The sequence below is a fragment of the Salinactinospora qingdaonensis genome, from assembly GCF_039539445.1.
GTDB lineage: Bacteria > Actinomycetota > Actinomycetes > Streptosporangiales > Streptosporangiaceae > Salinactinospora > Salinactinospora qingdaonensis.
Genome location: NZ_BAABDD010000032.1, coordinates 1 through 53,167 on the forward strand (window position 1 = coordinate 1; position 53,167 = coordinate 53,167).

General features: G+C 68.3%; 47 protein-coding genes. 20 read left to right on the plus strand and 27 right to left on the minus strand.

Annotated features, from left to right (window positions below):
* Positions 1–631: 631 nt before the first annotated feature.
* Together ABD848_RS21380 and ABD848_RS21385 are read left to right on the plus strand one after the other, a co-directional pair.
* The gene (locus ABD848_RS21380) at positions 632–1,489 is read left to right on the plus strand and encodes a helix-turn-helix domain-containing protein (protein ID WP_344975658.1); all 858 of its coding nucleotides are present in this window, start codon (positions 632–634) and stop codon (positions 1,487–1,489) included.
* Positions 1,486–1,734 carry a DUF397 domain-containing protein gene (locus tag ABD848_RS21385; protein WP_344975661.1) on the plus strand — a complete coding sequence of 83 codons (249 nt, stop codon included), beginning with the start codon at positions 1,486–1,488 and terminating at the stop codon, positions 1,732–1,734. The genes ABD848_RS21380 and ABD848_RS21385 overlap by 4 nt, the downstream gene beginning before the upstream one ends.
* A gap of 113 nt (positions 1,735–1,847) precedes the next feature.
* Here ABD848_RS21385 and ABD848_RS21390 read toward each other — a convergent pair whose 3' ends face one another.
* A complete protein-coding gene (locus ABD848_RS21390) occupies positions 1,848–2,387 on the minus strand; it encodes a PadR family transcriptional regulator (protein ID WP_344975664.1) in 540 nt (179 codons plus the stop codon).
* Positions 2,388–2,703: 316 nt separating this feature from the next.
* Here ABD848_RS21390 and ABD848_RS21395 point away from each other — a divergent pair, with 316 nt between their 5' ends.
* The 3 genes from ABD848_RS21395 (at position 2,704) to ABD848_RS21405 (ending at position 8,381) form a co-directional block, all read left to right on the plus strand.
* Complete coding sequence (locus ABD848_RS21395) at positions 2,704–3,630, plus strand: MHYT domain-containing protein (RefSeq protein ID WP_344975667.1); 927 nt, start codon at positions 2,704–2,706, stop codon at positions 3,628–3,630.
* Positions 3,631–6,151: 2,521 nt separating this feature from the next.
* Positions 6,152–6,832, plus strand: a complete 681-nt coding sequence (locus tag ABD848_RS21400) for a sirohydrochlorin chelatase (RefSeq protein ID WP_344975670.1) — start codon at positions 6,152–6,154, stop codon at positions 6,830–6,832.
* 628 nt (positions 6,833–7,460) lie between these two features.
* Complete coding sequence (locus tag ABD848_RS21405) at positions 7,461–8,381, plus strand: aminoglycoside phosphotransferase family protein (protein WP_344975673.1); 921 nt, start codon at positions 7,461–7,463, stop codon at positions 8,379–8,381.
* Positions 8,382–8,686: 305 nt separating this feature from the next.
* Here the strand turns inward: ABD848_RS21405 and ABD848_RS21410 are convergent, their stop codons facing one another.
* Positions 8,687–9,451 carry a protein phosphatase 2C domain-containing protein gene (locus ABD848_RS21410; RefSeq protein ID WP_344975676.1) on the minus strand — a complete coding sequence of 255 codons (765 nt, stop codon included), beginning with the start codon at positions 9,449–9,451 and terminating at the stop codon, positions 8,687–8,689.
* Between the two features lie 92 nt (positions 9,452–9,543).
* Positions 9,544–10,452 carry an SCO6745 family protein gene (locus tag ABD848_RS21415; protein ID WP_344975679.1) on the minus strand — a complete coding sequence of 303 codons (909 nt, stop codon included), beginning with the start codon at positions 10,450–10,452 and terminating at the stop codon, positions 9,544–9,546.
* Positions 10,453–10,945: 493 nt separating this feature from the next.
* Here ABD848_RS21415 and ABD848_RS21420 point away from each other — a divergent pair, with 493 nt between their 5' ends.
* Positions 10,946–11,476, plus strand: a complete 531-nt coding sequence (locus tag ABD848_RS21420) for an EF-hand domain-containing protein (protein ID WP_344975683.1) — start codon at positions 10,946–10,948, stop codon at positions 11,474–11,476.
* 269 nt (positions 11,477–11,745) lie between these two features.
* Here the strand turns inward: ABD848_RS21420 and ABD848_RS21425 are convergent, their stop codons facing one another.
* Genes ABD848_RS21425 through ABD848_RS21450 form a run of 6 tightly spaced genes read right to left on the minus strand, consistent with a single transcriptional unit; the run spans position 11,746 to position 17,690 of the window.
* Positions 11,746–12,213, minus strand: a complete 468-nt coding sequence (locus ABD848_RS21425) for a DUF6917 domain-containing protein (protein ID WP_344975686.1) — start codon at positions 12,211–12,213, stop codon at positions 11,746–11,748.
* Positions 12,214–12,256: 43 nt separating this feature from the next.
* Complete coding sequence (locus tag ABD848_RS21430) at positions 12,257–13,201, minus strand: Gfo/Idh/MocA family protein (protein WP_344975689.1); 945 nt, start codon at positions 13,199–13,201, stop codon at positions 12,257–12,259.
* Entirely contained in the window at positions 13,198–14,340 is a 1,143-nt protein-coding gene (locus ABD848_RS21435; RefSeq protein ID WP_344975693.1) for an Ldh family oxidoreductase, read from the minus strand. The genes ABD848_RS21430 and ABD848_RS21435 overlap by 4 nt, the downstream gene beginning before the upstream one ends.
* Positions 14,337–15,659 (minus strand): M20/M25/M40 family metallo-hydrolase, encoded by a 1,323-nt coding sequence (locus ABD848_RS21440; RefSeq protein WP_344975696.1) that lies wholly within the window; start codon positions 15,657–15,659, stop codon positions 14,337–14,339. The genes ABD848_RS21435 and ABD848_RS21440 overlap by 4 nt, the downstream gene beginning before the upstream one ends.
* Positions 15,656–16,609 carry a sugar phosphate isomerase/epimerase family protein gene (locus ABD848_RS21445; protein ID WP_344975699.1) on the minus strand — a complete coding sequence of 318 codons (954 nt, stop codon included), beginning with the start codon at positions 16,607–16,609 and terminating at the stop codon, positions 15,656–15,658. Before ABD848_RS21445 ends, ABD848_RS21440 begins: the two co-directional genes overlap by 4 nt.
* A complete protein-coding gene (locus ABD848_RS21450) occupies positions 16,602–17,690 on the minus strand; it encodes a Gfo/Idh/MocA family oxidoreductase (protein WP_344975702.1) in 1,089 nt (362 codons plus the stop codon). The genes ABD848_RS21445 and ABD848_RS21450 overlap by 8 nt, the downstream gene beginning before the upstream one ends.
* Before the next feature lie 450 nt (positions 17,691–18,140).
* Between ABD848_RS21450 and ABD848_RS21455 the strand changes: the two genes are divergently transcribed.
* From ABD848_RS21455 to idi, 9 genes are all read left to right on the plus strand, one after another.
* The gene (locus tag ABD848_RS21455; protein WP_344975705.1) at positions 18,141–19,352 is read left to right on the plus strand and encodes a DegT/DnrJ/EryC1/StrS family aminotransferase; all 1,212 of its coding nucleotides are present in this window, start codon (positions 18,141–18,143) and stop codon (positions 19,350–19,352) included.
* Positions 19,349–20,494 (plus strand): DegT/DnrJ/EryC1/StrS family aminotransferase, encoded by a 1,146-nt coding sequence (locus tag ABD848_RS21460; protein ID WP_344975708.1) that lies wholly within the window; start codon positions 19,349–19,351, stop codon positions 20,492–20,494. The genes ABD848_RS21455 and ABD848_RS21460 overlap by 4 nt, the downstream gene beginning before the upstream one ends.
* Positions 20,491–21,483, plus strand: coding sequence for a UbiA family prenyltransferase (locus tag ABD848_RS21465; protein ID WP_344975711.1), 993 nt, complete (start codon positions 20,491–20,493; stop codon positions 21,481–21,483). Before ABD848_RS21460 ends, ABD848_RS21465 begins: the two co-directional genes overlap by 4 nt.
* Complete coding sequence (locus ABD848_RS21470) at positions 21,480–22,862, plus strand: protoporphyrinogen/coproporphyrinogen oxidase (RefSeq protein ID WP_344975714.1); 1,383 nt, start codon at positions 21,480–21,482, stop codon at positions 22,860–22,862. The genes ABD848_RS21465 and ABD848_RS21470 overlap by 4 nt, the downstream gene beginning before the upstream one ends.
* A 139-nt stretch (positions 22,863–23,001) precedes the next feature.
* Positions 23,002–24,609: a class I adenylate-forming enzyme family protein gene (locus ABD848_RS21475; RefSeq protein ID WP_344975717.1), complete on the plus strand. Its 1,608-nt coding sequence runs from the start codon at positions 23,002–23,004 to the stop codon at positions 24,607–24,609.
* Positions 24,610–25,156: 547 nt separating this feature from the next.
* Positions 25,157–26,842: a class I adenylate-forming enzyme family protein gene (locus ABD848_RS21480; protein WP_344975720.1), complete on the plus strand. Its 1,686-nt coding sequence runs from the start codon at positions 25,157–25,159 to the stop codon at positions 26,840–26,842.
* Complete coding sequence (locus ABD848_RS21485) at positions 26,839–27,639, plus strand: class I SAM-dependent methyltransferase (protein ID WP_344975723.1); 801 nt, start codon at positions 26,839–26,841, stop codon at positions 27,637–27,639. The genes ABD848_RS21480 and ABD848_RS21485 overlap by 4 nt, the downstream gene beginning before the upstream one ends.
* Before the next feature lie 381 nt (positions 27,640–28,020).
* On the plus strand, positions 28,021–28,152 hold the full coding sequence (locus tag ABD848_RS21490) for a hypothetical protein (protein ID WP_344975726.1): 132 nt from the start codon (positions 28,021–28,023) through the stop codon (positions 28,150–28,152).
* A 53-nt stretch (positions 28,153–28,205) separates the two neighbouring features.
* Positions 28,206–28,826, plus strand: coding sequence for an isopentenyl-diphosphate Delta-isomerase (gene idi / locus ABD848_RS21495; protein ID WP_344975730.1), 621 nt, complete (start codon positions 28,206–28,208; stop codon positions 28,824–28,826).
* A gap of 91 nt (positions 28,827–28,917) precedes the next feature.
* Here idi and ABD848_RS21500 read toward each other — a convergent pair whose 3' ends face one another.
* Entirely contained in the window at positions 28,918–29,235 is a 318-nt protein-coding gene (locus ABD848_RS21500) for a hypothetical protein (protein WP_344975732.1), read from the minus strand.
* A gap of 677 nt (positions 29,236–29,912) precedes the next feature.
* On the opposite strand from ABD848_RS21500, the gene ABD848_RS21505 reads away from it, so the two are divergent.
* Positions 29,913–30,197 carry a hypothetical protein gene (locus tag ABD848_RS21505; RefSeq protein ID WP_344975735.1) on the plus strand — a complete coding sequence of 95 codons (285 nt, stop codon included), beginning with the start codon at positions 29,913–29,915 and terminating at the stop codon, positions 30,195–30,197.
* A 28-nt stretch (positions 30,198–30,225) separates the two neighbouring features.
* On the opposite strand, the gene ABD848_RS21510 is transcribed toward ABD848_RS21505, so the two are convergent.
* Entirely contained in the window at positions 30,226–30,999 is a 774-nt protein-coding gene (locus ABD848_RS21510; RefSeq protein ID WP_344975738.1) for a bestrophin-like domain, read from the minus strand.
* Positions 31,000–32,136: 1,137 nt separating this feature from the next.
* Between ABD848_RS21510 and ABD848_RS21515 the strand changes: the two genes are divergently transcribed.
* Positions 32,137–32,625 carry an inorganic diphosphatase gene (locus ABD848_RS21515; RefSeq protein ID WP_344975741.1) on the plus strand — a complete coding sequence of 163 codons (489 nt, stop codon included), beginning with the start codon at positions 32,137–32,139 and terminating at the stop codon, positions 32,623–32,625.
* Between the two features lie 43 nt (positions 32,626–32,668).
* Here the strand turns inward: ABD848_RS21515 and ABD848_RS21520 are convergent, their stop codons facing one another.
* Positions 32,669–33,685 (minus strand): glutathione S-transferase family protein, encoded by a 1,017-nt coding sequence (locus ABD848_RS21520; protein WP_344975744.1) that lies wholly within the window; start codon positions 33,683–33,685, stop codon positions 32,669–32,671.
* A gap of 526 nt (positions 33,686–34,211) precedes the next feature.
* Here ABD848_RS21520 and ABD848_RS21525 point away from each other — a divergent pair.
* Together ABD848_RS21525 and ABD848_RS21530 are read left to right on the plus strand one after the other, a co-directional pair.
* On the plus strand, positions 34,212–34,427 hold the full coding sequence (locus ABD848_RS21525) for a heavy-metal-associated domain-containing protein (RefSeq protein WP_344975747.1): 216 nt from the start codon (positions 34,212–34,214) through the stop codon (positions 34,425–34,427).
* 82 nt (positions 34,428–34,509) lie between these two features.
* On the plus strand, positions 34,510–36,792 hold the full coding sequence (locus ABD848_RS21530) for a heavy metal translocating P-type ATPase (RefSeq protein ID WP_344975750.1): 2,283 nt from the start codon (positions 34,510–34,512) through the stop codon (positions 36,790–36,792).
* 137 nt (positions 36,793–36,929) lie between these two features.
* Here ABD848_RS21530 and ABD848_RS21535 read toward each other — a convergent pair whose 3' ends face one another.
* The 15 genes from ABD848_RS21535 to ABD848_RS25120 form a co-directional block, all read right to left on the minus strand.
* Entirely contained in the window at positions 36,930–37,412 is a 483-nt protein-coding gene (locus tag ABD848_RS21535; protein WP_344975753.1) for a DUF1269 domain-containing protein, read from the minus strand.
* A gap of 155 nt (positions 37,413–37,567) precedes the next feature.
* On the minus strand, positions 37,568–38,830 hold the full coding sequence (locus tag ABD848_RS21540; RefSeq protein ID WP_344975756.1) for a cytochrome P450: 1,263 nt from the start codon (positions 38,828–38,830) through the stop codon (positions 37,568–37,570).
* Positions 38,827–39,450, minus strand: a complete 624-nt coding sequence (locus tag ABD848_RS21545; protein WP_344975758.1) for a GTP-binding protein — start codon at positions 39,448–39,450, stop codon at positions 38,827–38,829. The genes ABD848_RS21540 and ABD848_RS21545 overlap by 4 nt, the downstream gene beginning before the upstream one ends.
* The gene (locus ABD848_RS21550) at positions 39,431–39,790 is read right to left on the minus strand and encodes a DUF742 domain-containing protein (RefSeq protein WP_344975761.1); all 360 of its coding nucleotides are present in this window, start codon (positions 39,788–39,790) and stop codon (positions 39,431–39,433) included. Before ABD848_RS21550 ends, ABD848_RS21545 begins: the two co-directional genes overlap by 20 nt.
* A complete protein-coding gene (locus tag ABD848_RS21555; protein WP_344975764.1) occupies positions 39,787–40,206 on the minus strand; it encodes a roadblock/LC7 domain-containing protein in 420 nt (139 codons plus the stop codon). Before ABD848_RS21555 ends, ABD848_RS21550 begins: the two co-directional genes overlap by 4 nt.
* A gap of 233 nt (positions 40,207–40,439) precedes the next feature.
* On the minus strand, positions 40,440–42,053 hold the full coding sequence (locus tag ABD848_RS21560) for a sensor histidine kinase (RefSeq protein WP_344975767.1): 1,614 nt from the start codon (positions 42,051–42,053) through the stop codon (positions 40,440–40,442).
* A 524-nt stretch (positions 42,054–42,577) separates the two neighbouring features.
* Positions 42,578–43,825, minus strand: a complete 1,248-nt coding sequence (locus ABD848_RS21565) for a cation:proton antiporter (protein WP_344975770.1) — start codon at positions 43,823–43,825, stop codon at positions 42,578–42,580.
* Between the two features lie 428 nt (positions 43,826–44,253).
* Positions 44,254–45,876, minus strand: coding sequence for a solute symporter family protein (locus ABD848_RS21570; protein ID WP_344975773.1), 1,623 nt, complete (start codon positions 45,874–45,876; stop codon positions 44,254–44,256).
* Complete coding sequence (locus ABD848_RS21575) at positions 45,873–46,214, minus strand: DUF485 domain-containing protein (RefSeq protein ID WP_344975787.1); 342 nt, start codon at positions 46,212–46,214, stop codon at positions 45,873–45,875. The genes ABD848_RS21570 and ABD848_RS21575 overlap by 4 nt, the downstream gene beginning before the upstream one ends.
* 164 nt (positions 46,215–46,378) lie before the next feature.
* Positions 46,379–48,064: a sodium/solute symporter gene (locus ABD848_RS21580; protein ID WP_344975776.1), complete on the minus strand. Its 1,686-nt coding sequence runs from the start codon at positions 48,062–48,064 to the stop codon at positions 46,379–46,381.
* Positions 48,064–48,384, minus strand: coding sequence for a hypothetical protein (locus ABD848_RS21585; RefSeq protein WP_344975779.1), 321 nt, complete (start codon positions 48,382–48,384; stop codon positions 48,064–48,066). Before ABD848_RS21585 ends, ABD848_RS21580 begins: the two co-directional genes overlap by 1 nt.
* Before the next feature lie 26 nt (positions 48,385–48,410).
* Positions 48,411–49,193, minus strand: a complete 783-nt coding sequence (locus ABD848_RS21590; protein ID WP_344975781.1) for a LytR/AlgR family response regulator transcription factor — start codon at positions 49,191–49,193, stop codon at positions 48,411–48,413.
* The gene (locus ABD848_RS21595) at positions 49,193–50,272 is read right to left on the minus strand and encodes a sensor histidine kinase (protein WP_344975784.1); all 1,080 of its coding nucleotides are present in this window, start codon (positions 50,270–50,272) and stop codon (positions 49,193–49,195) included. The genes ABD848_RS21590 and ABD848_RS21595 overlap by 1 nt, the downstream gene beginning before the upstream one ends.
* Positions 50,273–51,616: 1,344 nt before the next feature.
* Positions 51,617–52,612 (minus strand): aldo/keto reductase, encoded by a 996-nt coding sequence (locus tag ABD848_RS21600; RefSeq protein ID WP_344975790.1) that lies wholly within the window; start codon positions 52,610–52,612, stop codon positions 51,617–51,619.
* Positions 52,613–52,819: 207 nt separating this feature from the next.
* Positions 52,820–53,074, minus strand: a complete 255-nt coding sequence (locus tag ABD848_RS25120; RefSeq protein WP_425567644.1) for a transposase — start codon at positions 53,072–53,074, stop codon at positions 52,820–52,822.
* Here ABD848_RS25120 and ABD848_RS21605 point away from each other — a divergent pair.
* The coding region (locus ABD848_RS21605) for a helix-turn-helix domain-containing protein (protein WP_344975792.1) at positions 53,058–53,167 on the plus strand (110 nt) is incomplete at its 3' end. The two genes, ABD848_RS25120 and ABD848_RS21605, sit on opposite strands and share 17 nt — an antisense overlap.

Consider the following 53,167-nt stretch of genomic DNA (forward strand, 5'->3'; position numbering starts at 1 on the left):
GCGTCAAAGACACAGCGCCCCCGTCAAAGCTGCCGAGATCGCGAAGCGATCGAGGCACGAGCGACGAAAAACCCCGCACGCTCTCCCCAGACCGAAGCCACACCCCGCCACATTGCCCCCGGGGGGGCGCCGCCGAGCCCGCCCCTCACTCGGGCTCGGCGGCGCGGCGCGTCGCGACTGTTGCGCGGCGCTGGCGGCAGGCAGGCTGCCACCTTCTCGATGGTCGTAGCGGCCACTCCTGCGCGAGGAGCGGCGATGTTAGTGCCGCCGGGACGGCATAGCGGAGGCGGGCCACATCGTGCACGCCTCGATACCGGCGCTGATTTTATCGGCAACGTTCCCACGCCCCAGCACCGCGGTACGAGGTGATTTCAACACCGTTGGGACAGCGCACCTGTATTCGCCCCGCCACGGCCTTCGCTCAACTGAGCGCCGGTAATGCTGTAGTTCGGGCGTTATGTCGGTTTGGTGCGCACCGTGTCCGCATAGGGGCATGGAATCCCTTTCGGTAGCCAGGGGCTGTTGCCCAAGAGGCTGCTCGGTCACTACTTATGATGGATCGAATAATTCGTTTCCCTCAAGTGCCTTGACGAATTCGGTAGATAAGTCCGTTCCCTCTAAACTGCTGAGCATGAAGCGCCAGCAAGCCCCCTCGATCCGTAGCCGCAAGCTTGCCGCCGAGTTGCGCCGCCTGCGCGCCAACGCCGGCTACACGACGACTCAGGCAGCTAAAGAGTGTGGTTGGCCCCAGTCGCGGCTATCGAAGATGGAGCTGGCCCAACAGCAGGTCAAGCAGGCTGATCTGACGAAGCTGTTGGATATCTACGACGTGAAGGATCAGGACACCCGCCGTGCCCTCAGCGAGCTTGTCAGGGGAGCCGGCAAGCGAGGCTGGTGGATGCGCTACAGAGACGTGCTGACCGACGCACTTCCGGATTTTGAAGCTGAGGCCAGTGCCATCAGGGCCTATGAGTCCCAGGTCATCCCAGGGCTGCTACAGACCCCTACCTACGCCGAGGCCGTTTTCCGGGGAAGCGATGTCCACGATGACATGGAGATGAAGCGCCACGTCGAAGCGCGAATGCAACGGCAGCAGATCCTGACCAAGCTCTACCCGCCGGTCTTTTCCGCCGTCATAGACGAGGCGGCGGTCGTACGTTTGGCCGAGGACACATCCGTCCAGATCGAGCAGTTGCGGCACCTGTTACACATGGCTAAGAAACCGGACATCGGCATTTATGTCTTGCCATTCTCCGCAGGGATGCATGCCGCCACGCTAGGTTCATTTATGATTCTGGACTTTCCAGCGCCGTTCTATGCGAGCATTGGCTACGCGGAGACGCCCACCTCCACCGTGTGGGTGGAAGGGGACGAAGATCTCCGACATTACAACGCTATCTGGACGAGCGCGCAAAACGCCGCGCTGACACCGGCCGCGTCGGTGCGTTTCATCACCGAGGCCATGAAGACGATGGAAAGCCGCTCATGACCGACTCTACCGACCAACTCACGTTCTTCACCTCAAGCTACAGCGGGGCTCGCAACAACTGTGTAGAGGTTGCCTACGTCCCGTCGTCTGTTCCCGCCGGGAGCGGCGACGACCGGGACAAAGGTGTTGGTCCCCTTGGTGGCGCCGCTGTTCGCGACTCCAAGCACCCGCACCGGGGGGCGCTGTTCTTCGGAGCAGAGGAGTGGGATGCCTTCCTTGGGGCCGCCCGGCACAACCGGCTCTAACGGTTGTCGTGAGAGTTAAAGAAGAGTGGGGCCCTGGCTTCCCTTCCAGGGCCCCACTTTCTCGTTTTCCTCGGCGGGCTCCTCTCCTGGAGTGACCGTCCGTCCCGCCGCTTTCAACAGGAGTGTTCACTCAGGGCGCGGTTGATGAAGCGCATGGCCGCCTCAGCGGACTCGGCCCGCCAGATCGCCAAGGTGCGGTCGAAACCGGAGCGCTCTGCCGCGGATTGCTGGCGCAACCCCGCGACCACCGGTACGAGGTGCTCGCGCTGCGCCTGGAGCAACGGCACGGGGTCTTCACCGGAGCGGTCGAGCAAAGCGAGCTTGAGCAGAAGTTCTACGCGTACGTCGCGGACGTGGTCGACCGGGCGGTACAGCCACTCGCGCAGCAGGTGGTTGCCCGCGGCGGTGATCGTGTAGATGGTGCGCTGCGGCCCGAACTCACTGTCCTCGAACCCGGCGACGTCGGTCAGCCCTCGTGCGGTCGTTGTGGCCAGCGCTCGGTAGATAACGGTGGGAGGCAAAGACCACACTCGGCCGATCTCACCACGTGGTCCCAGCAGTTTGGCGATCGCGAAACCGTGCCGCGGACGCTCTGCAACCAACCCAAGCACAGCGAATTGTGCCGTTGTGGGGCCTTTTGGGTCTTTTGTCATTAGATCGCTAACTCTGCGTGGTTACGTGGTGCCGTCAGCAGCCGAAGAGCTGCACAGGGGTGGTCACTCTCCGATCGTTGACCGTATACACGAGCCTGTTTAAGGATGTGAGCCATTCGCCGTCTCTTGGCTGAAGCGCCAAAGGGTCACATCACGGGATGCCTCATGGACTGCGGCGCTCCGGCCGCGGTCCACGCTGCGCTTGTTGTTCGGTAGTGAGGGGGCCATCCTACGGCGAGTGCTTGCTCGCGACATTTTTTGTTAACTTTGTTTTTTATTTTGTGATGATCCGCGACCTTAGAGGGACCGGAGCACCATGTCCGTTGGAGGGGAAGTGACAGTGGTCGAGATAGAACACTTCGCGTACGGACTATGGACCCCGGTCCTCGCTTACACCGTCTCGTGCATCGGGGCCCTGGTCGGGTTGGTGATGGCCGGCCACGTGCGCTCAAGACGCGGCTGGCCCCGAGCCGGCTGGCTGCTGGGCGCGGCGATCTCCATCGGCTGCACCGGGATCTGGGCTATGCACTTCATCGCCATGCTGGGTTTTCAGGTCACGGGCATGGTGATCCGCTATGACATCGTGCTCACCATCCTCAGCGGCATGCTCGCCGTGGTCGTCGTCGGTGTGGGGTTGACGATCGTGGCCTTGCGCCCGCGCGGGCTCGGCCCGCTGCTGCTGGCGGGCCTGATCACCGGCCTGGGAGTGGCCAGCATGCACTACATGGGCATGGCCTCCATGCGGATGTACGGCACGATGCACCATCTGTGGAGCTATGTCGTCGCCGCGATTGTCATTGCGATCGTAGCCGCCACCGCCGCGCTATGGGCCGCCCTTCACCTGCGCAGCGGCTGGTTCCCCGTCCTGGGGGCGAGCCTGCTCATGGGCCTGGCCGTGAGCGCGATGCACTACACCGGCATGATGGGGATGCGCGTTGCAGAGACGAGCACAACGGCCGGACCAGGGCGCGTGCCAGAGGGAGCCGAGGCCATGGACTTCTTCCTCCCGCTGTTCGTTGGGCTGATCCTGCTCACGCTCGTATTCGCGCTCCTGGCCATCCTCACCCCCACCACACCGGTGGTCCCTGTAGCCGAGGAGCGCCGGCCGTCCGCGGCGGCTCAATCCATCTTCGCCCCGGCCCGGACCAACGGCGGCAGCCACTCCCCTGGGCCCCGCGAAAGCTCACCCTCGGCCACCGCCTCACAGAACAGCTCGAACGCCAGCGAGCGCCACCGCGGGTAGAAAGCGTAGGCGCCGGCGAGCCGCAACCGTGCCGCTGCCGTGTAGGCCGCGATACGGCGTGAGGTCTCGCTGTCGGGACACAAGCCCTGCAAAAACGCCGAGCGCGCCGTTTCGGCCCGGGCAGGGGAGATCACCCCTTGCCGGCGCCGCAGGTCGATGCTCACCAGTGCACCAGCCGAGTCGAGAGCGGGTTCCCCCAGGGTGAGCCCCTCTGGTGAAACCAGGCCCAGACGTCCCGTCGTCGAGTCGAAAACGTAGTGACGGTCCCCGCAGTAGCGGTGCACGGGTGTCGGGGGCTGCGGTCGCTCCTGGTGCAGTCGCGCCAGGGCCGGATCGGGGGCGATCTCCGGGAGTAACGCATAGCGCCATGCTGGACGCAGCCGCTGTAGGACGGCCTCGTGCTCGTCTGCTGCGGTGTGCTGGCCGAGTTGGGCGGTGTCGGCCTCGCTGAGGCGCATGGTGTGCAGTTCGGCGAGGCCGCGTCCAAGCCGGTGCCAAACGTCGGCGGGGTCGTCGCCGCGGCGGGAACGCTCTAGCTCGAACAGTGATTCTCCCGGAAGCGTCGACCAGGTGGTGGCTCCCATGGTGTCGTAGCCGGTCAATGTGGGGACGGTGAACGTGCTTCCCGCGTAGTGCGCCGCGCGACTCGCATAGGCGACCAGCGCCGGCGCGTGCTCGGGCTGTACCACCCGTGCGTAGCCCTCCGGCAGTCGTACCGTCGCCCGGCACTCCGCTCGATGCGCCAGCAGTTCGGCACCGTCAGTCTGCACCAACCGGCCTAGCGCGGGCAGCCGGCCGTCCGCACCCGTCGGCTGCACGAGCACGCCTATGTGGGGCAGCGACAGCGCCCCCGGTGTCCGTGCCGCCGCGTCGGCCAAGCGCCGGCGGTCGGCGAACCACTGCCCGGCGAGCAGTTCACCGGTGGGGGTCTCCCACTCTGTCAGTGCGTGACCGGTGCCGCGTGGCCAGGCCCGGCGCAGCCTCATCCGTTCGCCTGTGCTCGGATGGCGGATGCTGTCGGGGACAAAGGCATCGGTCATGGGGGAACCCTCCGGGGGCACGGGGAGAGGACAGCGGAGGTCGTCACAACGTCGCGCACGCCCGACGGTGGGACTCCTGCTACAGCGGTCCCACCAACCGACGCGCACATCTGTTGAGTTACGTTACGGGTACCACTAGTAGCCGTCTTCGGCGGGGGTGGCAAATTGCCAGGAATCGAGGCTTTGGAGGCTACTCACGCTGGGTGGGGGATACGAGCGTTAGGTCCGGATTTTCGCTTCTTCGATGCTGTCCCGTGAGGGTGCGGGGTGGCGCGTGGTCAGTGGTCAGGGGCGATGCGGGGGTAGCCGGCTACCGCGGGTTTCTCGCGGCTGCCCTTACGCCAATGACCGCCAGCGGCAACGGCCGTGGCTACAGCCGGAGGGGCCGATCCAGAAGCGACCACCGCTTCGAGGCGCGCTCCCGCGAGGCGCGGAGAGGACGACGGTCACGGCACCCGCTATCCGTGCTGTTCCGGAGAGGAGTCCTTAAGGGCGCGGTAGGCACTCTTGTGCTGCAAATAGGATATAAATCGAGGTACATGCCCATCAATACCGCGAGATTGACACTTGGGAAGAGCAGGCAGATACCTCAATATATGTCGCTGAGGCGCAGCTAACCGATTTCCACTCCGAGGGTCGTCCTGGTTTCTGGTGACACTGTTTTCCCACCTCATCGGGCGTGCGCTGTGGTCGTGAACAGCGGAGAACCCATGCCTTGCCCCCCGCTTTTGGGTACCGCCCAATCTGGTGGTGAGCGCATTGTCTCAGCCATTGGACCGCGCGGGAACGCGGAAGCGGGATTGCACGAATAATCTTTCGTGGGGGCGCGTGCACCAGAAAAGAGCCGAAGCCCTTGGTCTGGCTTCGGCCGGCACCGCACAAGTTCTTACCGCAACAGCGTTAGCCAAGACATCACCGCCCGTCAGCCCGGCGGTGAAAGCCCAGGTCTTGGCGCATCTAAATGATTTGGCGCCGCCCCGCCGTCTCCCTGCTGGCAGGAATCACCAGGCAGTGGTTATACCGCGAGGCTGAAAGTGTGATTCCTCTGCGAGGGGCAGCCCAGCGGATAATCAACGCTTCCGAACCCCGATGTTCTCTAGAGAAGTCGAAAAGTGATCGGTGCCACGGTGGAACCGCTCTTCCTGAGTGGGATCAAGGGGCGTATGCCCAGGTAAGGACTGGTGTTGAACCGTCACATGCGACACGGATTACACCGTCTGGCTATGGAAAAAAGAAACCACCCCGGATATGCTTAAGACAGCGTATGATTAACCTAGCTCGCATAGGTGCTAGATTGTCGGTGTTTGCGGCGTGGCGCTGATACCAGGCCCCTTGAAGGTTTCTTTGGCCTTTGCGGGGTGGGTGATTAGACGCTGTTTTCACGTGCGTAACACAGGGTCATTGAGGTGAAACTCATGTCCTTTACGCTTGACGTCATCGCTGAACGCGATGACAGCGCTTCTCAGAGGAAGGAGGCGGATATGGTCCCGACGATGATGCTCGTAGCCGACGGCTCGCAGGACACGCATCGCATGGAGGCCCTGTGCGACCTCGCTGACGCAGTCGCATCGCGCAACGAAGCTCCGGTAGCGACTGCTTTTGAGCCTGGGCAGGAACTCAACAACACGATCGAGTCGATTGACGGCCCACTTGTGGCGGTCCCCGCCTATCTGGCGGGGGGCGACCTCGCCAGTGCGGAGCTGTTCTCCGAAGTCGACCTGGACAACCGGTTCGACGCCTGCGCCACGTCCCCGCTCGGTGCTGTCCCTTCCATTGTCGGCGACATCGCGCGCCGTCTCGACGAGGCGGGATGGCAGCAGGGTGACGGAGTGGTCCTGGCGGCCGACGGAAGCCCCGACCAGGAGGGGCGCCAAGAGGTGACCGCCGTGGCACGCATGTTGAGCCGGCGCGTCCACTCTCCGGTGCAGGTGGCTTATGTCAACGCTTGGGCACCTTCGGTGGCCGATGCGGTCGAGCGGCTGCGCCGTCATGGCCAGCAGCGCGTAGCGGTCGCCGCATGGCAACTGCTACCCAGCGCCGATGATGAGCAACTGCGCGAGTTGGACGTCACGTCCGTGACGACCCCCCTGTGGCCGGCCGGTCTCGTCGTTGACACCTTGCTCGCCCGGCACCGGGCCGCCGCGGCCCGACTGGCAGCCTGACCGAAAACCGTGCGCCGCAATGGCGCGGCGACCCCCGTGAGATGGCACAGCAGATGTCAATGAACGAAACAAACGACAATAAGGGCATATCTGTCCTATTGCCGACGAAGCGCCAGTGGGGTGGTTCCGGGGACGCGGAAGGGCATCGGCACATGGCCGAAGCCCCTCCGCGTTCCCGGCCCGCACGCCCTCAGGTGCTGGTGACTGGGGAGAGGTGGCCGCACCGGTCACCTCGCGACGGTCGCCGCCGCCATTGTCGCCTTCGTCGCATCCGATCCCACGCGCCAGAGCACCGCTGCTCTCGGGAGCGTTCACCGGCGTCTTCGCCGAACGGCGCCGGTGGTCACTGTCGCTCTCGTACTGAATTCGGCCGGTTTGCCGTATCGGGAACCGGTAGGCGTTTGGGCGGTAACGGTGTCGCCGGACGTATCTGGTGGGGCCGCGGCTGTGTCGCCTCCCGGACTTATCGAGGCTGCGAGCCGGTCGAGCAGAGCTGCCAACCGGCAAGTAACGCCTCACTTATCACATTTCAATTATCCAGCAAAGTCTTTCCCGTTGGGTGTGAAATGCGACATCGCGGGCAGAAGACACACGAAATACCACACAGCGGTCTGTACAGAGTGGACACATGGGCAAAGTCATAACGCAGTTGGTGGATGACCCACAGCGAGAGCGCCTAGAACGACGTTTCGGGAGTGGGGCCCAAAGCTGGCTCGACTCTCTCCCGGCCCTCCTGGACGACCTAGCACGGCAGTGGAAGCTCACCATCGAGGGGCCGGCCCCCCACGGCAAAACGTCGGTTGTGGTGCGCTGTCGCCGTGAAGACGGAGCGGTGGGGCTCCTCAAAACCTGCCCGGAACCCGCCATCCTCGGCACCGAAGCCCGCGTACTGCGGCTTTGGGAGAGCACACGGCGCGTCCCCATGATATGGGAGGTCGACTCCACGCGAGGCGGCCTGCTCATGGAGTTTATCGAGCCCGGCCACAGCGCCCTCGACGTAGGCAAGCCTGTGGCGATGGAGGACATCGGCGCGCTCATCGCTGACTTGCACGCCGCCGACATCTCCGCCGACCAACTCGACGAGCTGCACCCGCTCCAGACGCGGCTGCAATTCCTCTACAACTCCTGGGAGTACCTCCGTGCCACGGGGCCCGCGGCCGATGTGGTGCCACCGGTGCTGCTGCACCGAGGCCACGCGCACGCGCGTGCGCTGGCCGCCGCCGAGGACAATGTCGTTCCCCTCCACGGCGATCTCCACCCCGGCAACGTTTTGATCGGCGAACCCGAGCGTGGGCTCGTCGCCATCGACCCGCGCGCCTGCGCCGGTGACGCCGCCTTCGACGGCATCGACTGGGTGCTTTGGCAGGTTGAAACCGTCGAAGAGATCCACCACCGTGCGGCGGTGCTGGCTCCGGCCATCGGCACCTCCACCGAACGGCTGCTGAACTGGTGCCGAGCGCTAGCACCCATCCCCGCTATCGACTTCGCCAACCGTGGCCAGACCCACCACCCGACGTTCGCCGCTCTGACCGACTTCATCGAACGCTGACCGCTGCTGCCTTAACCCACGTTTCCCGCGCTTGCGCAGCCACCTTCCGCGGGTCCTGTCGCGTCCCGTTGCCTAAGCGGTGACGCCGACGGCCCTGCCCCATGGCACCAGTGGTGCCGCGCCGGCCCGTAGCGCCGTGGTGCGCGATTGTTCCACTGGGCGAGGCGCTGTCCCCTGGCGTTACGGCGACTGCTTGCGTCTACGACGCCAGGGGGCGGCGTCCGACACGGTTGGCGCGAACGCAGAGGAGCGTGTCTGCCTTGGCCCGCCAGCACCAGCGTCGCAGGCGCGGTCACCGGTTTCCACTACCGGTGGCCGCGCCCCGCGAAATCACCCCACAGCGCGGTGGCGTCATCGTGGAGCTTGCCGCGCTCCACGCCATGGCGCCGCTCCTGCTCCCGTACCCAGGCGATCACCGCCGCCGGCCCGGATTCGGCCAGCCGGCGCCAGAGGTCCCGCCACCTGTAGCCGTAGTGGTCGACCAGCCGGGTGCACCCGTCCGTCAGCAGCGCAAACCGGCCCTCCTCGGCGCGCACGGAACCGGTGACCGCTTCTGCGGCGGCCTGGGGCGACGTGCCGGCCACCCAGAACCCGCCGGGTGCGTTGCGCGAGGCCCGGACCAGTTCCGCCGAGTAGGGACGCCCGCCCGGAAGGTGGTCCAACCGGGTGTCGGAGAACGCGGTGACCGCCCCGTCCGGGCCGGGCACCAGGACAGCGGAGTCACCCAACACGAGATAGTCAAACCCGGTGTCGGTGCGCCGTACCAGCGCCACCGTTGACGACGGGCTATCGGGGTTGCCGAGGTCGCAGGTGGCACGGTGCGCCTCACAGGTGCACTCGATGGCGCGGGCCAACGCCTCGGACAGGGACAGCCCCGCTTCCGGCAGCAGGAACCGGGCCAGCCCCGCGGCGAGTTGGCTCACCAACCACCGGACCCCGTGGCGACACCCGTTGTCCACTCCGGGCGGGGCCGTCGCCCCGTCCAGCACGAGCGCCCACCCCGGGCCGGTCATGGCGAGATCCTCATTGTGCTCGCCGTCGCCTTGCTCGCTCGCGTAGGCAATAAGCACGATCGCAGATTACCCCGTGTGCCCCGCCCCCGCGCTCGCGCGTGGCGGGCGAAGCGCCTCACCCGGCGTGGCCCCGGGGGAGCGCGCTCGCCCTACGCTGCTGCCGCCGCCTCCATCTGCTCGATGAGACCTTGCGGCAGTAGGCGGCTCTCGCCAAGGGTGCGGCTGAGCGGGCGGACCAGTTCGGCCAGTCGCCGGCAGCCCTCGTCACCGATCGCGGCGTAGGGCACTAGCGCCAGCTCGTCGGTGCGCTCCTCCACAGCCGCGCGCAGCCGCTCGCCCGCCTCGGTCAACGTCACGGTCTCGCCCTCGTCGAAGCGGACCAGCCCGCGTTCGGCGAGCGCGGCGACGGCGCCTTCCCAGTCCGCGTTCGACCAGCCGCGGCTCTTGCGCATCCACTTCGTGCTCCACTGAGTGGCAGTGGCATGGCTGACCAGCGACTCCACCGGGGCCAGGCCCGCGTGCATAAGGGCGACGATATGGCCGTCACCGCGGAATTCCCGCAGCAGTGTCTGGGCGTGCCAGAGCACCAGATGGGGCTCGCTCGGCCAGGCGAGGGCAGCGTGGGCCGCGAAGAGGGGGCGCCCGTGGACGTGGCGGGTCGCCGCCATGGCGGCGCTTTGGGCCAGCTCCGCAGCGGTCGCCACCGTGTCCGACGCCACGACCTCATCACCGAGAAAGTGGCGCAGCGCCTCGTCGACGGCGCGGAGCCGAGCCGCGAGTACGGCCTCGGGAGTGGTGATCTGCCAGATTTTGGGGATCACAGCGCCGACGAGCTCGGGGTTGAAGCTGTAGAAGGTCGAGCTGACCACCTCGGCCGAGGTCGCCCCCAGCGCCGCTGAGCGTGCCGCGAAGTACCCCATGGTGCGTGGGTCCAGCCCTAGCGACTCGTAGCCGGCGGCGGCCTGGGGAGCGAAGTAGGAGAAGGCGTGCAGCGGTTCGACGGCGCTCCACGCCGCGCGCGCTGCACCGCGGGAGGGGAGAGCGGGAGAGGGAGTCATGGGGGCTTTCCATCCGTTATCGAGACGTGAAATGTTACTGGATAGTAACTCATGGGGTCGGATTCAGGCCAGGGTGGAGCTCAGTCTCTCGGGGCGGAGCCGCCTTCAGTGGGCCGGCGTGCGTTCGTGTTCGGCTGCGTTGACTGTGGCCGGTTCGCGGGAGAGGGGGACACATGGCCCATATGAGGCAGAAAGTACTTTTGCGGCTTATTTTTCTTTCTGCTTAAAACTGTCATATGTGTAGAGTGTCCCTTGTGTTGATATTGCTTTCATTCGGGGGGAGAGTATTTCGTTTATGTCGTATTTGTTTTGTTGCTGTTGGGGTGGCTCGGGTTATGCGAAGATCTTTCGGAAAATTAGTTAGTCCAGCGGGGTTTAGTATGCTTGGAGTGGGCGATGTAATTACCCGCAAGGGTGGCGGTGATAGAGCTCTTGCGGAGAGTTGCACCTACCGCCCCTGCATGTGCATATAACAGTGAAAGGAAGTTCCGCAATGGTCATGGGTGTCAAGGAGCGTCAGCGGCTCGACGAGCGTTTCGCGCTGTGGGACGTCAACGGCGATGGCCAGATTGACAAGTCCGACTGGGAGGCCGAGGCCCGGCGCATTCTCCAGAATCTGGAGCAAGACGAGTCCTCAGCCAAGGCGCAGAAGCTCATCGACGCCTACCTCGGAATGTGGGACCACTTCTCGACTAAGGCCGGAAAGGAGGCTCTTAACGTTGAGGAGTTCGCCCAAATCGCTGAGCAGGACATCATCGCCGGTGGCGAATCTGGGTTCGACCAGGTCCTGCGCCCCACGATCGGCGCTATCGCCGACCTGCTCGACATCGACGGCGACGGTCAGGTGAGCCCGGCCGAGTTCGACCGCTGGATCGAGGCCATCGGCGTGCAGGAGCCCACCCCCCAGGAGATCTTCGCGCAGATCGACACCGACGACAGCGGGCTGCTGTCGGTCGACGAGATGGTGGCCGCCGTTCGCGACTACCACATGGGTCGTAACGACATCCCCTTCCTCGGCCGCTAACCCCCTGACAAGGGCGGACCGTTCGAGGGGCCCGGGGCCTTGAGCGAGCTCCCCCGCGTTGAACGCGTGTTCCGGTACTGGCGCCGGCACCAGTACCGGGCATCTTGGCTAGGTTCTGTTTTTGGAAAGGGCGGCGAGAGCGGGCGGTGGGCACACGCGGGTGAGCGCGTCCGCCGGCGCTTCGCGGGCCGGCGAGATCGCGCAGCGATCGAGACACGAGCCAACGAAGACCCCCACAGCCCCCACCCCAGCCGTTCGAAAACCAGAACCTAGGCGCGTGGAACGAAGCGCACCGCAACCTCCGGCTGTAGCTCAAGGTCGGCGCCGCTCACCGGTGCGTCCGTGTGGATCAGCACGTTGTAGTGGTTGGGGATGTGGCAGGCGTCGAACCCGAGCACGGTCCCCAGATGCCGGTCGCCGAGCCACACCTCGTCGCCGCGGTCGATCACCCCGCCTCGGGTGATTTCGGCGAACCCCACGAACCCCACCCGGTCGATCCGCGTCCCGGAGGCCGTCGCCGTGTGGTCGGTGGTCACCAACTCGTGGACCTCACCCGCGCTCACACACCGCGCGGCGTGCGGTTCGAGTGTCATCCCCCGCTCGTTTCGGCGGTGCAGCAGCACCTTGACAACGACACCGGCCACCGAGCGTTTCGGCCCGTTCTCCCTCGCCGCCTCGGGTGAGACCAGCACCGCCGACATGCCGCCCTCCTGCGTGGTCGTCTCGTTCGACCCCATCGTGTTCTCTCCTTTCCCGGTTGCGCCGCCTCCCGGCGCGGCCTCACCAGCCACCGGAGGGCACCGTCATCCCGCGACGCTGCGCCTCGTATGCGGCCTCGACCAACTCCAGCGCCGCCAACCCACCGTCGGTGCCCGCACCGGGCGCACCCGCGCGCACCATCTCCTCGAAGCGGCGCACGATGCCCACGTACTCGTGCCACAGTGAGCCTTTGAACGCGGTGTGGCCGCCGAGCATGTCGGCGCTGTCGGTCGTGCCGTCGCTCAGCCTCACGTGCACGTCCTTGCGCTCCCCGGGATAGGACCAGTCCAGTTCCACCCGGGCTTCGCCGCCGTCGTGTCCCCGCAGTTCCACCGTCGCCTGCCGGTCGACTCCGCTGGCGTCGCGCGTCACCGCGGCGGCCACGACCTGTACCTCACCGAGAATGTGTCGAACGAGGTCGAAGGCGTTAGGGCCGTTGTCGGCCAGGCACCCGCCGCCACAGCGCGCAGGGTCGAGGTACCAGGCGTCGCGCCCCACGTGCTCCTCGATACGTTCGAGATAGTTGACCGTCACTGTTTCGATCGCCGATCGCCGGTGGTGCAGCCGCTCGACCAGCGCCAGCACGGCGGAGTTGTAGCGGCGGTGGAACGCGGTGAGGAGCGCAACCCCGCTCTGTCGCGCCTGCTCCACCAGCTCCGTTCCCTGGGCGGCGCTGATCGCCAGCGGCTTTTCCACACACACCGGCAGCCCGGCCGCGAGCGCGTCTCGGCACACGGTGGCGTGGGCGTCGTTGGGCACGGTCACGATCACCGCATCGACCTCTCCCGAAGCCAGCATCGTGCGGTGGTCGTCGTAACAGGGAACACCCCCGGCGACGGACTCCCGTGCCCTCAGGTCGCGGTCGCACATCGCCGCCAGCCGCACCGACGGAATCCGCGTCAGCGCCGCCACATAGAAGCGGGAGATGACCCCGAGCCCGACGATCCCGATGCGCAGCGTGGTCATCGCCGGCCCTCCAACGTCTCGGGGGCGGCTAGCCCATAGGTGGCCGCGACCTCGTGAATCTCCTGGTACAGCGGTAGCGGCAACGGTACCCCCCAGCGGCGCCGTTCGATCGCTCGCTGCGCCTCGTGCCAGCCGGGATAGCGCACTGGCTCGCCGTCGTGGCTCGGGGGGCACGCGAGCACCGTCTCGAACAGGGACACGGCCGCTTCCGCGGCTGCCGCCGCCGGGCGCAGGGCTGCCGGCGCGAGCGCGGCGACGAAGAAACCGATGTCATCGTCGCGTCCCCCGGGGCGGCCGTCTCCCGCGAGTGCTTCGGGCTCGGGCCCCATGCCCGCCCCTGATAGGACCGCCGCGAGCACTTCCACGGCCAACGCCAGCCCGAAACCTTTGTAGGTGCCGACACTGCCCCCCAGCCATTGCAGGTGGGCGTGGCCACGATCGAAGGCGGCCGGGTCGGTGACCGGGTTTCCCGCGTCGTCGGCGAGCACGCCGGCGGCGATCTCGTGGCCGGCCCGAGCCGCCTCGCGAATCCGGCCGGTGGGGGCGGCCGTGGTGCTCATGTCGAGCACGAAGGGGTGTCCCTTGGCGGCCGGCGCGGCCACGCTGAGCGGGTTCGTGCCCAACAGTGGTGTTCGACCGCCGGGTGGGCGGGCGATGCGCTGCCGGCCGCAGTTGGCCGCCACGATCCCGATCATGCCGTGTTCGGTGGCGCGTCTAGCGTGATAGCCGGCGCACCCGAAGTGGGTGGCGTCGCGGACCGAGACCACCCCCACGCCATAGCTGGCGGCCCGTTCGGTCGCCAGATCCATGGCCTCGCTGGCTGTGTACAGTCCCAGTGAACGTTGCGCGTCGATCAGCACGCTCGCTCCCCGGTCGGTGACGATCCGCGTCCGGGCGGTGGGGTCTGCCCGTCCGGAGTCCAGCAGCGGCAGGTAGAGCCGGGTGAGGTTGCGCAGCCCATGGGAGTCCATGCCCGTGAGGTCGCCGTAGCACAGGGCCTGCGCCGCGGTGTGGTCACGGTCCTCGTCCAGGCCGTGAGCGGCGAAGACCGCGGCGGTAAAGGAGAGGAGACGCTCGTAGTCGACGGCTACGGTGGATGGCGTTGCCGGGGTGGGCGGATCGGCGGCGAGGTGGTTCACGATCGCAACTCCGTTCTCTCGTTCGTGGTCGCTTCGTTGGGGGTGGCTGTCTGGCGCGCGAAGCCCACCAGGATGTCGCTGACCGCGCCCGCGAACGCCTCCAATTCGGCGAGATCGGCGTACTCGCCGGCGGCGTGGGCGTTGTTGTCGGCCAGGTCGCCGGGGCCCAGCACCGCGGTGAACGTGTCGGCGACCTCGCCCATCCAGATCGCGTCGCAGGTGAACGCCGGCTCGGTATCCGGCCACGGGGCCAGGCCGGCTGTCGAGCCCAGCAGCGTGTGGCCCCACGTCTGAGTGCTGCGCAAGGTGGGGAGCCCGCGTTTGAGCCATTCCAGGTGGGTGATGCGCCCCGCCTCCCGCGCGGTCAACACCAGGTGGGGGGTGTGCTCGAAGCGTTCAGTGAACGCGACAAGCCCGGAGGCGAAAGCCGATTCCAGCGTTGCCGCCATGCGCTCGCCCACTTCCGAGACGGGGTACGCCAGGTTCACCAGCAGCTCGCCGGTGCCGTAGACGCGGTTGTGCAGCGGCCCCGTCCGCAGGCCGGCCACACAGACGGTTCCCTCGCCGGCGTGCGGCGCCATCGCCAGGCCCAGGTGCTGGGCCAGGAAACCCAACAGGACACTGGCGTTGTGGCCGCGCTCGGGACGGTCGTCGATGGAGTCGCGTCCCGCGACGGTGACGCGCGCGGTCATGGCCGCAGTGCAGTGGGGCAGGTAGCGCAGGCCCGTGGGCTCGCAGAAGATGTTGAGGGCTCCGGTAAACCCATGGTCGACGAGGACGCGCGTACCGAAGGTCCCCATCGCGCCCCCTTCCTCACCCGACACCGCCTGGATGAGCACCCCCACACGGTCGCCGATGGCCGGTTGGCGAGCCTTCGCCGCCCGGACCCCGGCCAGCAGAGCAACGGCCGGCCCTTTGGCATCGATGGCGCCACGGCCGTGGAACCGTTGGCCGTCGAAGCGCGCGGTCGCCATACCCGCCACGGTGTCGAGGTGGACGTTGAACATCACCGTTTGCGCCGCGGGGCGCGGCGGTCCCAGGCGCAACACCAGATTGGGCTGGTCGTCGAGGAACCCCGGAGTCGTGGCCACAGCGCGCCGCACGGCCAGCGGGACACGCTCGTCGTGCATGCGCTCGGGGGCGGCGGCCTCGTGGTGGACTGCCGCGAACCCCAGATGCGTAGCCGCTTGGGCGTAGCTGCGCTGTGCCTGCCACAACTGCGGCGCCGTCTCCGGCTCCTCCAGCGGGCCGGTGGTGGGCGTGTCGAGGAGCCGCAGCAGCAGGTCACGCTCGCTCGGTAGCAGGGGAACCGGGCTCACCGCGCCCCAGCCCCCCTCAGACCGCCCGGAACCGCCGACCAGCCCGGCAGCGTCGGCAACACGTCCTCGACGACCAGCCGCTCAAGGGCGCGTCCGCAGGCCACAAAGCCCTCGTGGGGGGCGTGCGCGCCCCGGTGAGCGGTGTCGGCAGCGAGCCCCTCGTGGGGGCGCACCGCAATATGGGGCTCGATGGACCAGGTGCCGCTGAAACCGTGGTCGAGGAGCAGCCGTAGGCACTGCGCCACCTCGGCCTCGCCCGCGCCCGCCGGAGTGTAGACGGGCTCGGCTTTATCCCCTCGGGCGTCTTTGACGTGCACGTGCGCCACATGGTCGACGATCTCGGCCAGTACTGTCAGCGCCCGGTAGCCATAGGCGACACCATTGCCGATGTCGAACAGCAGGGCCAGCCCCGGGTGCTGCGCGGCCAGCTCCAGCATGCGTTCGGCGTGGCAGGCCGCCCAGCCGCTACAGTTCTCGTGGACGAGGGTGACGCCGGCCTGCTCGGCGCGTTCGGCGAGCTCGCCGAGTCGCCACCGGGCGCGCCGCCCCCACTCGCGTTCGTCCAGGCCACCGGCGGTGTAGGACATGACGCGGATATAGCGCGCCCCGAGTCTGTGGCAGCGACGCGCCAGCACGTCGAGTTCGGCCACATCGGGGGCGAAGTCAGCGGTCACCGGCCGGGACCAGTTCCCGATCCCCGAGGCTAGACAGGTGACCGCAAGCCCACGGGCAGCGATCGTCGCGGCGACGCGCTCGAACTCGTCGTCGGAGACCGCGGCGACGGGAACTCCGTCGAGGGTGCGCAGCTCGATCGAGGTCCAGTTGAGCTGTTCGATCGCCGCCAGTTGGGTCGCCAGGCTCGCGCCGGCCTCGTCGCCGATGCCGGCGTAGCGGACGCGAAGCTCGGTGCCGGAGCTCTCCGCGGCCGGCCGCGGGGCGCTGTCAGACATGAGCGGGCAGTCCTTCCGTGGGGGAGGCGGCGCCAGCGTGCTGTACCGCCACAGGGGGCGCGCTCGCGCACAGGGTCTTGGCGGCCGTGATCAGCCGCACCACGTCGGAGTGCCCGGTCAGTCCGTCACCGGCGCGGCCGGTGGCGTAGCGGTCGTAGACCCGCAGCAGGAACGCGGTGAGGGCGTCGTCGGTGAAGAGTTCGCGGCTGTCGTGGCCCGCGCTGCGGGTGCGCAGTTGCGCGGTGTCGTCGGCGTCGCTACACGGGTAGTGCCCGGTGAGGGTGCCTTCCTCGAACTCCAGGGTGATGCGGCGCTCGCGTACGGGAGAGGTCAGATCGGAGGAGATGTCGGTCCGGACTCCGCTGGCGTGCACTAGCGACAGGTGAGCGCCTCCCATGGCGGGCACCCGGGTGCCGCCGAATACCAGGTCGCTCCAGGAGGCGTCGAGGAGATGGGCCCGGCCGGCCAGGTCCAGAGCCAGGCGCAGCGAATGCGGGATCTCGACGTCGAAGGCGGTGGGGTGGTCGCGGCGGTGGCGCGACCGCTGGAAGCGGGGCTTGTGCTGGACGATCGACATGGACCGTAGCGCGCCCAGGTCACCGTCGCGGATCGCTGAACGCAGGCGTTCGGTCAGTGCGCTGGCCAGCCAATGCGCCGTCACCGTCAGGTCGAGGTCCCACCGGCGGCGCAGCCGCAACACGACGTCGAGCCCGAACAGGTCAGTAGCTAGCGGCTTCTCCACGAGGATACGGCGAAACCCCAGGCCGGCGAGTTCGTTGAGGGTGCTGGCGCGCGCATAGGGCGGGGTGCACAGGTGGACGACCGTGCGGCTTGGATCGATCGTCGCCGCCGCCTCGGCCAGGGAGCGCACCAGGGTTACACCCGCCGGCGGTGGTGGGGTTAAACGGCGGTCGAAGGCGAGGATCGGGTGCGCGGAGAAGGGGACGGCGGCGCTGTGGTCGCCGTCCGCGCTAGCAGCCAGGGCACGGGCCCGTAACAGTGTGGGCAGGTGCAACTTTCGCCCTGAGCGTCCCAACCCGACGATGAGCGTGTGGAGCATGCGGACTCCGGTTACCTTCACAGAATTTTTTATTCGTGACCACTGGTAGGAACGGCCAGAAAGAGGAATGGGGGATTTCCGGAGGGATGCTATCAGTTGAAACGTTCTCGCATAGCGGCCTTATAGTGACGGATCGGGCGAATTTGGAATGATGGAGTTGTTGGCCAGCTCGTGCCGTTCGACGGGGGTGCGTCGTTGTCGAGGTGAGGTTGTGGGCTGGGATAAGCCACAAGAAGAGCAAAAAGGACATAGGTAACTCATGTTACTTATGCCCTCGTTTTATGAGATTCACCATCGACGCGTCACTCATTTTGGGGAAGTTGGGTTTCCGGCGCCTTATTTCCGGCTATCGTCAAGAAGTGGCTGCCGAGTTGTAGATAACGACGCCATTTTCGGGCGTAGTCCCCTCACCGTGCCCGATCCCTTCTGACGAACCGAGCTGTCTTTGCCGTCAACCAAAGGTGCGTGACCATGCACGAGGTGCCGTGTTCTTCCGCTGTGGGCATCGACGATCCCCCCGAGGGCGGCGCGGTCCCGTTCTTCACCCAGGCGACCTCGTTCGCTGACCTGTGGCCCACCGTGCGCGCCCACTGTGATGAGGTCATCGACCGCGGCAAGTACTCCCACGGCGGCAAGGTCGCCGAGTTCGAGACCGCCCTGGCCGCCTGGACCGGTGCCCGCCATGTCATCGGAGTCAACTCCGGAACCGACGCCCTCGTCCTGTTGCTGCGGGCCTGTGGCCTAGAGCCGGGAGACGAGGTCATCGTGCCGGCGTTCAGCTTCATCGCCACCGCCACCTCGGTGTCGCTGGCCCATGGCCGGCCCGTCTTCGCCGACATCGAGCCCGACTCCTACGCGATCGACCCCCGCCGCGCGCAGCAGGCCATCACCGCCCGCACCCGCGCGATCATGCCCGTCCACCTCTTCTGCCAGATGGCCGACATGGCCGCGCTCGACGGCCTCGCCCGCGAGCATGGGCTGACCCTCGTCGAAGACAGCGCCGAAGCCATCGGCATGCGCTGGAACGGCACCCACGCCGGTCTGCTCGGCGCCGGCGGAGTGCTCTCGTTCTTTCCCACCAAGACGCTTGGGGCCATCGGGGATGCGGGCGCCATCCTCACCGACGATCCCCACGTGGCCGAAACCGCTATGGCCCTGCGCCACCATGGGCGCGGTGGCCGCACCCTCGACCATTTCCCCGGCATTTCCAACCTCACGGTCATCCCGGGCACCAACAGCAAGATGGACGACTTCCAGGCGGCGGTCCTCCTGGCCAAGCTCGCCCACCTTGAACACGCGATCCAGCGCCGCGCCGACCTCGCCGCGGCCTACACCGAACGGTTGGCCGATGTGCCCGGCGTGCGGCGGCTGCCCACCGCGGTCGCACGTCCCGTTCCCACCGACCCCGTGTTCTACGTCTACCTCGTCGAGGTGGCCGACCGCGACGCCCTCACCCGCTACCTCGACGACCACGGGGTGGGCACCGAGATCTACTACCCCACTCCGCTGCACCTCCAGCCCTGCTTCGCCGACCTGGGCTACGGTCCCGGCGACTTCCCCAACGCCGAAGCGGCCTGCGAGGTGAGCGTCGCACTCCCGCTCCACCCCGACCTCACCATCGGTCAGGTGGACCGGGTATGCGCCCTGATCAGTCGGTTCTACTCGGAAGGTAGGCGTGCGTGATCCCTTTCTTTCCCCCCGACCTGTTCGAGGACGAACGCGAAACGCTGCTGGAGACGGTGCGCACCGTGGCCACCGCACCCGAGCAGCGGTTCATCCTTGGCTCCCACACCGCGCACTTCGAGGAGCGGTTGCGCGACCACTTGGGGGCCGCCGACGTCGTCGCCTGCGGCAGCGGCACCATGGCCCTCAGCATCGTGCTGCGGGCCATGGAGGTGGGAGCCGGCGACGAGGTCATCGTGCCCGCCTTCGGCTGTGCCCCACTGGCCAGCACCGTGATCGAGGCCGGGGCCACCCCGCTCTTCGTCGACATCGACCCCTGGACGATGGTCCTCGACCCCGATCTAGCCGAACAGGCGGTGACCAGCCGCACTACCGCCCTGATGCCCGCGCACATGTTCTCGGTCATGGCCGACATGCCCCGCATACGCGAGATCGCGCAACGGCACGGCCTGCACCTGGTAGAGGATTCCGCCGTGGCCCAAGGCGGCTCGCTGTTGGGGCACCCGGCCGGGCGGTGGGGCGACGCCGGTGTCTTCTCCTTCGTGCAGGTGAAGACCTTCGGCACCGCCGGTGAGGGCGGCGCCGTCGTCACCGACACTCCCGAACTCGGCAGACTCGCCCGGATGCTGCGCAACCACGGCCAGGACGGCCGCACGCGGTTCACCCACCACCGGATCGGCTACAACAGCCGCTTCGACGAAATCCAGGCCGCTTTCCTCACCCATCGGCTGCCCACCCTCGACGATCGGCTCCAGCGCCGTGCCCGCATCGCCGCCTACTACACCGAGCGCTTCGCCCCCTTGGCCGAGCGCGGCATCCAGCCGCCGCCCCCCGACGGCGACGGGCGGTGCTACTACGTCTACTCCCTGCTGGCCGAGCACCGCGACGCGCTCCGCGACCACCTCGCGGCCAACGGCGTCGCCAGCCACGTCTACTACCCCCGCCCCCTACCCCACCACCCCGCCTTCGCCGCCTTCGCCCCCGAAGGCGCGCGCTGGCCCAACGCCGAACGCGCCAGCGCGCGCACGCTCGCGCTGCCGATCTTTCCGCACTTGACCGACGCCCAAGTCGAGCACATCGCCGACACCGTGTGCACCTTCGCGCCCGCCGCCCACGAGACCACGGCAGGAGCAACACCGTGACCGACGAACTGTCCCCCGCCCCGCCCGCCGCCCCCGCCACCTCCCTGCGCGAGCGGGTCAACGCCTACGCGCGGCTGGCCAAGCTCGACATCGTCGACTACTACTTCGGACTCGCCGTCGTCTGGTCGCTCCTGCCGGCAGCGGCGTGGTTCGACCCACGCACCATCGCCGTCTTAGCGCTCTTCCTCGTCGGTGAAGTGCTGCTCGTGGCGGCCATGACCGCTTTCGACGACGTCACCGGCTACCGCGACGGCAGCGACGCCGTCAACTACGGCCCCAACGCCCCGCTACGCCGCCTCGTGCGCAAACCGCTGCTCGCCGGCACCCTTACGCAAGCCCAAGCCGTGCGGTTCGGCTGGCTCAGCGCCGCCGCCACCATCGTCGTCTGGGGCGGTGCCGTGGCGCTGGCGCCGCGCCAACCGCTGTGGGCCGTGGCGGTCATGGCACTGTGCCTGTTCTGTTCGGTGCAGTACTCGTGGGGGCTGCGGATCAGCTACCGCGGGGCCCAGGAACTGTTCCTGATCGGGCTCGGTGTGGGCCTGGTCACCGCCCCCTACGGTCTGCTCGCCGGCGGCCTTGACGGATTCGTGCTCGCCCAAGCCGTCATATTCGGGTTCGGTCCCCTGCTGTTCGGGGTCTTCTCCAACACCAACGACATCGAGGGCGACGCCCGGGTCGGCCGTCCCACGGTCGCCGTCCTGGCCGCCCGGGCAGGCAAAAACGGCCGCAACGCGGCCTTCATCGCCGCCGTGTGCGCTGCTGAGACCTGCGTCATCTGGGGTGCTGCCGCCGTGGGCGTCGCCCCGCTGTGGTTTCCCCTCATCATGGCGCCGGTCACAGCGCTGCGGGTGGGCCAGCTCCTCATCGGCTTCCGCTCCGGCGACATTCTCCGCGCTCGCAACCTGGGCATCCGGACCCACCGGGTGAGCGTGGTCCTCCTCATCGCCGCCAACCTCACCGCGACACTGTTGCCGGGAGCCGCCGCGTGAGTACCGAGCGCGCCGAGTTCGACGTCGTGATCGTGGGCGCAGGGCCAGCCGGGCTCGCGTTGGCCCACACCCTTAGCCGGACCGGGCGTCGCGTACGGGTCCTGGAGAGCGCCGACGCCGTGGGCGGGCGGATGCGCACCCTGCGCAGCGATGGCTACCTCATCGACACCGGCGCCGAGATGATCGCCAGCGCCGGCTACCCCGCCACCTGGAGCCTGATCCGCGATCTCGGACTGTCCACCGCCGAAGTGCCGCGCGTGCCCCACCCGATGGCGCTATGGCGCGCCGGCCGCTCCCACCCCCGGGTCGGCCATCCGGCCGGTCTGCTCACCGGAGCCGGACTGAGTGTGGCGGCCCGGCTCGACCTGGCACGGCTGCTCGCCTGGGGGACACGCGAACGCGCCCGCTTCGACCCCGAACGCCCCGCCCATACCCCGGTAGGGCACCTGAGCGTGGCCGAGGCACTGCGCTCCTACCACCCCGAGGTGGGGGAGTACCTCGTCAAACCGCTGGCCGCCGGTTTCTTCGGCTGGGACAGCGCCACCACCGCCGCGGCACCGGTATTGGCGCACCTGTTCGCCACCGGCGGCGCGGCCGGGTTGCGCACCTACCGCGACGGCATGGACACCCTCGCCCGCCGGCTCGCAGACCAGCTCGACGTGGTCACCGGGTGCCACGTGCGCGAGGTCGCCCACCGCCATGACGCCCACGGCCGGCCCGTGGGAGTGCGGGTGAACTACGACGGCGGCAGCCTCGACGCCGAGCGAGCCGTGCTCGCCGTGCCGGCCCCGGTGGCCACTCGGCTGTACCCCACGGCGCCCGCCGATGAGCGGGCCTTCCTCAAGACCTGCGACTATGCCCCTATGCTGCGGATCAGCCTCGCGTTGGATCGCCCCTTGGCAGTGCGGCCCGGCCGCGGCGACTTCGCCACCCTCATCCCCCACACCCACGACACCGAGCTAGCCGTGGTCACCGCTGACCACCGTAAACACCCGGGGCGTGTCCCCGAGGGCCGGGGCCTCGTCTCGCTCATCCCTACCCCGGCCACGACCAAGCACCTCCTCGCCCAGCCCGACTCCGTCGCCGTGGAACGCCTGACCGCCCGCGCCGAACGCTACGTCCCCGGCCTGCGCGCCGCGCTGGTCGCAGCCACGGTCCACCGCTTCCCCCACGGACTGCCCGAGGTCACCCCCCGTGCGCTGGCGCTGCATACCCAATTCACCACCCGCCCCGTGCGCGCCGTCGACTACGCCGGCGACTGGCTCGCCCTGCGTCCCTGTAGCGAGGGAGCCTTCTCCACTGCCCAGACCACGGCGGCGCGGGTGTGCGAGCCCGTCACCGACGCCGTGGCGGTGCCGGGCGGGGGACGCCCGTCCTGAGCAACGCCGTGCCAGGGCGGCACCCCCGCTCTGGCCAACGGTCCACCACCCTGCCGACCATGTCACGCGACCCGAGGAAGGAGACGGTGAGAACGCGAGCCGTCGCAGATCAACGCGCGGCCCCCTCACCACAGCCGCCTTGAAAACTCTCGACAATCCTGGACGGCTGTTCGACGTCCTGGCTCAGCGCAACAGCCCGACAACCCTGTGTCTCAGTCGCCCTCTCGACATCGCCCCCGACAGCGGCACGGCCTACAGTGTGCGCCAACTCGCCGAACTGACCGAGCAGGCGGCCGGCTGGCTCGCCGCCGCCGGAGCCGGCCCGGGAGAGCGAGTGGCCGTCGTCAAACCCAACCACTGGGACTTTGTCCTGCTCACACTGGCCGCTGCCCGCCTCGGAGCGGTCGCCGCGCCGATCTCGGCCCATCTGGCGCCCGACACTGTGGCCACCATGCTCAAACGGCTGGAGCCGGCCGTGCTGGTCACCACCGCCGACGTCGTGCGCTCGGGCGCCGAGGCCGGAGTCGACCTGACCTCCTTCGCCCGACGCACCGTGAGCATCGACCGTCCCACCCCCGGGGCCGTGCCGTTGGCGGACCTACGCGGCCATCCGGCGCCCCCGCCGGCCAAGCGCGATGACGACCAACCGCTCGTCATCATCCACACCTCGGGCACGACCGGTGTGCCCAAGCTCGTCCCCCACTCGACCACGACCATCATCCGCCGCCTGGCCGGATTCGAGGCCCACCGCTGGCCGGTGCTCGCCAGCCGGCCCGAGGACTCCGTCGCCAGCGCGATCTCTTTTGCTCACGGCCGGGCTCTGGCGTGGACGGCCAGCGTGTTCTGGCTCGCCCCCCGCGAGGTCACGGCCGTCTGCGACCCCACCCCCGAACGCGCCGAAGCCTTCCTGCGCGCCCATCCCCCCACGATTCTGGAGACCCTGCCCTCGACGTACGTGCGGTGGCAGTCGCTGGCCTCGACACCCGACAGCGTGTTCAGCCGGGTGCGGCTCTACATCAGCACCTTCGACGCCATGCACCCGCCCACCGTGCGTGCGTTCCTCGCAGCCACGCGGCGCAAGCGGCCGGTGTGGTTGCAAGGGTGGGGGCAAAGCGAGACCGGTCCCCTCACCTTCCGCTTCCTCACCCGTGCGGCCATGGCCCGCCAGGGACAACGCCACCCCACCACCCGCGACGTGGGGTGGCCGGTCCCCACCCGCACCCGGTTACGCGCCATCGATCCCGTCACCTTCCGTCCTGTTCCCCGCGGCACCCCTGGCCTGATCATGGCCCGCACCAAGGGGCTGGGGTTGGGCTATGTCGGCGAGGAAGAGCGGTGGTGGGCCAAGTCGCGCGGCACCTCGTGGTGGAACACCGGCGACATCGGCGTCATCACCCGCAGCGGAGGGCTGCGGCTAGTCGATCGGGAAGTGGACACGATCCCCGAGTCCAGTTGCTTGGAGATGGAAGACGTCATCGACGACCGGTTGCCGTGGGTGCTGGAGTGCATCGTCCTCGGCGCGCCGGGACGCTCGCCGCTGCCGGTCATCGTCACCGCCAACGGCACCGCCGACATGGACGCCGCCGCGTGGCGTTCCGCCGTCGCCGACCTCCCCCCACTAGCCGAGCCCATCGTCATGGCCTGGGAGGAACTCCCCCGGACCGCCACCGGCAAAGTGCGCCGCCACCAGTTGCGAGAGTTGCTCCTCGACGGGGCCGGCCACCACGGGACCGGGCAGTGGACGTGACCCTCGCGCGCCTATGTTCTGTTTTTTGGACGGGCGACCAGGGCCGGCGGTGGGCGCACGTGGGCGAGGGCGTCCGCTGTCGCCTCGCGGGTTGCCGAGATCGCGCAGCGATCGAGGCACGAGCAGACGAAGAACATTCCCACAGTCCCCGCACCCCAGCCGTCCGAAAAACAGAACCTAACGGCGGGACTTCCCTCGCCGGCGCTGCCCTGGCAGGCCCCGGCCCGCCAGGGCAGCGCCCCCGGAGGATCGGCCGGGCTTCTCAAAGCGCAGCTTCCCGATGTGGGCTTCCCGCCCGGCCACCACACCCGGGGGGTGGTGGCCGGGCGGGGGAGTCCGAGCCGGCCACCACGCCATCGGCCAGGTTCGACAGGGGCGCCGCTCCACCCGGCCGCGACGGCAGCCACCCCCATGGACGGGAGACACCTCTGCCGCGCGCGGTGGAGCGTGGCGATCCCCGGCGGGCTGGCAGCGCCCCTGCTCACCCCACCACCGGGACCCGACCGCTTCACCGGAGCGGCCGGTCCCCCATAGCGCGGGAGACTTCATGAATGAACCGTGGGTGTCGTCGAACGGTGTCGTGCTCGCCGACCAGGTGCCGGCCGCGCTACGCCGCGCCTGGGTCACGCAGGGCCACTGTCCCGATCGCGACACCTTCTCCCTGTTCAGCGAGCACGCCGCCGCCCATCCCGCCCGCCCGGCGGTGATCGACACCGAGGGCACGCTCGACTACGCGGCTCTGGACGCCGTTGCGCGGCGGATCGCGCTGGCGCTGCTCGCCGCCGGCCTGGGGCCCACCGACATCGTCGCGATCCAGGTGCCCAACGGTCGCCGCGCGGTCGCCGCGGAGTTGGCCGTGGCCGCCATCGGCGCGCTCGCGCTGCCCTACCCCTGTGGTCGGGGCAGGAGCGACTCTCTCGCCCTGCTCGGCCGTTCCCGCGCCAGCGCCGTCATCGCCGCCGATCGCGCGGGCGAGCTGCGGCCCGCCGCCGAGCTGGCCGCTCTCCGCGACCATCTGCCCCACCTGCGGGAGATCCTCGTCTTCGGTGCGGCGCCACCGGGGTGCCGGCGGCTCCCCGAGGAGGACACCCTCCCCGGGTGGCAGCCGGCGGCCGTCGACGCCGAGGCGCCGGCGCGGGTTCTTGTCTCCTCGGGATCAGAGGCCGAGCCCAAGATGGTCGCCTACAGTCACAACGCCATGTGCGGCGGGCGCGGTAATTACATCGGCGCACTGCACGGTGGCGCCGAGCCCATGCGTGCCCTCCTGCTCGCCCCTTTAGCCTCCTCCTATGGGTCGTGCGGCAGTGTCACGCTGGCCCGCCACGGCGGCACGCTGCTCGTGCTCGACGTGTTCGACCCCGCCGCGGCTTTGGAGATGATCGAGCGGCATGGCCCCACCCACGTCTACGGCGTGCCCACCATGCTGAGCCGGATCGCCGCCCTGGCCGGCCCCGGCGGGGTGGCTCACCCGCCGCGCGCCGTTGTGGCCAGTGGCGCCGCGCTGCATGCCGAGACCGCGGCCTCCTGCCGTGACCGCTTCGGCTGTCCCGTGATCAACGTCTACGGGTCGGCTGACGGCGTCAACTGTCACACCGGGGCAGACGAGAGTGCTGTAGCCGAGGGCGTCGTGGGACACCCCGACCCGGCCGTGGCCGAGATCGCCGTCACCGGCCCTGACGGTGAACCACTTCCCGAGGGCCGCGAGGGCGAGATCCGGGCCCGGGGGCCCATGACGCCCCTGTGCTATGTCAACGCCCCTGAGCTTGACGCCCGGTACCGCACCTCTGGCGGTTGGGTACGCACCGGAGACCGGGGGGTCCTGCTCTCCGACGGGGCCCTGCGGGTGGTCGACCGCATCAAGCGGGTCGTCATCCGCGGCGGCTACAACATCAGTCCGCTGGAGGTCGAGCGCCACATCAGCACTCACCCCGATGTCGCCGACGTCTCCTGTGTCGCCGTACCCGACGCCGAGTTGGGGGAGCGGTTGTGCGCCTGCGTGGCACAGCCTCCCGCGGCAGCTCCGCTCACCCTGCCCGACCTCACCGATTACCTCGAACGGCAGCGGGGCCTAGAGCGTCGCAAGCTCCCGGAAAAGCTGCTCGTCCTGCCGGAACTGCCGCTGGGGCCCACCGGAAAGGTGTGCCGCCACACCCTCGCCGACCTGGCGAGCGGTGCCGCTACAGCGTCCGCTACCCCACACGCCCAGCCCATTCGCCAAGGAGGCCGGCCATGACCGCTCAGCCCACCCCCGGGTACGTCTTCGACAACGACAGCGAGCACGCCGTCGAGCAGCACCGCTGTCTCGCCCGCGCCTACGATCCACTGACCCTGGAGCGGCTCGCCCAGACGGGGGTGGGCGAGGGCTGGCACTGTCTGGAGGTGGGGGCCGGCGGCGGCAGCGTCGCCCACTGGCTCGCCCAGCGGGTCGCTCCCTCCGGCCGGGTCCTGGCCACCGACGTCAAGCCTGCGCACGTGGCCCCGGCCCCCGGGCTTGAGATCGCCCGCCACGACATCGTGCACGACCCGCTGCCCGAGGCCGCCTTCGACCTGATCCACGCCCGGCTCGTGCTGCTTCACCTGCCCGAACGCCGCGCCGTACTCGCGCGTCTGTTGCGGGCGCTCAAGCCGGGTGGGTGGCTCCAGCTTGACGAGTTCGACATCACCTACGGCCCTGCCCTGCTCATGCCCGATCCGGCGGCCGGCGCGCTCTACACGGAGTTCCTTGACGCCAAGGCCACAGCGATGGCCACGGCCGGCGCCGACATCGCCTGGGGGCGCAACGCAGCGGCAGCCATGCGCGAGACCGGGTTCACCGCCATCGAGCCGGTTCCGCACCTAGAGCTGTGGCAGGCGAGTTCCCCGGCGGTGCGGCTGCTCGCGCACCACACGCACCATCTGCGCGACCGGCTGATCGAGGCCGGGATGAGCGAGGAGCGGCTCGTCCAGGTCCGCGAGTTGCTCGCCGACCCCTCGTTTTGCGCCTGCTCGTGTGCGATCTACTCCGTGCACGGGCGGCGACCGGCGGGGTGATCGCCGTTGTCGCGCTCGTGGGCGTGGCATCCACGCCACGGGGGCGCCCCAGAGTTATGGCCTAACGGTTCTGTTTCTGGGCGGGCGGTGGGCGAACAGTGGGTGAGCCTCCGCTGTCGCCCCGGAGGCTGTCGAGATCGCGTAGCGATCGAGGCGCGAGCGGACGAAGGACATTCCCACAGTCCCCGCACCCAAGCCGTTCGCACAACAGAACCTAACGGTGCGGGGCGCGCCCCCGCGGCACCCATATCGCTGCCGGTCACGCCCCGGAGCCGTGCGGTGCGGCAACGCCGCCCTCGCTCGGCCACGCCGTCTAGCCACCGCCGGCCGTATTGCCGCGCCGGCCCCGCTCATCCGCCCCGAGAATGTCTGAGGAGCTTCATGACCAGGCTGTTCGTCTCTTGGGTTCGGCTGAACCGGTGCGCATGCCGGGGACGTGCCCCGGTGATCCACACTTTGGAGCCGGCCGCGGTCTTCGCCGGGATTCCGCCCTGCGAGCAGGGGCAGCGGTGAGAGCATCGGGTAGCAGTGCCCGCGCCCGAGACTGATTGACAAGGAGACAACCGATGACATCGATGACGCCCCCTTCCGGTGGGAGCCACCGCGCGGCCACTGCGGAAACCGAGGAAATCGTGTTGCTGGGAACCGACGGCGAGGCCATCGGTACCGCGCCAAAGCGTGCCAGTCACCACGGCGAGACGCCGCTCCACCTCGCGTTCTCCTGCTACCTGGCCGATGCTTCGGGGCGAGTGCTCATGACGCGCCGCGCCGACCACAAGCCCACCTGGCCCTCGGTGTGGACCAACAGTTGCTGCGGACACCCTGCCCCCGGTGAAGGGCTGCGGGCTGCCGTGACTCGTAGGGTGGGTCAGGAGTTGGGGGCTGATATTACCGATCTCACGCTGATCCTGCCGGGATTTGGCTACCGGGCGGTCATGGACGATGGGACCGTTGAGTACGAGCTGTGTCCGGTGGTGCGGGCCACGGTCAGCGGACGGATCGATCCCGACCCCGCCGAGGTCGCCGAAACCGGCTGGATCGACTGGTCCGAGTGTGTGGCCCTTGCGGGGCGAGCGGGCGTGTCTCCCTGGTTCACTGAGCAGATAGCTGAGTTGGCGCCGCTGGGCACTCCCCACCAGTGGCCTGAGGGGGACCCCGCCCAGTTGCCTCCCGCGGTCGATTGGTGAGGCACTATCCCAGGCGGGGCCGTTTTCACTGTCGGTCAGGGGCGGAAACGCGGTGGGCATGGTCGCCCACCGCGCATGTGAGCTGTGGTAGTTACGCGACGGAGAACGCGAATACGCCGGAGGGCGGAGCGTGCCAGCCATGGTTGGGCTTGACCGGAACGCCCGGGCCGAGGCAGAAGACGTTGGAGTGGATGCGCAGCGTGGAATCGGTCCGGTTGATCAGCACGTGTGCGGTGGCGTCGAGCCGGTGGCACGAACCCGACTCCGGATCGGAGTAGGTGGTCAGCGGCTCAGCTTCGGTTTTGAAGACGATCACGTCACCGGTGGCGGCATGGGCGGGTGCAGCCAAAGCCAAGCTCAGCACTCCGGCTACGGCCGAGGCGGTTATGGTGTCGAACAGTTTCCGCATGTTGCTCCTCCAGGGCAGGAAACGATAAAAAATGCGTATTCCGGTTTCGTTTCAGTGGTGAGCCGGATGCTTACAGCAATGATCTGCCTACTCTCCGCGTGAAGTCAACTACGTTCCGTGTTTCGGGGGAGTGGATGTCGGCGGGGCAGTGCCGGCCCCGGCTTGCGCAACGGCCGGCCAGTCAGTGAGAGGGAACGGAGCGATCAACGGTGCCGATGCATGGGCACGACGTGAGGCGGAGTGTGCCCGTCCGCCAGAGCCGGCCGGAGAACCGTGGAGGGGCCTCTCGTGTCGGCGGTGCTGCCCTGCGGGGTGCGCGGTGCGCTGCGGTCCTGGCAGCCACGATCGGCTGTCTTGGTGCCGCGTCCCCCAGTGAGCCCCCCGCGCGCCCGCTTCCCCACGGCCAGGGGGAGTTGACGGTTAAAGCACAGGTCACTGTGCATCTTCCTGACGTCTGCGTCGAGGTCACGACCGATGTGGTGTCGGCGAAAGTGTCGGTGGGCCACCCCAGATGCGGCCACCCGCAGCCGCCAAAACCGCCTCCTGAGCCGTCTCCGACGCCACCGCCGCCACAGCCCGCCCCCTCCGAGCCGCCAGAGCCCGCACCGTCGTCAACTCCGCCGCCGGCGCCTCCCGAGACAGATCCGCAGCCTCCCGCCAGCAGGGAGCCACAGCCGGTGCGGGAAGCCGCTGATGCGCCTGAGCCCGTGGAGGAGACGCCCGCCCGTCAGGTCGTGGCAGCCGAACCCAGCCCCGAGCCTACGCAGCCCTCTCCGAGTCCGGCCACGGCCAGCCCTGCCGCGCCGCAGGAGAGCGTGCTGCCCACACCGGCGCTGCTGCCGATCGCCGGGCCGGCGATCGGCAGCAGCGCGAAGTCCGGGTTCACCTCGATGCACATGATGGTGTTCTCGGTTCTCATCGCGGTGGCGGCGGCTGTGACCGCGGCCGGGGCGCGCCGCTGACCCGACCGCGGGTGGGCACGCACCCTCGCTAGACGCCCGTCAGCATCTGATCGATCTCGTCGAATCCGGCCAGGGCGTTCTCGAACGGTTCGGCCGAGACGGCGAAGATCCCGGAATAGGGGTTGTCGAGCATCACCAGTGTCAGCACCGACGAGCAAACAAAGGCCAGGTTCACCAGGGACCACATGAGCGTGGCGCGCGAGCGGCGGCCCTTCAAAGCGAACGGCAGGACCACCACCGCCGCCGCGGCAGCCGCGGCGGCGGCGATCAGCAGTACGGGCAGGTTGGCGCCTGCCGCGTCGTCGCGCTCCAGCCGATCCGCCACGAGTTGGGCGGCTTGCTGGTGGGCCAGCATGCGTTCCCCAGCCAACTCGTAGTCGTCGGAGGGGAGTTGGGCCACGTGGGCGCGCAGTTGCGCCAACTTGCTCTCGCCGGCCTGGCTGAGTTCTCCCTCGGCCATGAGCGGCCAGTCCTCCTCGATCACCGAGGTCACATAGGAGCGCAGGTCCTCCCGGATCGGCTCTCCTTGTTCCGCGGGAAGGGAACCGGTTGTCCAGTACAGTCGGGTCGCCGCTGTGGCCTCTTCCAGGGCCAGGTCTCGGGCGCCGTTGTTGTTCTCCCAACCAATGACGAGGCCCATGGCTGTGGCGATGAGGTACAGCGACAGCACGGTGGGGGCGACGAACGTGCCGACCGCTGTCTCGGAGTCGGAGCCGGGGATGGCGAACTTGCGGATGACCAGCACCCCGGCCAGGATGAGCGCCCCGAGGACAAAGATCATCGGGAGCCAGTTGACGAGCATGTCTCCTCCGTTGCCGGCGGATGAATTCTTCGAATGGAAATTGGCAGGCGACCCCGTTGCATGGGGCGCCCTGCGCTCGCTGAATGAGAAGCGCGAAATTGAAGAATGTTTCTTAAGCGAAACGATGGAGGGTTGTTACGTGTGGAAAGGGAAGCCATATGTGCGAAAAATCGATATCCACCCTCTCGGGCCTATTTTCCCATTCCCCTCATGAACGGTACACCCTGGAGTGGAGGGGATCTCTGGGGATATCGCAGTTTCCTCGGTCCGCGTGGAGCGCCGATGGATGCGAGGTGGCAGCCATGGCATGAGATTTCCGGGAATACCCCAAACGACAGTCTTTTACCATAGCACGGTTTTCTGCGAGAGGTTGTAAGCCATATTTGGTCAAGAATGTCGGTTTTTGGGTGGGGGTGCCAGTGTTTTCGTCAGGGGCTGGGAGGTGGCGTCGTTCGCTCGTGCCTCGATCGCTTCGCGATCTCGGCAGCCTCAAGGGGGCGTGGTGGTTGGGGTGCGTGCAAGCGACGTGGGCGGCCACTGGGGTGAGGGAGCGCTGTTGTCGTCGGGCCCCGACAGCCTGGCCTGGGGGGGTAGTGAGGCTCGCACCAGCAGAGTGCTGTTGTCGTCGGGGTTCGACAACGGGTGTCTCTTGCCGGGCCTAGCGCCAAACCGTGCCGCCCACGCTGCCCCAGGCGAAGGAGGGGCCTCCCGAGGGCGGCGTCAGACCGCGACACCCGCCCCCGGCATGGCTCACCGTTGCTGCACGCTCCGTTCCAGCCACGGTCTTGTGGCTGCGGAGGTTGTTGGGTGTTTCAGTGGTTGGTGGGGTGCCCCCGCCCTGTGGCTGCCGAGATCGCGCAGCGATCGAGGCACGAGCGGTGGGAAACCCCCGTGCGCTCTTCTCACCCTCAGCCCGTACCGCGCGCCCTCGACCCCGTGCACGGAGGTTCCCGAGAGGCGCCGCGGCGCGGCCTGCTCGGTGGTGCGTGAGTGGGCTCACCCGCCTCACTGCGCCGGGAAGCGACCCGTGCGGTGCGTTCGCCTACCACGGGGCCATAATGGTGGTCCCGGACCCGCCCGCGACGGTGGGAACACCAAGACACCGATGTGGGTCAACCAGCCGTAGGAGGGCAAGCCATGGAATTCGACATGGTCGTCGAGATTCCGCAGGGGTCGCAGAACAAGTACGAGATGGACCATGAGTTGCAGCGCATCCGTCTCGACCGCACCCTGTTCACCGCGACGCAGTACCCCGCTGACTACGGCTTCATCCCAGGTACGCTCGCTGAGGACGGCGAACCTCTGGACGCGATCGTTGTACTCGACGGCCCCACTTTCCCCGGGTGCACGGTGCGGGTGCGACCAGTGGCCGTGTTCTGGATGCGTGACGAGCGCGGCCCTGACGGCAAGGTCTTGTGCCTGCCCTCCGGAGATCCCCGCGTCGCCCACATCAACGACATCTCCGACATGCCGGATTACCAGCTCAACGAGATCAGTCACTTCTTCGACATCTACAAGCGCCTGGAGCCGCACAAGATGAGCGAGGTGCGTGGCTGGCAGGACCGGGAGTCGGCCGAGGCGGCGGTCAACGCGGCACGGGAACGCGCCCGCGCTGGTGCGCTGTAGTCGGTGGGGCGCAGCCGCCGTCGGCCACTCCGCGGGGACCGTTTCAGTCTCGCAGGGCGGCGTAGGCTCGCCCCACGGCCTCGGGGATGGGCGAGGGCGGTGTGCCGTCGCCGAAGGGGCGACCGCCAAGGCGCTCTCGTCCGTGTGGCGTGTGCCACGTGGAGAGGTCGGGACCCTCGGGGACGACTCCGGTGGGGTTGATATTGGTGTGGACCCGGTAGTAGTGCCGTTTGATGTGGTCGAAGTCGACGGTGTCACCAAAGCCCGGCGTCTGGAACAGGTCGCGCGCGTAGGCCCATAGCACTGGCAGTTCGCTCAGCTTGTGGCGGTTGCACTTGAAATGGCCGTGGTAGACGGCGTCAAAGCGAACCAGGGTGGTGAACAGTCGGATATCGGCCTCGGTGATCGTGTCTCCCACGAGGTAGCGCTGGCTTTCGAGCCGCTCGGAAAGCGCGTCCAACCGCGCGAAGAGCTTGTGGTAAGCGCGGGAGTAGGCCTGCTGCGTGGTGGCGAAGCCGGCTTCGTACACGGCGTTGTTCACCTCGTCGAAGATGGTCTCGACGATTGCGTCGATCTCCGCGCGCAGGTGCCTGGGGTAGAGGTCGGGGGCACCCGGGCGGTGATAGGCGCGCCACTCGGTGGCCAGGTCGGTGGTCAACCGTAGGTAGTCGTTGGTGACCAGCATGCCGCTGGGGATGTCGACGACCGCGGGAACGCTCACCCCGCCGTCATAACTGGGATCGGCCGCGAGATAGGCCTCGGAGAGGTAGCTGATTCCCAGTACGGGGTCCCGCCCCTGGGGATCGAGGGTGAAACGCCAGCTCGCGTCGTCTTGGATCGGATCGGCAACGGCGACGGACAGCGCCGACTCCAGTCCCAGCAGGCGCCGCGAGATCAAGGCACGGCTGGCCCAAGGGCACGCCAGGCTCACGACCAGCCGGTAGCGGTCGGCAGCCACCGGCCAGGGGGACTGGCCGTCGGCGGTGATCCGGGCGTCGAACCGGCTGGCCGACCTGATGAAGTCACCTTCATCGGTGACGGAGATGTTGACTTTGGCCATGTGTTTGCTGGGCGCATAACCCTCAGTTGTGCCATGAGAGCGGTACGCCCTCCTCCTCGCGTTCTCGTTATGTGATCGCTAAAATACGCTTAGTATCAGAAGCGCTGCTCAATTCATCTCATCGATACCCGACACTCGTCACGCCCGCTGCCACAAGGGCGGTGACGGCCGCGGTTTTGCCGGGTGAGTGAGCGTGTTCTTGGTCTCGTCCGCTGTTGCGGGGTCGAAAGGCCGCGAGGTGTTCCTAGGGGGGTGGGGACTCGCGCGAATCGCCGTCGCCGCTGTACGGCCTGGTGGGCGGTTCGCTGGAAACCTCTCGACGCCGGATGTCGTCAGTTCCCGCCGCCTGCGCTGTCGCGCCTCGCTTTCGGGATTCGTTGCTTGAGCTGAGCGAAATCGCTGGTCCTAACGGGGCTCTATATACCCTAGGGGGGTAATGTATGTTGGTGGGGGCAGGCCGCGAGGCTTGGCTTCGCGCCCCACGGCCCTGAAACACAGCAGATAACCGTCGCCAAGGAGGTAACCCATGGCCACCACGACCACCACCGTCTACACCGTTCAGGGGATGAGCTGTGGCCACTGCGCGGCCTCGGTCACCGAAGAGGTCAACCAGATTCCGGGGGTCACCGACGTGCGGGTAGAGGTGGCCACCGGCCAGGTCACCGTCACCAGCAACGGGCCGGTCGACGACGCGCTCGTCCGCGAGGCCGTGGACGAAGCGGGCTACAAAGTCACGAGCTGACCCCGCTCCACCATCGGCGGCCCGCGCCACCGCCGACACCCCCAAGTGTCGGCGCCCACGACAGGCTCCACAAGGAACGGCGATGCATGACACCAATGACGGCATTGAACTGACAATCGGCGGTATGACCTGCGCCGCGTGCGCCAGCCGTGTGGAAAAGCGGCTCAACCGACTTGAGGGCGTGACCGCCACGGTCAACTACGCTACCGCCACCGCCCGCGTCGCCTTCCCCGGCGACCTCACCTCCGACGACCTGATCGCCCAGGTCGAAAAAGCCGGCTACACGGCAACGCTGCCCGAACCAGCCGACTCCCAAGGGGACACGGCGGAGAAGACGCTGCGCAACCGGGCATTCGCCAGCCTCGTGCTGAGCGTGCCCGTCATCGCGGCGGCCATGCTGCCCGCCCTGCAATTCCCCTACTGGCAGTGGGTGTCGCTCGCTCTGGCCACGCCGGTCGTGGTCTGGGCGGCGCTGCCGTTCCACCGGGCCGCCTGGCACAATCTCAAGCTCGGCACGGCCACCATGGACACTCTGGTCTCACTGGGCACGAGCGCGGCGTTCGCGTGGTCGCTGTACGCGCTGTTCTTCGGCACGGCCGGGGAGGTGGGGGTGACCCACTCCTTCACCTTCACGCTCGCTCCCACCGACGCCTCCGGCGCCATCTACCTCGAAGTCGCCGCGGGCGTGACCACCTTCCTCCTGCTCGGTCGGTACTTCGAGGCCCGCTCCAAGCGCCGCGCCGGCGCCGCGCTGCGTGCCCTGCTCGAACTCGGGGCCAAGGACGTCGCGCTGCTGCACCAGGGGCGCGAGGAGCGGGTGCCCATCGAGCGGCTTACCGAGGGGGACCTCTTCGTCGTGCGGCCCGGTGAGAAGATCGCCACCGACGGCGTCGTCACAGCGGGCACCTCCGCGGTCGACACGAGCATGCTCACCGGTGAGTCCATCCCGGTCGAGGTGGAGCCGGGCAGCACCGTGGCCGGAGCGACCGTCAATGTGGGCGGGCGGCTGACCGTCCGAGCCACCCGCGTAGGCTCCGACACCCAGTTGTCCCAGTTGGCCAAGCTGGTGACGGAAGCCCAGAACGGCAAGGCCCAAGCGCAGCGGTTGGCCGACCGGATCTCCGCCGTGTTCGTCCCGATCGTGATCGCCCTCGCCGTGGCCACGTTCGCGGTGTGGCTCGTCGGCAACGGCTCGGTCGCCATGGCGTTCACCGCCGCTGTGGCGGTCCTGATCATCGCCTGCCCGTGCGCCCTCGGACTGGCCACCCCCATGGCTTTGCTGGTGGGCACCGGCCGGGGGGCCCAGCTCGGCATCGTGATCAAAGGGCCGGAAGTGTTGGAGAGCACCCGCCGCGTCGACACCGTCGTCCTTGACAAGACCGGCACGGTAACCAGCGGGAAGATGACCCTTGCCGAGGTCGTCACCGCCGAGAACGAGGACACCGCCGAGGTCCTGCGCTTGGCCGGAGCGGTGGAGAACGCCTCAGAACACCCCGTCGCCCGCGCCATCGCCACGGGCGCGACCCGACGCTTCGGCCACCTCCCCGACGTCAGTGACTTCAGTAACGTCGAAGGGCTGGGGGTGCGAGGGGTCGTGGAGGGCCACACCGTGCTCGTCGGCCGGCCCGCGCTGCTGGGCAGCCAACCACTGCCGTCGCCCCTGGCCGACGCTATGGAGCGCGCTCACCTTCAGGGCCGCACGTGTGTGGCCGTGGGATGGGACGGGCAGGCCCGCGCCGTACTCAGCGTGACCGACGCCATCAAGCCCACCAGCGTCCAGGCGATCCGGCAGTTGCGCGACCTGGGGTTGACCCCCGTGCTGCTGACCGGCGACAGCGCCGCTGCCGCCCACACCGTCGCCGCGGAGGTGGGGATCGAGGAGGTCATCGCCGAGGCCATGCCTGAGGACAAGCTCGATGTCGTCGAACGGCTGCGGGCACAGGGGCGGACGGTGGCGATGGTCGGCGACGGGGTCAACGACGCCGCCGCGCTGGCTCGGGCCGATCTGGGGCTGGCCATGGGCACCGGCACTGACGTCGCGATCGAGGCGGGGGATCTTACGCTGGTCCGTGGCGACCTGCGGGCCGCGGTCGACGCGATCCGGCTCTCCCGCCGCACCCTCGCCACAATCAAGGTCAACCTGTTCTGGGCGTTGGCCTACAACGTGGCGGCGCTGCCCTTGGCGGCGGCCGGCCTGCTCAACCCGATGATCGCCGGGGCGGCTATGGCGTTTTCCAGCGTCTTCGTCGTCAGCAACAGCCTGCGGCTGCGCCGGTTCGCGCCGCTGGCCGGTGACGGCGGCGCTGCACCGGCGACGGCCGGCGCCGACGCGCCGGCGGCGCGCCTCCACGCGCCTGCGCAGTAGTCCTGCCCTGCCCGGCCCGAGCCGCAGGCGACGGCGGCTCGGGCCAGGCAGGTGGTCCCGCGGCAGACCGGTCGTCGCGAGACCACCTCGTTTGCGGGGGCGGGCCGCGCGGCCCGCCCCCGCAAACGAGGGCCGGGTCAGCTCCGCAGTTCCTCGATCAGCTCCTGCTCGTCGTCCTTGCTGAGGTTGGTCTGGAGCACGGTGGGCTCCAGCGGCCGGAACCGCTCGATCACCCGGTCGGCGTTGGTCGCCTCAGCCAGGAGGAAGACCGCGGCGCGCCCCTGATCGAGTTGCTCGCCGATGCCGCGGATCAGGTCGTCGCTGATGCCCACGTCGGTGAGTTTGCCGGCGATGGCGCCCGAGGCCGCTCCCACCGCTAGCCCCAGCACAGGGACGAAGAAGATGAGCCCGATCAGCGTGCCCCAGAACGCCCCGCCGAGGGCCCCGGCGCCGGTGGTGTTCACCGTCTGGTGGATGCGTGGGCGTCCCTTGTGGTCCTTGACCACATAGGCGGCGTCCTCAAGTCGCAGCAACTCCTCCTTGCCGAGTTCGGAGGCGATGTCGAGTGCCTCCTCAGCCTGGTCACGATTCTCCACTCCCAACACGACGAGCTGGGCCATGGTCACTCCATTCCTCGCGGGGTTCGCCTGGCGCCGCCCCATTGTCGAGCCCCTACCCGCGCTTCGCAGTGACTGCGGGTAAGGGTCGGGCACACGTTCGACCATGTTTGTTTGGGGCGGGGCAGCGGCGAGCTGGAGCCGGGCGGCCATATCTCCTAGAGGGCGTGGATGGTGGGGGTGAACTCGACGGGCAACGAGAACAGGCCGCGCATCCACACGGAAGGGCGCCATTGCAGCGACTCGCCGGGCACCGACAGTTCGACGTCGGGTAGCCGGTCCAGCAGCACCTCGACGGCGGTCCGGGCGATGATCTCGGCGAGCTCGGGCGCTGGGAAGGGGCAGCCGTGCTCGCCGTGGCCGAAGGACACGTGGGCGCGGTTGGAGTTGGAGGAGGCGTGAAACTCCGGCTGGACGCGCGGGTCGGCGTTGGCCGCGGCAAGCCCCAGCACCAGCAGGTCTCCGCGGTGGATACGGCGCCCACCCAGTTCGCACGCGTGGACGGCCCACCGGCCGAGGAAGTTCTGGGTGGGTGTTTGCTTCCACAGCACTTCGTTCAACGCCTGGCCGGCACTGCTGCGCCCGCCTTGCAGTGTCACCGAGAACTGGTCGTCGATGAGCATCAACCGTAGCGCGTTGCCGATCCAGTTGCCCGTGGGCGCCTGGGCGGCTGCCATGATCACGAGGAGGTCGATGACGATCTCGTCGTCGGTGAGCTGCGCCGGGTGGTCCAGCAGTTGTGAGGGGACATCCCGGTCGGGGTGCGCGTGCTTCTCGGCGACCAGCTCTTGCATCCGGGCGTGCAGGCGCCCGTGTGCTTCCGCGGCCTTCTCCGCCACGTCGAGCGAGTCCAGCACGTCTTGGACCAGCGTCGGGATGTCGGACTGCGGGAGTCCGAACAGTCGGGCGACGACCCCCGCGGGGATCTGGTGGGCGTACTGCCCGATCAGGTCCGCCTGGCCGTCCCCGACGAACCCGTCGATCAGTTGGTCGGCGACCTGTTCGCAGATCGAGGCCAACTCGGTGCGGTCGAAGGAGTCCAGCGCGTCGCCGATGGCGCCGGCGCGGCGCTGGTGCTCCTCCCCTTCGGCGAACATGACCGACGGGGTCCAGCCGACGTAGGGCATGAGCGGCCAGTCGTCGGGGATGTGCTCCCAGGCGTTCCAGCGGCGGCAGTCGCGTGCGAACCACTGCGGATGGCTGGTGACGTGGTGCACTTCGCGGTAGCCCAGGACGAACCAGGCGGGGATGTCGCCATCGAGCAGGATCGGAGCGACTGCCCCGTACTTGCGCCGCATTTCCTCGTACAACGTGTCTGCGTTCTCGGCGATTTCGGGTCCGTAGAACCGGACGGCGTCGACGTGCTCGGGGTATCCGGCCAGTGGCGAGGCGGGATCGGGCGAGCTGGAAAGGTTCGTCACGACGTGCCCTCCTGGGCGGGCGACTGCTGGTACAAGTAGCTGATGTGGTGGACGAGCGTGATCAACACGTCCCTGGCGGAGTCGCGTCGGCGAGCGTCACAGTCGACCAACGGCACTTCGTCGGAGAGGGACAGCGCGTCTCGCACTCGCTCCAGTGGGGGGCCTTCTCCGAAGCGGTTGACGGCGACGACGAACGGCGTCTGGTGGAACTCCAGCCGGTCGATGGAGTACCAAGAGTCCTCTAGGCGGCGAGTATCCACGAGAACAACCGCTCCCAGGCTGCCGGTGAACAGTTGGTCCCACAGAAACCAGAACCGTTCCTGGCCGGGAGCGCCGAACAGGTAGAGCACTTTCTGCTCGTTGAGGCTGATCCGGCCGAAGTCGAAGGCCACCGTCGTGGCGTTCTTGTTCTGCACGCCGGCGGCGTTGTCGATCCCCACGCTCGCCTGGGTCATGACCTCCTCAGTGCTCAGCGGGGGGATCTCGCTGACCGAACTGACCATGGTCGTCTTGCCCACGCCGAAGCCGCCCACGATGACGATCTTCAGGGCGTCTTGGGTGGTGTGCCGCAGTGGGGTATGGCTGGCGCGCGCCGCTTGATCAGAGACGTTGGAGTGCATCGAGCACCTGCTTCAGAGTTTCAGGGGCGGGCCGCTGGTCCTGCCCGGAGACCAACGACGGGTGACGGACGGTGATGCGGCCGGTGTCCAACAGGTCGCGTAGCAGGATCTTCACCACGCTCACCGGCAACTTGAGTTCAGCGGAGATCTCCACCACCGCCATCGGTTCCCAGCACATCCGCAGGATCGTGGCGTGCTCGGACTGCATTCCGGCAACGGGTTCGCATTCGCTGACGATGAGGGTGACCGTGTCAAAGGCGCTCTCGTCGGCACGGCTTCGCCCACCGGTGACGGTGTAGAGCCGGTCCGGATCTTCCTGATTGATATGTCGCCGGTTCATGACGCAGGATCGCCGCTGTACTCAGGTCGCCGTGGTGGGGCGGTCAAATGGCCACCGATCTGCTCCACCATCTCGTTCATGTTGTGGCCGACGATTCCGACCTCGGCGTCCTCCTCGGCGACGACGGCCAGGTGGGCCCCTTCGCCCGCCGGGACCATGAGCAGCAGGCCACCGCTGAACTCCACCATCGCCTGTCCCGGGCCGATAGTGTCGCCGAACTCGGCCGACACGCTCAGTGACAGGCTCTGGATACCGGCGGCGATCGCCGCGAGTTGGTCGGCCTTGTCCTCGTTCAGGCCGGAGGTGAAACACATCTTCAGGCCGTCTTTGGACAGCACGAGGACGTGGCGGATGCCGGGTGTTTTTTCGAGGAGGTTCTCTAGCAGCCAGTCAAGACTACGGTCCATAGTGCTCATCGGGATAGCGGGCCACGAACTCCGGCCTTGCTGCCGGGGCGTCAGCCCCTGCCTCCTATCTGTAATTCAGGATGGTCCAGTGCAGGTGCGGTCAACGCCGGTCACTGGTCCCATACGTTGATGTGCGCGATGGTCGGGAGTCCTTACTCAGGCGAACCACGCGAGTTACGCGCGATGCCGGATTCCCGTGGGGGAGCTTCCCCGTACGTGTCGCCGGTACGGGGAGCCGGATGTCACCGGGAGCCTTCGTTGGGGGGAGCGGAGTCGTCCCGGCTTCGAGCCCCCGATTGGCGGAAGGCGGCGAACCTGGCCGCTGGGTCCCGCCGTTTCTGCTTGGGTTCGGCCGCCGGAGCCGACATCGCGCGGGCTGCCGCTGCGAGCGTTTCCCCGCGGCGCCGTTTGGGCAGCGTGTCCAGCTTGTCTCCTTCGCTGCGGGAATCGGGCACCTGTTGCCGGTGCGACTCCTCGGTCTGCTGGGGCGGAGCCGAAAGCGCGCTGGGGGTGGGCACTGCTCCTCTGGGCTCGTGCCTGGGCTGGGTGATGAGCTGGCGCGGAATCAGCACCACCACTCCGGTGCCGCCGCGCGAGGAGGGGCGGAAGCTGACCTTCAAGCCGTACTTGCGGGCCAGTCGACCCACCACGGCCAACCCCAGCCGGGTTCCGGACATGGTCGTCAGGTCCATCGGCTCGGAGACCATCTTCTCGGCGCGGCGCCGTTCCCGGGTGCGCATACCCAGACCGCTGTCTTCGATGGTGACCGCGATACCGGGGTCCTCTTCTTCCACGTAGACGTGCACCTCGGTGCCGTGGGCCGAGAAGGAGGTGGCATTGTCCATCAGTTCGGCCAGGGCATGCATGACGCCTTCAGCGGCGTAGCCGGCGACCGCGGCGGTGCTGGTCAGGTGGGTCCTGACCCGCCGGTAGGCACCGATACGGCCCATGGCGCCGCGCAGGATGCTCTCCATCACGATCGGTTTGGTCCAGCGCCGTCCGGAACGCCCCCCGCTCAGCAGGGCGAAGCTGTCGGCGAGCCGGCCCATCTGCGAGACCCGATGGTCCAGCTCCAACAGTTCGCCGAAGATGCCCTCCTGGTCGCCGTAGCGCTCCTCCAACTCCCGTAGCCGGGCGAGCATGCTGGTCACTTGGGCTTGGACTCGGGCTGCGGCACTGGCGCAGGCGGTCATAGCGGCAGCGCCCTTGCGTTCGGCGCTGGTGAGTTCGCGCGCCATCGCGCTCAATAGCACGTGCAGGGCTTCGTGCTGGGGAGGAGTCATCTTGGCGAGCGCGGTCTCGGGCGAGACCCGCTCGGCGCTAGCGCGTCGTATCAGCGTGGGCAGGGTTTCCGTGGCTATGTGGGAGAGTTCTTCCTCCATGGCCGAGCGCGTCTCCAGCGCTGACCTGCTCTTGCGTTCGGCGGCGTCGAGTTCGTAGCTGACGCCGCGCAGCAGGGCGCGCAGGGTTTCATGGCTGGGTTGGGCCACCGCGGACAGGGCGGCCTCCGCCGAGGCTCCCTCCCGCAGCCGGCTGCTGAGCACCGGCAGCGCCTCCTCGGAGAGGTGTCGTGCCTCCTGCTCCAGGTGCGTCGCGTGAGCGTCGAGTCGCCGGATCTCCTCCCGTGCACGGCGGGTGGTTTCGGCGTAGTAGACCGCGACTGCCAAAGCCGCGGAGAGCATGACCGCCGCTGTCCCACCGCCGATCGTCACGAGTGTTCTCGCTGCTGCGGGGGCGGCGAGTGCTGCCCATATCCACACAGCGGCGGTGAGGACGGTTACGACGAGAAAAACGAGCAGCGCCCGTTCTTTCGGGGAGAACTGGGACTGCTTGCGGTTGGATACATCTGCTGACATCAATCAGGTCCTCGTGGGCGGTTGGCGGCAGACGAGGCCAGCCCGCATCGAACCTGCTGGTCCGCTGCATGGCAGGGCGATTAGCAAGGACCGGCACGAAGGTGCAACAGCCCTCGGGACAACCAGGAACATACCGTAGAACACATCGCACATGGACTGGCAAGAATTCGCCTAGTCCGTGGTCACGCCTGTCCAGGCACACTACTGGACTTACGTTTCACAGCAGACATAGGCCGGGGAACCTGGTATTTTCCATGATTAGCTACGCCTTGTGATGGATGGAACATCGAAGGCACGCCAACTGTAGGGAAGATAGCGTACAGAACCCCTCCGCGTCTCTTACTGTCACAAATCAGACGAAAAGGATTTAAAGCGGAGAGGTATCTTCCGCGTGGTGGCCGTGTCAAGGAGGGGTGGCCCGACAGGTGGTCGTATGCACCTAATCGGCTGGCATTCTGCCAGGTTAACGCCGTATACTACACAATCCCCGGTATTTTTGCCCCGACGCTGTGGCCGCCCGCGTTTCAGCGTGTGCGGTGCCGGGGGACCGGCAGTCGCTCTGGTGCTGACGACGCGAATCCGGCGGCTCGCCGCGCGAAACCGCCTCCCCACGGCGCGGCGCTGATCCCGTGTGCGTACACGCTCAGCAGGACGGTCGTACTGGTCACCAGCAGGATCTCGTCAGCGTTGGCGATACCGCTCTGCTCCACCACCAGCAGCGCGAACAGGATCGAGGCCAGCCCGCGCGGGCCAAACCAGCCCAAAAACAGTCTGGTTTCCCAGCGCAGCCTCGCAGCGGTCATAGCTATCACCACCGCGAGCGGTCGCACCACCACCAAGCTCACCACCGCATAGGCCAGTACCCGCCAGTCGATCTCCTCCAGCCGCGGACCGATGATGACCGCAGCGAACAGGGTAAACGTCAGCATGCTCAGCAGCCTGCCCTCGCGCTCGACGAAGTCGTGCACGTGGGGCGCGTGCGGCCGCGCCAGTGTGCCGAAACTCGACCCGGCCACGAACGCCGCGACGAAGCCGTTGCCCGTCACCGTCTCGGCGCCGGTGTAGGCCAGCACGGCCAAGCCCAGCACAACCAGTCGGAGGTAGTCCGGGCTGATCCAGCCGGCGGCCGCCCCCTTGGCGAGCAGCCACCCGCCGCCCGCCCCAACGGCCACCCCCACCAGGACGCCCAGGCCGATCTGGCGGGCCGCGAAGCCGAACCACCACGCGGTCGAGCCGATATCGCCCTCGACACTGGCCGCCAACGCCAGCAGCACCATCACGATCGGTAGGGCGATGCCGTCGTTGAGTCCGCTCTCAACGTTGAGGCTCTGCCGGATACGTTCTGGCAACCTCCGGTCGGCGATCACGGCCGCTACCAGTGCCGCGTCGGTTGGCGCCAGCACCGCGGCCAGGACAGCGGCCTCCCAGAATTCCAACTCGGGAAAGAGAGCGAGCGCGGCCAGGGTGCCCCCGACGATGACGAGGGGCATGCCGATACCCAGCAGCCGCAGCGGAAAGCCGTACTCGCGGCGCAGTACCGGTAGTTCGATCCGGACCGCATCGGTGAACAGCACGAACACCAGGGTCGATTCGGCGAGGATTCGCACCACCGGTTCCACGGCCGTCCCGGTCAGCAGTCCCATCCCGACGGTGCCCAGCCCCAATCCGACGGTGACGAACACGATGGGTCCCGTCAGCGGTGTGCCTTGGGTGCGTCCCGAGATCAGTCCGTAGCCGATGGCCAGGCACGCGAGCACCAGCAGGTCGGTCACCGCCGCACCGCCCTTTCCCCACTGCCGCCGGCTACGCCAGGGACGCGATGGCCGGGGCGTGCCGTTCTTGCCCCGCTCAGGCCGTTTCCCACGCCGTGGCAAGCCTCTGCTGGCTCACGGTGATGATGGCCGCCTCAGCTCCCGCGCGTGGCGCCGACACGCCGGTGCCTCGCACCCCGGCCGCGGCGCGCCAGGAGCGGGACCACGATACCCGAGACACCTACGCCCGCCGTGTGGGGAGGGATGGGAAAGCACGGCGGACGTAGGTGGCCTGCGTTGGTTTTTCCGTTGTCCGGGGGTGTCCCGGCGTGCAAGAGTCGGTGAGCTTGCCGACCACGCCCCCGTGGCGAGCGAGCCTGCATGGTCAGCCGGTCACCGGCCGGGCGTTTCCACCCCCTGAGCGCAAACGCCCGGCCGAGACCCGGTCCCTAGTGGACGGTGGCCTTCTCCGCGCCCGCCCCCGTCAGCGAGCGCACCTCCATCTCCGCGTACTTGGCCTCGTTGTGCTCCTTGGACAGCACCGTGCCCAACCAGCCGAGGAAGAACGACAGAGGGATCGACACCAGCCCCGGGTTGGACAGCGGGAACCAGTGGAAGTCCACGCCCTTGATCATCGCGTTCTCCCCGCCCGAGACCGCCGGGGAGAAGACGATCAGCGTGATGGTGATGATGAGCCCGCCGTAGATGCTGCACAGGGCGCCGGTGGTGTTGAATCGTTTCCAGAACAGCGAGTACAGGATCGTCGGGAGGTTCGCCGAGGCGGCCACGGCGAAGGCGAGCGCCACCAGGAACGCCACATTCTGGTCGCGGGCGAGGATGCCGCCGACGATCGACAGGGCCCCGATCACCAACGCAGTGATGCGCGCCACACGCACCTCGCTGTTCTTGTCCTCCACGGCGCCCTTTTTAATGACGTTGGCGTAGACGTCATGGGCGAAAGAGGCCGAGGCCGTGATCGTCAGGCCGGCCACCACCGCCAGGATGGTGGCGAAAGCGACCGCTGAGATGAACCCGAGCAGGACCGGTCCGCCCAACGCCCGCGCCAGCAGCGGCGCAGCCGAGTTCACTCCGCCAGGGGCCGCCAGGATCGTCTCCGAGCCCACCAGCGCGGCGGCACCGTAGCCCAGGACCAGGGTGAACAGGTAGAAGGCTCCGATGAGGACGATCGCCCACACCACCGAGCGGCGGGCCTCCTTGGCGGTGGGCACGGTGTAGAAGCGCATCAGCACGTGCGGCAGTCCCGCCGTTCCCAGCACCAGGGCCACCCCCAGCGACAGGAAGTTCAGTTTCGACATCTCGCTGACGCCGTACTTGGCGCCCGGCGCCAGCATCGCCTCCCCGTTGTCGCCGGCCATGTTCACGGCCTCGGCCAGCAGGCCGGAAAGGTTGAAGCCGTACAGCGCCAGCACCCACATCGTCATCGCGAAAGCGCCGGTGATCAGCAGCGCGGCCTTGATGATCTGCACCCACGTGGTGCCCTTCATCCCACCGATCAGCACGTAGATGATCATCACTACGCCGACGGCGGCGATCACCACGGACTGGCCCACCGCGCCTTGCACGCCCAACAGCAGGTTCACCAGACCGCCGCCGCCGGCCATCTGTGCCAGCAGGTAGAAGAAGGACACCGACAGCGTCGAGAGCGCCGCCGCGGCGCGCACCGGCCGCTGCCGCATCCGGAAGGCCAGCACGTCACCCATGGTGAACTTGCCGGTGTTGCGCAGCAGTTCGGCCACCAGCAGCAGCGCCACCAGCCAGGCCACCAGGAACCCGATCGAGTACAGGAAGCCGTCGTAGCCGTTGACGGCGATGGCGCCGCAGATGCCCAAGAACGAGGCGGCCGAGAGGTAGTCGCCGGAGATCGCGATGCCGTTCTGTGGCCCGCTGAAGGCCCGGCCCGCCGCGTAGTAGTCGGAGGCGGTCTTCGTGTTGCGGCTGGCCCGGAATACGATGATCAGGGTGATCACCACGAAGGCACCGAAGATGCTGAAGTTCAGCATCGGGTTGATGCCCTCGACCGCCTGCGCCAGGTGGACCGTGCCGTTGCTCATTGGGAGCCTCCCTCGACCTCGTTGCGGATCTTGTCGCCCAGCGGGTCGAGGCGCCGCCCAGCGAAGCGCACGTAGAGTGCGGTAATGACGAACGTCGAGACGAACTGCAACAGCCCGAAGACCAGGCCGACGTTGATGTTGCCGACCAGCTTGATCGCCATGAAGTCGTGCGCGTAGGCGGCCACCAGCACGTAGAGCAGGTACCAGCCGAGGAAGATCGCCGTCATCGGGAACACGAAGGTCCGCAACCGTCTGCGGAGTTCCTGGAACTCCGGACTCGCCTGTACGCGGGCCCAGTCACCCTCGGGGGGCTGCCCGTCGGAGGGACCACGTTCCATATCAGTCACCACAAGCCTCCACCCGGATTGCCAATGTGTTGCGCGACACATTAGGAAGGCGGGTGTGACCTCGGTAACCATCTGACGGCCGAACGACGAGTGGCGCGACGAGCGGTCGATGAACGGTCCCGGGGGCGCGACGAGCGGCTCCGACGGTGCGGTTGTCACCCGGGCGCGGGGCGCCGTGGCCGCTCGTCGTCGAGATGCAGCCGCAACATCGCCGTGCGCGCCCACGGCGCCGGGCGACCCCACAGCGACACCGTCACCATGGTCACGAACGCCAGCGGCACGGCCCACGGCGCGGGCTGGGTGATCAGGATCTCGCGCCACCCGTCCAAGGGCGGGCCGAACAGGGCCATGGCGATGGCGCTTGAGGAGGCCAGCAACCCCGCCAGGACCCCGCTGATCGCGCCGGCCGCCGTCAGCCGCGCCCACCACACCCCTAGCACCAGCAGCGGACAGAAGGTCGCGGCGGCCACAGTGAAGCCCCACGTCACCAAAACCCCGGCGTCGATGCTGGCCGAGGGCAGCGCCAGCAGCACCATGACCGCGGCCGTGACCACCACGGTGATCCGCAGCCGGCGCAGCCCGCCGGGCAGCAGGTCGTGCGCGATCGCCCCGGAGATCACCAGCAGCAGGCCCAGCGAGGTCGCCAGGAATGCCGCGAACGCGCCGGCGGTCAGCAGCGCCGTGACCGTCGTGCCCGCCCAACCGGTGTCGACCTGGGCGGGCAGCGCCACCACCACGGTGTCGGTGGCCCCCGACAGGTATAACTCGGGCACCAACACCCGGCCCAGCGCGCCGTAGATCCCCGGGAACAGGTAGAACACGCTCACCAGCGCCACGGTGATGCCGGCCGTGCGGCGGGCGGCGCGCCCGTCGGGACTGGTGTGGAAGCGCATGATGATGTGCGGCAACCCCATGGTGCCCAGCGCGATCGCGAACAGCACGGCCCACGTGCCCAGCAACGGATGCCCCGCCTCACCCAGATCCAGCAGTGGACGCTGCCACTGCGCGCCCCCCAGCACTGCGGCGTCGCGGATGTCGGGCACGGGGGCGTCGTCGCGAAACACCACGGTGGTCCCGGCGGGCACGGTGTGCTCGCCCGGCGCCAGCACCGTGGGCTCACCGCCGGAGACCACCGGCGTGGGCTCCTCGATGCCCAAGGTGGCCCCGGTCTGAAACGATACGGGCGTGTCGCCGGAGAACCGGTCGAACTCCACCGGGTGCACCGCGTCGTGGCGCACCTGCGGGCCGACCTGGGCCAGCAGCCAGACAGCGGGCACGATGAACAACAGTAGCTTCAGCGCGAACTGGAACGCCTGGACGTAGGTGGCCGCCCGCATCCCGCCCAGCGCCAAGGTGGCGCTGATCACGCCGCCGGCGATCACCACTCCCACCCAGTAGGGGGTGCTGCTGACCGCGCTGAACACCAGCCCGGCGGTGCGGAACTGCGGCACCAGGTACAGCAGCCCGATCACCAGCACCACCACCGCGCTCAACCGCCGTAGCGCCGGCGAGGCCAGCCGCGCTTCGGCGAAGTCGGGCACGGTCAATGCACCCGAGCGTCGCATCGGGGCGGCGACGAGGATGAGCATCGCCAGATAGCCGGCGGTGAACCCCACCGGGTACCACAGTGCTCCCATCCCGTTCTTGACCACCAGCCCGGCCACGCCCAGAAACGACGCCGCCGACAGGTACTCGCCGGAGACCGCCGCGGCGTTGAGCCACGGCGACACCCGCCGTGAGGCCACGAGGAAGTCTGAGGTGCTGCGCATGGCTGCCACCCCGCGCAACCCGATCAGCAGCGTCGCCACCACGAGGGGAGCCACCGCGAGCAGCGCGACCATCAGCGTTCCTCTGCTCGCTCGGCACGCCGCAGTTGCCAGTAGGCCAGCGCCACCATGGCGGGGTAGGGCAGCACCGCCAGCATCCCCCACGACAGTGGCAACCCCGCGAGCCGGATGTGGTCCAGCTCCGGCCACACCGCGAACACCAAGGGCAGCCCGAACACCAGCCCCAGGAGCGCGACCAGCGCCAGCAGGCCCTGGCGGCGTTGGCGACGGTAGAGGACGGCGGCGCGTTCGGTCTCGCCCGTGTTCAGCCGGGGCACCCGCCAGCGCCCGCGACCCCAGCCCCGAGCGTGGGCGAGCCTGGTCTGCGGGCTCATCACCGCGGTCCGTTTGGCGCGCTGCATCAGGCCCGCCGCCCGGTGTCGGCCTCGCTGTCCTGGGTCGCCCGCAGGAGCCGCTCCCGCAGTTCCCGCGCGTGCCGGCGGCTCACCGGCACGTCCCCCAGATCGGTGTGGGCCAGCAGCCCGCCGCGCGCGTCGCTGCGCAGCTCGCGCACCGCCCGTAGCGACACCAAAAATCCGCGGTGCACGCGGACGAAGCCGGTGGGCGACCAGTACTCTTCCAAGCGCGAGATCGGCATCCGCACCAGATGCGCGGCTGCGGGCGTGTGCAGCCGCACGTAGTCGCCGTTGGCCTCCACGAAACGCACGTCCTCACGGCGCACGTAGCGGGTGCGTCCCGCCGCTTCCACCGGCACCACGGCCAGCGCGTCGGGCGGGTCGGCGGACTGCTCGGCCACGACCTCGGCCAGGGCCATGCGCTTGACCTTGGTCAGCGCCATAGCCAGCCGTTCGGCCCGTACCGGTTTGAGGAGGTAGTCGACGGCGCCGATGCCGTAGGCCGTGACGGCGTGGCGATCGTAGGCGGTGACGAATACGATCACCGGCGGATCGTTGAGCCTGGACAGCAGGGAGGCCAGCTCGATCCCGTCCAGCCCTGGCATCGAGATGTCCAAAAACACCGCGTCGAAGTGTTCGGCCTGGATGCTTTTCAGAGCGCTGATCGGATCGTCGGCGGCGACCACCTCGGCCACCTCGGGCGCCTGGCGCAGCAGCCGGCACAGTTCCTCGATGGCTAGGGGAGCATCGTCGACGGCCAGGACGCGCAGCCCTTCGGCGGCGGCCATCACGGCATCACCCCCGGCTGGAACCGGGGGACCCGCACTACGACCCGGGTGCCCGCGTCCACGGCGGTCTCGACCACCAGGCCGTACCAGGCGCCGTAGACGTGGCGCAGCCTGCGGTCCACGTTGGCCAGCCCGACGCTGCCGTTGCTGCTGTCGCCGGCGAGGATGGCCTTGGCCCGGTCGGGGTCCATGCCCGCCCCGTCGTCCTCCACGGTGATGACGCAGTCGTTGCCCGAGGCTTCCCCGGACACCTGCACCAGGCCCGCCTCCGAGTGCGGCTCGATGCCGTGCCGCACCGCGTTTTCCACCAGCGGCTGCAACACCAGGTAGGGCACGGCCACGCCCAGCACCTCGGGAGCGACCCGGACCTGTACGCGCAGCCGATCTCCCAGGACGACCCGTTGCAGCACCAAGTACGCCTCGATCGCGTGGAACTCGTCGGAGACCGTCGTGTAGTCGCCGCGCCGCGCCAGGCTGTAGCGCGTGTAGTCGGCGAAGTCGGTCATGAGATCCCGCGCGCCCTCCGGGTCGGAGTGCGTCAGGGAGGCGATCGCGGTGAGAGCGTTGTAGACGAAGTGCGGGGAGATTTCGGCGCGCAGCGCACGCAGTTCGGCCTGCTCGGCCTCTTCGGCCGACGCCTGGAGTCGGCCGCGCTCCACCGCGCCGGCGACCCACGCGGCGGCCTCGCGCACCGTCGACCGTTTGGTGGCTCCCGAGACCACGAGTACTCCCGCCAGCTCGTCGTTGACGTGCAGCGGGACTGCCATCAGGGGAGGCTTTTCGCTGGGGGCCTCGGTGTGCAGCACCCGGTCCACCAACGCCTTGGTGGTCTCCGCGGCGGCCGGGCGGCCCGCCCACAGCGGCGAGCCGGTCAGGTCGGTCACCGCCAGACCCGGCACGCCCAGCAGTCGGCGCAGTTGGCGCGTGGCTGTCTCGGCACCACCTCCGGTGAGCCCGTCCTTGAAACGTTCGACGATCATGCGGGCGGTGCGCAGCGTGGCGATCGGGTCGGCGGGGTCGCGCGACGGCCATGCACGCAACGGCCGCCGTCGGGGTTTGTGGTCGGTAGGCGTCTGCATCGGCGGTTCCACCATTCGGGGGAAGCAAGCGGGGGATGCGGACAAATCCTAAATCGCGACCCCGGCGATGGAACACGCTGTTCAGCGGAAATTACGAGTAGCCGCCCCCGTCACGGCCAGGGGAAGCCCGGCCATAACCGGGAACGCGGGGGGTCACTTCGCTGCCGGAACAGCCGGAGGGCCCCATGTTTTTCCTGATGCGAGGTGGGTTGAGCAGCCATGGGGGTTCGGGGGTGTGGTTGCCGCTGGGGTGTTTTCCGTGGCGGTGCGTCCCGCAAAGCTGCCGAGATCGCGCAGCGATCGAGGCGCGAGCGGTCGTGGAACCGTCACCCACCACCGCTGTGGGGCCAGTGTTCTTGTGTGCAAGACGGCCGGGCACGTTCGCCGGACTGTTCTCGACCATGCGAGCAAGGCCATCGCGGTTGCGTGGTGAGGGCTGGGGGTCACAGGCAGTGCGAGCGGTTACCGGGGGTGATGCGCTCTTTCGCTGCGCGATTTCGCCAGCTTGGGTTGCTGTGTTTTTGTCAAGCGGGGTGGGGAGGTGGCGCCGTTCGCTCGTGCCTCGATCGCTTCGCGATCTCGGCAGCCTGTGGGGGTGGGTGTGTCTGGGGGGTGAGGTTTTTGTGGGGGTGGACGGCCTCGGTGGTCAGGGGAGGCTGCTGTAGGCCGGGGCGCGGTGTTGGGGTGGGCGTGGCCTCGGGGCGGGACAGTCGCTCTAGGCGTCCCTGTGTTTGGCGTCCCTGTGTTTTAGGTCCAAGATGCGGGAGGCAACCTCACAACCAGTAGGGCCCTACCTTGCAAGCTTGGGGCTTCAGCCCCGAGAAGCTGACGCGGGTTGTCTCCTGGGCTTGGGGCGTCTCTCGGAGGGCGGTGGGTTGGGTGCAGCTACCTTAAGTGCAGCTCATCCTGGGCTGCTGAGATCGCGAAGCGATCGAGGCACGAGCGGCGGGGAATGTGTATGTCTGGGTGAGTTCCAGCGCCGACGCGCCGAGATCGTGCGGCCATTGAGGTACGAGCGGTGGGGAATGTGTATGTCTGGGTGGGTTCCAGGGTCGAGGGGTCGAGTTTGCGTAGCGGTCGAGGTGTGAGCGGTGGGTTGGGTGCAGCTACCTTAAGTGCAGCTCATCCTGGGCTGCTGAGATCGCGAAGCGATCGAGGCACGAGCGGCGGGGAAGCCTACACGTTCTCTTCAGCCCTGTTCCCCGCCACGCCCCCGCACGGGGACTCGGGTGCCGGCTGCCCAGCCGAGCCGCGGCGCGCCTGCTGTGCTTCCCCCGTCGCGGCCAGGTCAGCCGGTCGGTACGGGTATCGTCGGCTTCCCTGGCCGCCCTTCGTTGGCGCCGCTTACCAGCGGTGGTGGACCTGCGGGCGGATCGCGCGGTCGTAAAGGTCGCGCATAGCCTCCAGCAGTTCGGGCTCCAGCGGCGGCAGGGTGCCCGCTGTGGCGTTGCCGCGAGCCTGCTCGGCGTTGCGGGCCCCGGGGATGACGGTGCTGACGCCGGGCTGCTGCATCACCCACCGCAGCGCGACCTGAGCCGGGCTCGCCCCCTCGGGGCCGTGCTTGGCGGCCAGCGCCGAGAACTCCTCGGCGGCGGCCAGGCCGGTCTCGAAATCCACGCCGGAGAAGGTCTCGCCCACGTCGAACGCCTCACCGCGGCGGTTGAAGGAGCGGTGGTCGTCCTCGGCGAAGGTGGTGTCGGGGCGGTAGCGGCCCGACAGCAGCCCCGAGGCCAGCGGCACGCGCGCGATGATGCCCACGCCGGCTTCGGCCGCCGCCGGCAGCACCTGCTCCAGGGGCTTGCGGCGGAAGGCGTTGAGGATGATCTGCACCGTGGCCACGCCGGGGCGCTGGATGGCGGCCAGCGCTTCGTCGCAGGTCTCCACGCTCACCCCGTAGGCGGCGATGCGCTCTTCGGCCACGAGCGTGTCCAGCGCGTCGAAGGTGGCCTCCCGGGAGTACACCGTCGGCGGCGGGCAGTGCAGTTGTACCAGGTCGAGGGTGTCGACTCCCAGGTTGGCCCGGGAGCGGTCGTTCCAGGCGCGGAAGTTCGCCAGGCTGTACTCTTCGGGCTCTTGGGGGCCGCGCCGTCCCATCTTGGTGGCCACGGTGATGGGGGCGTCGGGGTGGCGGCGCAGGAATTCGCCGATCAGCCGCTCGCTGCGGCCGTCGCCGTAGACGTCGGCGGTGTCGAAGAAAGTGATGCCCGCATCGAGAGCGGCTTCCAGGACTTCGTGGGCGTCACGTTCGGCCACCGTGCCCCAGCTCCCGCCGATCTGCCAGGCGCCCAGGCCGATGGCCGAGACCTCGCGGTTGGTCCGTCCCAGTGTGCGCTGGGGGATCTCGCCGGTCTCGCCGTGTTGTGACACGTCGTCTCCTCGCAGGGTGGCTGTTGGTTGAAACCGTGCCGATCCTAATGGCGGCCGACGCGAGCGGCTAGTCTGGAGCGCTGCCATGCAGTGGGGAAAATGGCGAGAGAGAGTGGTGAATCCCCTGTTCACAGCCGTTTCGCTGCTCGTGGGCCACGGTAGGGGAGGACCGGCGGCCGCTCAGGCGTAGGGATCGGTGGCCGTTGTCGCCCTCGCCGTTAACTCCGCCAACTCGCATTCGACGTCCGCACAGACCGACCGTATGACCTCTTGCATGCGTCGAAGGTGGACGTTTGAGAACACGTCGTTCCGGTATGTGGTCACGAAAGCCACGTGTGTGTGGAGGGCGAGAACGCAGCGCTTTCCGATTATGACCCTTTGTAGTTGTCTGTGAACCGATAGTAGTACGCTTGTTCGTATGCAGCTTCGGTACAGCTTCCGTCTGTACCCGAACGGTCCCCAGCGCGCCGCGCTGGCGCGGGCCTTTGGGTGTGCGCGGGTGGTCTACGTGCGACACGAGGTCGCACC

What these genes read in the sequence shown, in the direction of transcription:
- ABD848_RS21380 (WP_344975658.1), top strand. Translation starts at nt 632, where the DNA reads ATGAAGCGCCAGCAAGCCCCCTCGATCCGTAGCCGCAAGCTTGCCGCC.
- ABD848_RS21385 (WP_344975661.1), top strand. Translation starts at nt 1,486, where the DNA reads ATGACCGACTCTACCGACCAACTCACGTTCTTCACCTCAAGCTACAGC.
- ABD848_RS21390 (WP_344975664.1), bottom strand. Translation starts at nt 2,387, where the DNA reads ATGACAAAAGACCCAAAAGGCCCCACAACGGCACAATTCGCTGTGCTT.
- ABD848_RS21395 (WP_344975667.1), top strand. Translation starts at nt 2,704, where the DNA reads ATGTCCGTTGGAGGGGAAGTGACAGTGGTCGAGATAGAACACTTCGCG.
- ABD848_RS21400 (WP_344975670.1), top strand. Translation starts at nt 6,152, where the DNA reads ATGGTCCCGACGATGATGCTCGTAGCCGACGGCTCGCAGGACACGCAT.
- ABD848_RS21405 (WP_344975673.1), top strand. Translation starts at nt 7,461, where the DNA reads ATGGGCAAAGTCATAACGCAGTTGGTGGATGACCCACAGCGAGAGCGC.
- ABD848_RS21415 (WP_344975679.1), bottom strand. Translation starts at nt 10,452, where the DNA reads ATGACTCCCTCTCCCGCTCTCCCCTCCCGCGGTGCAGCGCGCGCGGCG.
- ABD848_RS21420 (WP_344975683.1), top strand. Translation starts at nt 10,946, where the DNA reads ATGGTCATGGGTGTCAAGGAGCGTCAGCGGCTCGACGAGCGTTTCGCG.
- ABD848_RS21425 (WP_344975686.1), bottom strand. Translation starts at nt 12,213, where the DNA reads ATGGGGTCGAACGAGACGACCACGCAGGAGGGCGGCATGTCGGCGGTG.
- ABD848_RS21430 (WP_344975689.1), bottom strand. Translation starts at nt 13,201, where the DNA reads ATGACCACGCTGCGCATCGGGATCGTCGGGCTCGGGGTCATCTCCCGC.
- ABD848_RS21445 (WP_344975699.1), bottom strand. Translation starts at nt 16,609, where the DNA reads ATGTCTGACAGCGCCCCGCGGCCGGCCGCGGAGAGCTCCGGCACCGAG.
- ABD848_RS21455 (WP_344975705.1), top strand. Translation starts at nt 18,141, where the DNA reads ATGCACGAGGTGCCGTGTTCTTCCGCTGTGGGCATCGACGATCCCCCC.
- ABD848_RS21480 (WP_344975720.1), top strand. Translation starts at nt 25,157, where the DNA reads ATGAATGAACCGTGGGTGTCGTCGAACGGTGTCGTGCTCGCCGACCAG.
- ABD848_RS21485 (WP_344975723.1), top strand. Translation starts at nt 26,839, where the DNA reads ATGACCGCTCAGCCCACCCCCGGGTACGTCTTCGACAACGACAGCGAG.
- ABD848_RS21490 (WP_344975726.1), top strand. Translation starts at nt 28,021, where the DNA reads ATGACCAGGCTGTTCGTCTCTTGGGTTCGGCTGAACCGGTGCGCATGC.
- idi (WP_344975730.1), top strand. Translation starts at nt 28,206, where the DNA reads ATGACATCGATGACGCCCCCTTCCGGTGGGAGCCACCGCGCGGCCACT.
- ABD848_RS21500 (WP_344975732.1), bottom strand. Translation starts at nt 29,235, where the DNA reads ATGCGGAAACTGTTCGACACCATAACCGCCTCGGCCGTAGCCGGAGTG.
- ABD848_RS21510 (WP_344975738.1), bottom strand. Translation starts at nt 30,999, where the DNA reads ATGCTCGTCAACTGGCTCCCGATGATCTTTGTCCTCGGGGCGCTCATC.
- ABD848_RS21515 (WP_344975741.1), top strand. Translation starts at nt 32,137, where the DNA reads ATGGAATTCGACATGGTCGTCGAGATTCCGCAGGGGTCGCAGAACAAG.
- ABD848_RS21520 (WP_344975744.1), bottom strand. Translation starts at nt 33,685, where the DNA reads ATGGCCAAAGTCAACATCTCCGTCACCGATGAAGGTGACTTCATCAGG.
- ABD848_RS21525 (WP_344975747.1), top strand. Translation starts at nt 34,212, where the DNA reads ATGGCCACCACGACCACCACCGTCTACACCGTTCAGGGGATGAGCTGT.
- ABD848_RS21530 (WP_344975750.1), top strand. Translation starts at nt 34,510, where the DNA reads ATGCATGACACCAATGACGGCATTGAACTGACAATCGGCGGTATGACC.
- ABD848_RS21535 (WP_344975753.1), bottom strand. Translation starts at nt 37,412, where the DNA reads ATGGCCCAGCTCGTCGTGTTGGGAGTGGAGAATCGTGACCAGGCTGAG.
- ABD848_RS21545 (WP_344975758.1), bottom strand. Translation starts at nt 39,450, where the DNA reads ATGCACTCCAACGTCTCTGATCAAGCGGCGCGCGCCAGCCATACCCCA.
- ABD848_RS21550 (WP_344975761.1), bottom strand. Translation starts at nt 39,790, where the DNA reads ATGAACCGGCGACATATCAATCAGGAAGATCCGGACCGGCTCTACACC.
- ABD848_RS21555 (WP_344975764.1), bottom strand. Translation starts at nt 40,206, where the DNA reads ATGAGCACTATGGACCGTAGTCTTGACTGGCTGCTAGAGAACCTCCTC.
- ABD848_RS21560 (WP_344975767.1), bottom strand. Translation starts at nt 42,053, where the DNA reads ATGTCAGCAGATGTATCCAACCGCAAGCAGTCCCAGTTCTCCCCGAAA.
- ABD848_RS21570 (WP_344975773.1), bottom strand. Translation starts at nt 45,876, where the DNA reads ATGAGCAACGGCACGGTCCACCTGGCGCAGGCGGTCGAGGGCATCAAC.
- ABD848_RS21575 (WP_344975787.1), bottom strand. Translation starts at nt 46,214, where the DNA reads ATGGAACGTGGTCCCTCCGACGGGCAGCCCCCCGAGGGTGACTGGGCC.
- ABD848_RS21580 (WP_344975776.1), bottom strand. Translation starts at nt 48,064, where the DNA reads ATGGTCGCGCTGCTCGCGGTGGCTCCCCTCGTGGTGGCGACGCTGCTG.
- ABD848_RS21585 (WP_344975779.1), bottom strand. Translation starts at nt 48,384, where the DNA reads ATGAGCCCGCAGACCAGGCTCGCCCACGCTCGGGGCTGGGGTCGCGGG.
- ABD848_RS21590 (WP_344975781.1), bottom strand. Translation starts at nt 49,193, where the DNA reads ATGGCCGCCGCCGAAGGGCTGCGCGTCCTGGCCGTCGACGATGCTCCC.
- ABD848_RS21595 (WP_344975784.1), bottom strand. Translation starts at nt 50,272, where the DNA reads ATGCAGACGCCTACCGACCACAAACCCCGACGGCGGCCGTTGCGTGCA.